The following is a 57,671-nucleotide window of genomic DNA, read 5'->3' on the forward strand; positions in this document are numbered from 1 at the left end:
GCCCTGGATTATTTGCTTAAACCTGTATCCTTTGACCGCTTCCTGAGAGCTATGGAGAAAGTTTATGAGCACTTTGGATTTACTGCCCGGCAGAATATTCAAACCGGGATTATGCCTGCAAGAAATCAGGATATCTTTCTATATCTCAAGGTTGAAAGAAAAATGGTCAAAGTAGATGTGAAGGATATTTTGTGGATAGAGAGTCAGAAAGATTACATCAAAGTTGTACTAACAGACAAGGAATTAATCTCCAAACAAAAGATCAGCATCCTGGAGGAATTACTCCCGGAGGACGAGTTTCTGAGAATACACCGTTCTTTTATTATTTCAATGAATAAAATTGAAAGTTTTAATTCCAGTAAAATTGAGATAGGCGCTAAAGAACTCCCAATTGGAAGGAATTATAAAAATGACTGCCAGAGACGTTTGAATCATTATTGATATAAAGTTTTGCTTTCAGCTTTGGGCTTTGAGCTTTAAGCTTCCCTATCTCTTTCCTCCCATCGCATAACGTATTCCTTCCAGTATATGCTTCAGAAATAAAGGATTCGTATATTTTTCATCAGCATGACCGAGTGCAGTGTAAAATGACCTTCCTCCTTCAAATTTTCGATACCATGCCATAGGATGAAAAGAACCATTGGTTCCTCCTTTATAGGTACTTTCATCAACAGTAATCAATACTTTTATATCATTGCTGATATTCTTAAAATTATAAAGTTCCTCCTTGATATTCCAGCTTTCAGGAAGGTGTCTTGTGGCTCTGTTCTTTCTGTCAATTACATTGAAAGTAGCAAATTGTTGTACGGGGTGACCATTAAAAATTGCTCCTACGAGTTTACCGTACCAGGGCCAGTTATATCCACCAGCCGAGGCACCATGAATACCCATATAGCCTCCACCATTTCGAATATAAGATTCGAAGGCTCTTTGCTGCAAACTATCCAGCATATCCCCTGAAGTGCTTAAAAACACCACAGCATCATAATTTTTAAGATTATTAATCGTAAATAAGTTTGAATCATTACTGGTGTCGGTCTGAAATTTAAATTCCTGTCCGAGTTTTACTATAGCAGCAATACCTGCGGGAATGGAAGCATGTTTGTAAGCGGCTGTTTTGTAAAATAGCAGGATCTTTTTGGGATGTTTTTGTGCTTTGAGATCAGAAGCAAAGATGCAAGTGAATACCAGTAAAAATATAAGGGTAATTTTATTCATAAATTGATTTTGGAATCACTGTTGTCCGGTAAAAATAAAAAGTTTAAAAATATGCTTTTAAAAAGTATCGTGAACGATTTTATTTCCTGATTTCAAAAAACAAGCCCCGCTGTTAGCACACTCGCTCAATAGGCCCCGCTTTTAAGCGGGGTAAACAAGGAGGATATTCCAGGCTTCAGCCCCAAATAATCCGTTTATACTGGAACACCCGCATCGGGCTTCAGCCCGATTAAATGTTGTCGGCGCTGAAGCACCGGTTTACGTTATTTTCTAACCTGCTATATGTTGGGCTGAAGCCCCGAATTGAATCACGCCGATTACAACCCGCCTAAAGGCGGGCCCTATTGAGCGATACGCCTATACCCCAGATTAAAATAACTCAATCATTAATAAAATACCCTCTTTCCTAAATATGGCAAGAGTTTCAATTCTGCTGCTGGACTAAACCTTAATAAAAACTTTCCCCGGACACTAGTGATTAAGGAATCAGGATTCTTATTGTTTAAGCCTTATGTAGATCAGGTTAAAAGGATAAAAAAAATTGATTATAGTAATCCGCAGGTATTCTTATATTAGATAAAATAAATAAACCGATCATTGGGTAATTGTAAATTTATGAATAAAAGGGTTTCGCTTTTAGTTCTTATTATCACAATAATTCTCTACAGCATTCAGGCATGTAATACGGCAACAGAAAAGGCAGAAGTGCGTATTCCTGATAAAGTCAGCTACAATTTTGACATCAGGCCAATTTTATCGGATAAGTGTTTTTCCTGTCATGGTCCCGATGGAAATAAGCGGGAAGCTGGTCTCAGACTTGATAATGAAGAAAGTGCTTATAAAGCTTTGAAAGAAAATCCGGGTGCTCATGCCCTTGTTCCAGGTAAACCCGAACTTTCTGAGGTTTTTCTGCGAGTATCGACAAAAGATACTGCGATTATGATGCCCCCGCCATCATCCAATCTGAAATTATCATCCAATGAAATTAAACTGATTAAAAAATGGATAGATCAGGGAGCCAAATATGAAACTCATTGGTCATTCGTAAAACCAAAGAAAGCACCTCTGCCAGAATCCGAAGATCCGGATTGGGTTAAAAATGAAATTGATTATTTCATTTTAAATAAACTGGAGCAAAAAGGTTTGACCCCAAATCCGGAGGCTCAAAAGGAATATTTATTAAAGCGTTTAAGTCTGGACCTGACAGGCTTGCCGCCGGAATTGGATTTAATGGATGCTTTTCTTGCGGATAATAGTCCTGAGGCTTACGAAAAGCTCGTAGATCAGTTATTAAAAAGTCCGGCATACGGAGAGAAAATGGCTCTCCATTGGCTCGATGTTGCACGCTATGCTGATTCACATGGTTTTCAGGATGATAGTTATCGTTCCCAATGGCCATGGAGGGACTGGGTAATTTATTCGTTTAACAGAAATCTCCCATATGATAAATTCATTACCTATCAGCTTGCCGGCGATTTGATTCCAAATGCCACAAAGGAGCAGATTCTGGCTACCGGTTTTAACCGGAATCACAAAATTACTGAGGAGGGTGGCGTTGTAGATGAAGAATATCGTGTCTCTTACGTGATTGACCGAACCAATACCTTTTCAAAGTCTTTGATAGGGGTCACCTTGGAATGTGCTCAATGCCACGACCATAAATACGATCCATTCTCTCAGAAAAACTATTATCAACTCTATTCCTTCTTTAATAATGTGAAGGAAGTCGGAATAGAATCAACAGTTGGTGGACCGGAGACCTATGCCAAAAAACCAATGATTGAGATCAGTAATGATGAGGTCAATAAAATCCTGAAGTTTATCAATAAACAGGACACCAACAAACTGATTGTATCCGTTATGGGTGACCGGGATACACTAAGAAAAACCTTTATACTTGATCGCGGTGCTTATGATGCTCCCGGTGCAGAAGTAAATGCTGGCACACCTGAATCCATTTTGGCATTCGATCCTAAATTTCCAAAAAACAGACTTGGACTTGCACAATGGTTATTTGATAAACGCAATCCGCTTACGTCCAGAGTCTTTGTAAATCAGCTCTGGCAGGAAATTTTTGGACGTGGAATCGTTAAAACTTCTGGTGATTTTGGTATGCAGGGTGAATTACCTACACATCCTGAGCTACTGGATTGGCTGGCGGTTGATTTCATGAACAATGGGTGGAATATGAAGCGCCTTGTTAAACAAATGGTTATGTCGGCAACCTACCGGCAATCGGCAGTGATTAGCCCCGAAAAATTAAAAGCAGATCCTGAAAATGTATTTCTTTCAAGGGCACCGCGTTACAGAATCAAAGCAGAACTTGTGCGGGATCTGGTTCTTTCAAGCAGCGGTTTATTGGTTAAAACTATTGGAGGTCCAAGTGTAAAGCCTTACCAGCCACCTGGACTCTGGGAAAATGCCAGCTCAGGACGCGGAATATTGAGAAACTATAAACAGGATCATAGTGCCGATCTATACCGCCGGGGGATGTATACCTTTATTAAACGAACTGTTCCACCACCGGTTATGGGAATTTTTGATGCAAGTAACCGGGATCAATGTGAAGTAAATCGATTAAAAACTAATACTCCGCTTCAGGCTTTGATCATGATGAACGATCCGACGGTACTTGAAGCATCGAGGGTATTGGCTGCCAAACTTGATGGGGAACCAATAGAAGCGAAAGAAAAGGTGATCAGGGCTTTTCGTTTAATTGTTTGCAGAAAACCCAGTGAAAAGGAAATTGATGTACTAACTTCTTATTATTCCGATCAGCTCAATATATTTAAGAAGCAAAAAAATCGCGCTGAAAGCCTTCTTTCCATAGGAGAGTACCCATTACCTCAAAACTTGAATAAAAGCTCTGTAGCTGCCTGGATGCAGGTCATATCGGCATTGTACAATCTTGAAGAAACCATTACAAAAACTTAATCATGCAAAAAGATTTTCTGGAACATGGATTAAACTTTAACCGGCGTCGCTTCCTGTCCCGACTAAGTCTTGGACTTGGTAGTGCTGCTTTAGGCTCACTATTAGTACCGGATCTTTTTTCCGGTGATTCTGCAGATTCCGGATTTGTACCCGGACTTCCGCATTTTGCGCCTAAAGCCAAACGGGTGATCTATCTCTTTCAGAATGGGGCACCCTCACAGCTTGAACTATTTGATTATAAGCCCAAATTAAGAGATTTAGCGGGGCAGGATCTTCCATCTTCTGTGAGAGGTATGCAAAGGCTAACCGGAATGACTGCTAACCAGAAATCTTTTCCTATGGTTGGCTCATTTGCTAATTTTAAGCAATATGGCGAATCGCGAAATTGGATAAGTGACATGCTTCCATATACAGCAAAAGTTGTAGATGATATTTGTATCATTAGATCAATGCATACGGAGGCCATCAATCATGATCCGGCATTAACCTTTTTTCAGACGGGAGCACAGCAAGGTAACCGCCCGAGTATGGGTTCCTGGTTGAGTTACGGACTTGGAAGTGAGAATAAAAATCTCCCTTCCTTTACGGTATTACTTTCAAGAGGTAAAGGTAATAGTCAGGGTGTTTATTCTAAGTTATGGGCTAGTGGTTTTCTCGACTCAATACATCAGGGAGTTCAATTTAGTAGTGGAGATGATCCAGTACTCTATTTAAATGATCCTGATGGGATGAATAAGTTTGAGCGGAGGAAGTTTCTGGATCAGATCTCTAAAATTAATCAGCTTTCGTACGAAGAATTTGGTGATCCGGAGATAAGTACCAAAATTCAGCAATATGAAATGGCTTACCGGATGCAAACAGCTGTTCCCGAAATTATGGATCTATCAAAGGAGCCGGATGATATCATCAAACTATACGGTACTGATTCAATGACTCCCGGAACCTTTGCTGCCAATTGTTTACTTGCACGTAAATTATCGGAAAATGGTGTTCGTTTTGTTCAACTCTATCATCAGGGATGGGATCATCATGGTAATCTACCTACAGAAATAGCCTCACAAGCCAAAGATGTAGATCAGGCATCGGCTGCATTGATTACCGATCTGAAGCAAAGGGGATTACTGGATGAAACCCTTGTAATTTGGGGTGGAGAGTTTGGACGTACAAATTATAGTCAGGGGAACTGGACGGCAGAAAATTATGGCCGTGATCATCACCCAAGATGTTTCAGTATCTGGATGGCCGGTGGAGGAATAAAGCCGGGTATTTCTTATGGTGAAACTGATGATCTGGGTTATAATATTGTGAAAGACCCGGTTCATGTGCATGATTTCCAGGCTACTATCCTGAATCAGTTGGGTCTGGATCATGAAAAACTGATATTTAAACACCTCGGAAGAAGATATCGCCTTACTGACGTCTCGGGTAAGGTGATCAATGACATTTTAGCTTAACAAATTCAGTTTAATTCAATTTATGAATAGAAGAAAATTCGTTCAGAATACGGCAGGACTTACCGCAGGTCTTTTAATTACTAAAGACTTATTCGCAAAGGATAAAGGACCTGTTTATGGCCACAACGGTATGCGTTATACCCTTGATACGAGTTGGGGTCAATTGGATTCAGCAAAATATCCGGTTAAAGACTGTCATGAAATGGTTCAGGATAAAAAGGGTAGGATCATCCTGCTTACGAATGAAACCAAAAATAATGTATTGATTTATAATAAATCAGGTAAGCTTCTCGAGTCCTGGGGTAATGAATTTCCAGGTGGGCATGGTCTCACTTTGGCTGATGAAAACGGCACTCAATTTCTTTATATAACGGATACTGAAAAACATCAGGTCTATAAAACCACGATGACTGGTAAGATATTGATGACCATTGATGTACCTATGGAAACAGGGATTTATAAGAATGCAAAAGAATTCGTTCCCACTGAAGTAGCTGTTGATACAAATGGTGATTTCTTTGTTGCCGATGGGTATGGAGCTCAATATATCTTACATTATGATGCTTCGGGTAAACTAAAGGGCTATTTTGGTGGAAAAGGAGCAGGTGATGAGTACCTGGACAATGCTCATGGTATAGTAATTGACCGCCGTTATGCTCAGCCAAGTCTATTGGTGACTGATAGAACCCGTAATTGCTTCAAAAGATTCTCAATGGATGGCAAACTTCGGGAAATCATCAAATTACCCGGAGCTTGTGTTTGCCGTCCGGTAATAAAAAACAACCATTTATATGCTGCTGTGTTGCGTTCCCCAAGTTTGGCAAATGCCGGATCAGGTTTCGTTACTATTTTAAATAAGGAGAACAAAGTTGTCTCAAATATCGGTGGTACCGAACCAATCTATAATAAGGATGCCCAATTGCAGACCATGACCCAGGCAGAGAAGATTTTTGTTCACCCGCATGATGTTTGTGTTGATGACGATGAAAATCTTTATGTCGCACAATGGGCATCAGGGAAAGTATATCCTTATAAATTTAAACGAGTCTAACATTTAATCCTGGTATTTATATGAAGATCAATCTGAAAGCTTATTCGGGCAATATTTTACTGTTTCTTAATACCCTGATCGTTTTTTTATTGATTTTCGAAAATGAACTGATCATCCCCGGATGGCTGCAGCCTCTGGGTAGAATGCACCCTATGCTCTTGCATTTTCCAATAGTTTTGCTGCTCGTTTCTTTAATAATGGAATTCTTCCAGTTTAAAATTAATGAGGATAGCAGAGTTTTCTATAAAAGTATTACAAGCAGGATTATGTTCGCAGGAATTTTGCTTGCAGCAATAACGGTTATCATGGGTATTTTTCTGTCCCTTGAAGACTCGTATGAGGGCGGAGAAGTATTGAATTGGCATAAATGGTCGGGAGTAAGCATTGTATTTTTAGCCTCTTTAATTTTTATTTTCAGAGCTTCAATTTGGTATAATGATGCTATGACTAAAGCTGGTGCCATTATTTTAAGTTTCACTATTGTATTGGCAGGACATTTTGGAGCTGTGCTCACACATGGTGAAAATTTCGTTCTTGAGCCGATAACAAAAAGTCAGCTTGTGCCAATTGAGCAGGCATTGGTCTATGACCATGTCATTCAACCGATTTTTCAGGAGAAATGTGTAAGCTGCCATAGTGACGAGAAGTTAAAAGGTAAGTTAAAGCTGACGGATTCAGCTTCAATTATGAAAGGTGGAAAGACTGGCAAACTGTATGTTCCCGGTGATCCCAAGGTCAGCCTTTTATTGGAACGAATACATATGCCTCTAAGCAATAAAAAGCATATGCCGCCTTCAGGAAAACCGCAATTAAGCCCTGAAGAAGTTAGAATTCTCTTTCAATGGATCAAAGATCGTCCGGATTTCAAGAAAAGGGTAATGGATCTGCCTGCAAATGATTCCCTGCGAATTCTGGCAGCAGCACGCCTGAAACCATTTGTTAAAGTCGGGGAGGATTATGATTTTGCTGCTGCAGACGAAGAAACAATTGAAGATTTAAATAATTTTTATCGGATGGTTAGTCCCGTTTCAAGGGAATCACCAGCTTTAGCGGTTAGTTTTTTTAGTAAGAACGCCTATAATTCTAAATCTCTTGAAGAATTGTCGGAGATTAAGGAGCAGATTGTTTCGCTCAGATTAAGCAGGATGCCAGTGAAAGATGAGGACCTGGATTTTATTTCTAAACTGAAAGAATTACGAAAACTGGATTTGAATTTTACCGACATCAATGGTAGTGGACTGCAGGATCTGAGTGCTTTGAAAAAGCTGCAGGTTTTATCATTATCAGGCACAAAGGTTAAAGTTCAGCAGTTATTACCACTCATTTCCAATAAAAACCTCCGTGAATTATCTGTATGGAATACTTCACTCACTGAAAAAGATATACTTCAATTAAAGAAAGTCAATAGCTCTCTGAACATCATTACGGGATTTAAAGATGATGGGACAACTTTGATCCAGTTATCTAAGCCCTTCCTCAAAAACAATTCAAGGGTATTCCTGAGCCGGACAAATGTTCAGCTAAATCACCCGAGAAAGGATGTAATCATAAGATATACACTTGATGGAAAAGACCCTGACAGCCTGACTTCTCCAGTTTTTAAAAAGGATATCATGATTACTGAGAATGCTGTTATAAGAGCTAAAGCCTATAAAGCCGGATGGAAAAGCAGCGAGGTCAGCAATTTTACATTTTACAGATCAGCATTTAAACCCGACAGTATCAGTTTATTGAGTATTCCTGATATCAATTATAAAGGGAACGGAACCAAGACCTTAATCGATGGACAACTTGCTGAAACTGACATCAACAATACAAACTGGCAGGGTTTTAAAGAAAAGGATATGATTGTGATTCTGAATTTTAAAAAGCCAGCCATGATTAGTTCAACGGTATTGAATTCAATCGTAAATGTTAATTCATCAGTGTTTCCTCCAGGCCGTATTGAAGTTTATGGTGGATCAGATCTGAATAATTTAAAATTGCTGAATTCCTATGATCCAAAAATGCCGGCTCAAGAAGATCCACAGCAATCCAATAAATATGAGGTCAAATTTAAACCTGCTTTGGTTTCCTATTTAAAAATTATTGCAAAGCCAGTTAAAAAACTGCCTTCATGGCATCCTGCTAAGGGGAAACCAGCTTTTATTCTTTTTGATGAGATACTGATAAATTAGTTTAATTAAATAAGTTCGATATATAAATAAAAACAATCAATATTTAACCACATAGTTTGATTAATATTATAATTTAAATAACACATAGTTTGTTGCTACACTTAGATTGAAGCAAAGCTTCAAAAACTATGTGTCTTTAACGAAAAATAGCAGCTATAAATCCTATGTTTCTATATGTTTTTTTAATATACCGTCGAGTTCAGGTTAATTATTGTTAATAATCTTTTTGGAAGAGCTCTTAAAGCTATACATTAATCAATTAGAGTGAAATAATCAATTATTTTCTATTTTAAAACTGGTGATCTTATATTATGCAAGGCCTTTTGATTAATTTTCTTCAGCGCCTGTTTGTCTGCCTTACAATTTGCCTGAGTTATGAAATCAGCTATGCCGTAAATGTTAAAGATTTCGGCGCAAAAGGAGATGGTAAAACAGATGATACAAGAGCAATCGCTACTGCCATATCTGGTGCTACCGATGGTCTAGTTGAGTTTCCCCGGGGCACTTACAGAATAACTAAAACTATTGAAATAGACCTGTCCCTTCAGGGTACACTTGGTCTTTCAGGTCGTGGAGCAAGTGCAAACATTATCATGGCAGGAGAGGGACCCGCTTTTCGTTTTATCGGTTCCCATGATAAGGGATCAGCCTTGCCGGCATCAGTTAAGCAGCTAACCTGGGATAAAGAGCGGATGCCATTGATCGATGCCCTTGAAATTGTAGGGGATCATATTAATGCCGATGGCATAGAGCTCAAAAATACCTTTATGCCCACACTGCGCGCCCTGCTGATCAGAAACGTGCGGAATGGGATACATTTGACTTCCCGAAATAGGAATGTTCTGATTGATGCATGTCATGTGTATAATAATAGTGGTATCGGTATATTCTTAGATCAGGTAAATATCCACCAGTTTATTATCAGCGACAGTCATATCAGTTATTGTAAAAAAGGAGGCATCAGTGTTATTAACAGCGAAATTCGCAATTTTCAGATAACAGGAAATGATATAGAATATAATTGCGATCCTGAAGGATCTCCCTCCGCTGATATTCTGGTGGATTGCACACGAGGTGGAAGTGTTAGGGAAGGAACAATATCGGGTAACACTATTCAGGCAATACCCAGCCCAGGAGGTGCAAATATTCGATTTTTGGGTTTAAACAGTAATCCGGATAAGATAGGTTTATGGAGCATTACCGGCAACCATATCAGCAATCAGGAACTAAATATTCATCTTGAAAATACCCGTGGAATTAGCATCACAGGAAATACCTTCATTCGTGGATATAATCATCATTTGCTGATTAATAATGGTCGTAATCTGATTATAAATGGAAATGTGTTTGATCATAATGAAGATTATTTCCCTTCTCAGCCGTCTGCTTACGGGGGCATTTTGCTAAGTCGCGGCGAAAATGTCATATTGAGTGATAACATCATGGATGGTTCAGGAAATGGGACTGAGGATGAAGGCGGTGCTATTGTAGTAAAAGATAGCCGGGAAATAAGTATCAGTGCCTGCCAAATCAAAAATCCTAATTTCAACGGAATTCAGATTGAACGGAGCACAAATTCGCAGATAATTAATTGTATTATCAGCGAGAGTGCTAAAAATAATGGAATGCAAAGAGGCATATTATTGAAGGGAATATGTACCGGTACTCTGGTAAAGGATAATAGTGTAGCCAGTGGGAAACTAGCTGAAATAAGTAATTATTCAAGTGGAGCTGTTGTGAAAGGGAATATTTCAATTGGGAGCGTTCAATAAATATGAATAAGATATGAAAGTTGATTTAAACAGATTTCTATTGTTTCTGGTTTTGATGGGTATTGGTTTAATGGGTATTGCCCAAACCAATGATTTTCAGAATCCTGACAAAAGCATCAAAGGAAGTACCCTCTTGCTTGAAAATGGAGATTTATCATCCATGATGATTAAGGGCATGGACCGCTTTCTTGAGCGTGAATTGGCTGCATCTGTAAAAGGACGTGCGGGATTTCGCAAGGCTGATTTTTCGAGTCCAGACTCTTATAACAGATCAATCCTCCCAAACCGTAAACGTCTGGCTGAAATAATCGGAATCGCTGATTCTTTGGATGCTGATGTGAAGATGGAATACATTTCATCAGTTTTTTCACCTGCTAAAATTGCTGAAAATGAATACTTTACAGCTTATTCTGTTCGCTGGCATGTATTTGGGGATATTTATGGGGAAGGGATATTGCTGCAACCAAAACTGAAAGTGAAAGCAAGAGTGCTTGCTATTCCGGATGCAGATCAGGAACCTGAGATGCTGGCCGGAATAATGCCCGGATTGCCTGCGGAACTTCAATATGCCCGCCGTCTGGCTGAAAATGGGTGTCAGGTGATTATTCCTGCTTTAATTGACCGTTCTGCCACAGCTTCGGGGAGTACAAGGCTCAACCTTTTCACGAATCAGCCACATCGTGAATGGATTTATCGTCAGGCATTTACCTTTGGCCGTCATATAATTGGATATGAAGTACAAAAAATTAGGGCTACGATAAATTGGTTCGATCAGCAGAACAAAAAAACTGATGCCCCAATAGGAATCCTCGGATGGGCTGAGGGTGGCTTGCTTGGATTTTATACATCTGCTATCGACACCCGCATAGATGCTACACTGGTGAGCGGTTATTTTGGAAAACGTGAAAGAATATGGGAGGAACCTATATACAGGAATTTATTTAGTCTACTTCGTGAATTTGGGGATGCTGAGATTGCGGGTCTGATTGCCCCCAGAAGCCTGCTTATAGAATATTCTGCACCTCCGGATATCAAAGGCCCTCCAGAAGCATTACCAGGGCCTGTTCGTCTGCGCGCAACAGCTGCTCCGGGGAAATTACTTACTCCAATGTTTGCTGATGTAAATTTTGAAGTGGCGAGGGCGAAACAAATCAGCGGATCCTATGGATCATTCATTCAATTGTTGCACGATCAGGAAAAGCTTTTGGAGCCGCTAAATGAAAAAAGTTTGCTCATTTTTCTGAAGCAATTAAGTCCCGAATTAAAATCATTAGTGCGAGCAGGAAAGCCGCCTGTAGAAGCACCAATTCAATCAGATTCGGAAGGCAGGCAGTTACGTCAGCTTGCGGAGTTAGAGGCGTATACTCAGGGATTGATTCAGTCTTCAGCTCATGTCAGAGAAGATTTTTTCTGGAATAAAACAAGCATTTCAAGTCCGGAAGCATGGCGTAAAAGCATGAAACCTTTTCAGGACTATTTCTGGGATAAGGTAATCGGGCGTATTCCTCCTGGTCAAATTGATTTGAACCCGCGCTCTCGGCAAATTATAAATGAAACTAATTGGACAGGTTATGAGGTGACCCTGGACGTTTTACCTGATGTTTTTACTTGGGGCTATCTGTTGCTTCCAAAGGACATTAAGCCGGGAGAAAAACGTCCGGTAATAGTTGTTCAGCATGGCGCGAAAGGTTTACCAAAGGATGTATTGGATAAAAGCAGTATATATAAAGGATTGGCAATGCAATTGGTAGAGCGAGGATATATCGTATTTGCGCCACATTTTCCATGGCTCATGAACGATGATTACCGTGAACTTCAGCGGAAAGCCAATCCTTTGGGTTTGTCAATTTTTTCTGTCATTTTGAACCAACATGAACGTATTTTGGATTGGTTAACAGAACAGCCCTGGGTGGACTCTAAACGAATTGGGCTATACGGACTTTCATGGGGTGGGAAAGTGGCTTTACGGGTGCCTTCGCTTTTAGAGCGTTATAGTCTCAGCATTTCCTCCGGAGATTTTAATGAATGGATCTGGAAAAACGCAACTACCGACTGGCAAGGTAGTTATATGTTTGCGCCTGAATATGAAATGTTTGATTTCAATCTTGGCAGAACTTTCAATTACGCAGAAATGGCTGCGCTTGTTGCACCAAGGGCTTTTATGGTTGAACGGGGACATAGAGATGGGGTGGGGACTGATGAATGGGTTGCTTTTGAATATGCAAAAGTAAATCGGCTTTACGGTAAATTAAAGATCCCGCAAATGACCAAAATTGAGTATTTTGATGGAGTGCATGAAATTAATGCAAAAGGTACTTTTGATTTTATTAAACAACAGTTCAACTGGCCTTTAGATAAATAATCTTCGAAATTATAAGAAATTAGAACAGAGTTTGTCCTAATTATGGATAGATATCTCAAATTACAATATGGAATAATATGAATCTTAAAAATAGTCTGATTTACTTAATATTTTTACTCTTTGCCGGGCTTCAGGCATGTAATACTAATCAGGAAAGCAAAGCACCTGCAATAGAAGATATTGCTGCCAATGAAGATGTAGCGCGTTATATGGAAGCATTCAAAGGACTTGGCGCCCTTACTGATTCAACCCAACCTACCCAGCCTCAGAAAGCGCTTAGTAATTTCCGTATTCCTGATGACCTGAGTATGGACCTGGTCTTATCAGAACCTGATATTGTTCAGCCTGTTGAGCTCAGCTTCGATCACCGTGGCAGGCTTTGGGTGGTTCAATATCATCAGTATCCATATCCTCTTGGGCTAAAAGTGACCAGTGTCGATAATTTTTTACGGGTGCATTTTGACAAGGTACCTGTGGCTCCTCCCGGCGGACTGAAGGGGGCCGATAAGATCAGTATTTTTGAGGATACAGATGGGAATGGAACTTATGATAAATCTACTGACGCGATTAAGGGACTAAATATTGCTACAAGTGTACTGACCGGAAGGGGGAAAATCTGGGTATTGAATCCACCATACCTGCTTTCATATGATGATCCTAATGCAGATGGTATACCTGATGAAGAACCAGAAGTTCATTTAAGTGGATTTGGCTTGGAGGATACCCATGCAGTTGCGAATAGTTTACGATGGGGCCCAGACGGATGGCTTTATGGTGCACAGGGAAGTACCACAACCGCAAATATCAGTTCGGCAGTATCAAAAAATGTTGCCTTTTCGGGACAGGTTATATGGAGATATAATATTGATACTAAAGTATTTGAAGTTTTTGCCGAAGGGGGGGGAAATACTTTTAATGTAGAATTCGACAGTAAGGGAAGACTGTATTCAGGAAATAATGGATCTGATCGTGGCCCTTATTATAAACAGGGGGGATATTATCCGAGGAGTCTGGGTAAACATGGTCCATACACAAACCCCTATACCTTTGGGAACCTTGAAAATATGGAACTTCTGGGTGAAAAAATACGCTTTACACATTCCCTGATCAGATATGAAGGAGGCAGATTACCCGAAAATTATGAAGGTAAAATGATTGCTGTCAATCCATTATTAAATTATGTTCAATTGGGGCGCTTTGAACCTAAGGGTTCAACATTTAGAAATGTAGATGAAAAAATGATTGTTGAAACAAATGATCATTGGTTCAGGCCCGTAAATATCAAGGCAGGCCCTGATGGTGCAATCTATATTGCCGATTGGTATGATAGCAGGCTGTCGCATGTCGATCCCCGTGATACCTGGCATAAAAGTTCGGGCAGGATTTACAGGCTTCGAGCTAAAAATTCTAAGCCTGCATATCAAAATTTTGATCTTAGTAAATTAACAAATGCTCAGTTGATCAAACAGCTTGAAAATAAAAATAAATGGTTCCGCCAGCAGGCTTTGCTGCAGTTTGCTAATCGAAGAGATAAGTCCATTGTACCCAGATTGGTTGATATTTTAAAAACGGGCAATCCGGATCTGGCATTGGAAGCGCTATGGGCCATTAATGTGAGTAGAGGCTTTAGTGATGAAATTGCAGGTATCGCCATGAATCATCAGGATCAATACGTACGGGAATGGGCTGTACGTTTAATAGGAGACAGAAGAAAAGTTTCTCCTGCAATAGCTGGAAGACTGGCTACACTGGCAGCAAGTGAAACCAGTGTGATAGTTAGAAGTCAGCTGGCCGCTACTGCAAAAAGGTTAGCCGGATCATTTGCTATCCCAATATTGAAGAATCTGATTAAATATCATGATGACTCAAATGATCCGGATATTCCCTTACTGATCTGGTGGGCTATGGAATCCAAATCTGAGTCGGACAGGAATGCAATTGTATCCATTTTTGAGGATAAGGGAATATGGCAGAAAAAGCTTGTTCAGAATGTCTTATTGAAACGCTTAATGCAGCGTTACATTATGCCGGCTGGGGATGCAAATTATAGCGCCGCCTCAAAATTGATCAGCCTAGCACCTTCAAAAGTTTATGCTAAAATATTAATCAGCGGACTAAGGGAAGGGCTTCGGGGCAGGGATGCGATAGGTTTATCAGCAGAGCTGACTAAAGTGATTCAGCCTTATCAAGCCGAGCTTTTTGGTGCTCCTTTAGCTCTCGCTGTCCGCCAGGGAAATGTAACAGCTGTGAAAATGGCACTCAGTGTTATTGCCGATGATAATGCTGACTTTGACCACCGCCTGTCTTATATCCTAATTTTTGGTCAAACAAATCAGCCAGAATCTGTTCCTGTTTTATTAGGAATAGTTGAAAGCAGCAAGTCTACAGGGGCAATGAAGGAGGCAGCATTACAAGCCCTGCAACGCTATGATAATCATGAAATTGGTTTGAGAGTGGTCAAAGCGTATCCTCAGTTCAGGGGAGATGCCGGAGTTCGCAATGTGGCGCTGGAATTGTTTGCTACCAGAGCAAGTTGGGCAAATCAGTTATTTATTGCGATCGGAGAAACCAAAAGAATAAGTAAGGAAGATGTATCTGATCAACTCGCCCGCAGATTAAAGTTATTGAATGATACCAAAATCACTGCCCTGGCCGATCGTTACTGGCCAAATGTCAAGCTGTCGAGTTCTTCAGAAAAGAATGAAGCGCTGGCTAAATATTCAAAATTGATTAAAACAGGTTCCGGCGATATTGAAAACGGCAGAGTACTTTACCTGGCCAATTGCGGCTATTGTCACCGCTTGTTTAATGAAGGAGGGAGTATTGGTCCGGATCTTACAGGCTATGAACGCAGTAATGTGAACTACTTTTTGCTGAATATTATCGATCCAAATGCTGATATCAGGGAAGGTTATGGACTTCACCGGATTATCACAACAGATGGACGTACCATAGAAGGTAAGATTGCAGCCAGTAATGGCGATACCCATACCATCCAAACCCAGGCAGGTAATGAAATTATACTTTCTCTGAAACAAATTAAAGAAATGAAAGCCTTACCGGTATCCATTATGCCAGAACGCATACTGGATCGCTTAAAAGATCAGGAAGTCAAGGATATATTTGCTTATATCATGAAGAAGAATTGATTTTTCATTATTATGATATAACTCAAAACTCCGCTTGCAATCTTTTTTATATGGAAAAAGAAGTACAGATGCATTTTAATGATCTGATTCCTTTATTGTCAGCTACAAATTCAATATGCTGAAAATATAAAAAACCATCTCAAATTGTTTATGAGGCGGGTTTAATCAATTGAACTTTTCAGCTGTTAGCTATTTACTACCGGGTAAATATAGGAGGATTAGCTGCGCTGATCCTGAATGGGGGTGTTACAAACTCAAGCCTGACGCTTCTCGTACCTCGAAGCTGGCTTTGTTTTTTTCGCTCTGCCTTCCATCCGCCCGGGGCGGATAAGGCTGTGCAAAAACAACAAAGCCCTTTCTGCTTACAGCAGAAAAGGCTTTTCGTTTGTCGGGGTGGCAGGATTCGAACCTACGACCTCCTGGTCCCAAACCAGGCGCGATACCGGGCTACGCTACACCCCGAACATTTAACAAGTTTTGCCGAAGCATTTCAATTGTTAAGGGATTGCAAAGATAGACTTTTCGGCATTTGTGACAAATATTTTTCAAAATAATTTGAACATATTTTAATGCATTTCTGTAATTGACTGAGAGATAGGCTAAAGGATTTGAATGATTAAGAATATGCTGATTCGATTTAATTAAAAAACCCCGGATCTTTCCGGGGTTTTCTGGTTAATAGGTTAATCTGATCTTATTTATTTGAATATTATCTTTTATCTTATTCAATTCACGTGTCCCAGATTAATGCCGTTATAAACAATATTAAATTCTGTTCTTCTGTTTAATTGTTGCGCGGCCAGGGAGCAGGAAGGATCATTATTACATGGATTTCCCATATCAGGTCTGCCATGTTTTTCAATTTGTAAACGATCAGCAGATATTCCCTGAGAAATCAGATAATTGATTGCTGATTGTGCTCTGTTTGAAGCAAGTTTTTCATTGTATTTAGACATTCTGCTATCAGAGTAGGCAGTAGTGGCTACTCTAATCCCGGGGTTTTCTTTCATCAGGATCACCAGATTATTTAAAACCGGAATAGCATCAGGACGAATAGTAGCATTGTCCAGATCAAAATATATATCGGCGATAGCAAAAGCTTTTTTTAATAAGCTTAGATTGTCAAACACAAATTGCTCAGATACCATATATATTGCTTTTCTGTTCAGGATACCAACTGATTCATTTGCCTTAACATTTGAGCTGGTATTCCCGGGATCAAGCATGCCGGCATTAAAAACTGTAGCAGAATTATGAGCTGCCATATAATTTGCAGATCCGGAGATTTGTGCAAAAACGTCATTTGTTAAAATACTGGTTGATAGAGTTAATACTGCGATAAATAATTTAGCTTTCATATCACTTGTATTTGTATATGATAGTATTACGGACAGTATGCTCATTGGGTTACACGATTATGTGTTTTTTTATTTAAAAAAGATAAAAAAACAGTGGTTTCAATTGTGTAAAAAGAACACATATAAAAATACAAAATATAATTTGCTGAAAATGAGAGAATTATATTTTAAGATTAACCTTTAATAACACCTGGTGCCTGATATGAAAGAAGGAGAATATAAGAGCAAGGAATAAGAACTAACATAATTCAGGGTGCAATTTATATCCCATACATCACTTCACATAAACCCCAATCGGCCCTTTATGCAATTTATCTGCATTTACTTTACTGTTGCCTATAAATAGCTTTTTGGGAGAATATCCTACTATTCCAAGGGATGCATTAAAGTCACTTTTATCAAGAATTTGAAATTTAGCATCAGTTTTAATCAGTTTAGGATTACCGTAGCAACCAAACCACCACTGCCCGGCATAAAATTCTGAGGTTTGTATTCCAAGACGGGTATAGCCGCTTTCGATCACATGTCGCTTAATGAATTTAAAATTCTTGTCGTATTCGTATACTTAATTTTCGTTAAAGCCTACTGGTAATCCTCCAACTACATAAAACTTCCCCTTGTGAAATGACATACCCCCGGCGCCATGAACCAATTCCGGTACCTTATGCCTTGCAAGTTCCTTCAGGTTTCCAGAGTCATAAACAAAAACCCAGGAATCCTCCTGGCCTGCAGGCTGGTTGAATTTACCAAGGTTAACCGCTACATATACTTTTCCACCCTCGTAACACAAATCACCATGATGATTTAACACTCCAATTTTATCCAGTACTTTGCCTTTCAGATCTGTTCTAACCAACTGATTGGTAAAGCTCCAATAAATATTGTTTTTTTTATCGGTGCTGATACCCTGTAAATGCATAGGGTAGAGGCCTTCACATTGAATAGTATCAGTTAGTTTGTAATCATAAATTATACTGTCTTTAGCGGCTACTGGCTTAGGTAATGAGCCAGTAACATTGACTGAAAACATGCTGAATGTTGTGTTCAGTGATAAAAATAGAAGTACCAGGTTTTTCATTTTGAAAATTTATGAGTTTATATATTTCTGTATTGTTGTTCTGTTTATTTCGCCAGCAATGTAGGAAATGAACCTTAAACTAACCATTAACAAATCGTTAACAGGCCGCAGATTAAGTTTTTAAAGCGTATATTTAAATTTATCAGGTTTCTCTGAATTAATCGTTTAATTCCTGTTAACACTCAATAATTTAACCCTATACCTATGAAAAGGACATCTATTTTATTTGCTTGTATTGTTTCTCTGTTTATTTATAGTTGTAATCAGGGTGCAAAAAAGAATCAGGCATTATCTGCAGATACTGCAGCATTGGTTAATAACTGTTATATCGCTGTATTTGAAAAAGATACGGCCTACCTGGAGACCCAAACCGATACTAGTGGTAAGATCACGGGCGACCTGACCATGAACTATGGTGAAGTGCAGCCTAATTCACTAGAGAAAGTAATTAATGTGGGCACAATAGCAGGTGAATTCAGAGGAGACACTCTCTTTGTCGATTATACCCATACCAGTGGTTCAATCAATAAAAAGGGATTTAAAAATCCATTGGCATTTTTGAAGGTAGGTGAAAATCTGGTACTTGGTGTAGGCCAAATTGAAACACATTTAGGGCGGTCATATTTTGTAAAGAATAAACCGATTGACTTTGAAATTGGCAGGTTTAGGTTTGTGCCGGTCGATTGTGAGAAATAAAGATAAAATTGACATTCATCAGATTAAAGCAAGCCTGATAGCACTTACTTTTGTTGGGTAATCAATTATTAAACACAATAAATTATATGAAAAAGTTAAGTCTGTTTGCCATTGTGGCATTATTTGCATTCTCAGCATGCAACAGTAACACAGAAAAATCGGAGAGTACCGGTACGGATACTTTAGCTCAGGAAACTGCAGCTGCACCGGTTGAAAAAGAAGTTTCAATCACAATCAATGCCGGTGATGATATGAAATATGATCTTTCTGAAATTAAGGTTAAGGAAGGTCAAACTGTAAAATTAACGCTGAATCATACCGGTAAATTGGCAAAGGAAGCGATGGGTCATAATTGGGCATTGCTTACTCAGGGAACAATTGTTTCTGACTTTTCAGCGAAAGCTATGCAGGCAAAAGATACAGACTACATTCCTGCTGGCGCTTCAGAGGTAATAGTACATACAAAACTGATCGGTGGCGGTCAATCTGATACCATCGAGTTTGTGGCTCCTGCAAAAGGTGTTTATGAGTTTATCTGTTCTTTTCCGGGACACTCAGCATTGATGAAGGGTACGTTCTACGTTGAATAATCCTGCGACAAGGATTATTCCAATAGAGTAGTTGAAGGGTTCAAGGGAACGTGCTGATAATTAACTGGGTTATAGAAAATTAGATTATCTTGTACCTAAACTATCTCTTATGAAGAAAACTCTCACCCTGCTGTTGCTTGTCATCTCAGTTCAGGCTATTGCACAGACCTATCCTATTACGAGCATTACCATTTCTTTACCCTCAAACCCTGACGCCTTACTGGCAAATAACGCTCTACTAAGTGAGGCAGATGCAATGAAAGCTATTAACTTCAGGTGGACACCGGTTGTTCCAAAACCGCACGAACCGGTGACCTACCGGATAAAAGTGTGGCAGCTTATGCAGGGGCAAAACGGAGCTCAAGCGATGAAAGCTAATCAGCCAATATTCACTAAAGACGTTGATAACATTACACAGGTTGTTATCAATAAATTAGTAACAGGTCCGTGTTTGCCCCCTTATTTATGCAGCTTTATCTGGAATGTGCAGGCTTTGAGCAAAGAGGGAAAACCAATAGGAATTAATAACGGTACAAGCGCCAATGCTTCCTTCAGTGTCAAACAGGACCTCACAAAGGAGCCTGCTAAAAATAGATAGGATTTATCCCGAATATAATTGAGGGAAAAGGCTTCAAAGAAGTGAAGCCACCAGCTACGCTCATTCCTTTTTTATTTTCCCACTTATGCAGAAGCCTTTGGCTTCGCAACACTGTAAAATAAAACCCCGCTTCGGCGGGGCTTCATTTCTCTGCGGAGAAAGGGAACAATTTATGTTAACACAACCTCATAATCAGCATTTTATATTTTTTAAGCCTTTAGAGGGCACCTTCAAATCCGACCAAATAACGCTATTTCTTATATTCAAATATAAGATGAATTAATTTAATCCCGGTTAATTTATACGTTTTTAAAAACATATATCCCGAATCTCCGCCATTCCGGGATCTCTAATACTGAAAAAGAAGTGACACAGAAAAATCTTAAATATTTGATATGAAACCGACCCGGTTCAAACCCGGTGACCGATTTATTGCTTTTAACCACCCATGTTTCTAATTCTTTGAGGATAATCTATTGAACATGTCACAGAATTAGGGTAAATTCTCTTGTATTTTGTAATAAAATAAGGGTGTATTTTTTAAATTATGTAATAGAATTGGGGTTAATTCTTAGCAAATGACAAACGGATATCGTTACAAATTAGAGCAAAAACCGAACTTCGGTAAGTTCCCTGCCTATTTGCTGAACGCCCCGCAAAATACGTTTGGTTTGAATAACAGAAGGTTTTTTAATACCTTTGATATATTGAGCCAAAAGACTTTGGTTCATTCCGATACGTTTGGAAAGTGCCTTTGCATTGATAACTTTGTAAAAGTCAAAGAAACTTTCAAGATCATATTCAAATTGTATTTCCTCAATAGTATAAACAAAGCCCTTTTCCTCAAAAGCAAGGTTTACCGCCTCCAAAACCATTGTATTGAGTTCCTCAAAAGTTTCAGCTCCGGTGGCAATAAAGTTGCCATTTACCAAGGTTTTGGCACTATACCCGGTATCCTCTTTTACAACCGTTATCTTAATCTTTGGCTTTTTCATCGTTTATCTGTTTTAATGTTAGCTTGTTTCAGTATTGAGGTCAATAATCCTTTTTTAACTTCTTTTCCGGCATGGTATGGGACGATTAATTGTTCAGGCTTAATATGGTGCTGCATAATTACATGGCTACCCTTTTGCCTTACTTCAAACCAACCGTCTTTTTTAACATCCTGAAAAGTTCGTTATACTTCATAAACACAAAAGTAATAAATATATTACCTATTACAAACGCTTTTAATAAAAATCTTTTGTCTGAGCGGGTCCTCCGAAGACCCGCCTGACCAAGAGCGCCAAAAGGTGAATACCCTGGACCAGCCATTCGGGAAATGCTCCTGAATGCGTTGGTGCATCAACTATATGCCGCACCTATACAAATAAGAGTGTATGACGACAAAATAAGCATATGGAATGAGGGTTCTTTACCCAAAGGTCTAACTTTGGCTGCTTTAAAACGCTCTCACTCATCAAGAGCAAGAAATCCGATCATTGCAGATGTAAGTTTTAAAGGCGGTTATATTGATGCCTGGGGACGAGGAACCATTAAGATTTTAGACACCTGCATGCAGGCAGACCTTCCGGAACCCGAAATGAAGGAGCAAGGCGGAGGTTTTATCATTACGCTTTTCAAAGACAATTTAACCGAAGACCAATTAGCAAAACTTGGACTGAATGACCGACAATTAAAAGCGGTGAATTTTGTGAAAGAGATAGGGAAAATTACGAATAAAGAATATCAGGAATTAAATGACTGTTCGAGAAATACCGCAAGTAGCAACCTTGGGGATTTAGTTCAGAAGAATATTCTTGTTGGTAGTGATATTAAGGGAGCTGGGGCATTTTATCAGCTAAAATCAATTGTACATTAATTGCACAATAATTGCCTCAATTGCACCATAGAGAATTTAGGGAACTTGAAAAAATGGCGGATATAATGAAGATTTGGCGGATATATAGAACCGGAATACTGGCTTAATCAGCAAAAACAAAACATAAAGCCTTAAGAGGTAAGATTTGCCATAGATAACAACATCGCCAAACTATCATAGGATGATGCCAGCTTTTTTTTAATCAATATCAGCCCCAGCGAAAAGGAGATCAAATATTTAAAAAAACAATATAGCGAAGAAGGGGCTAAACAGCAATTAAAGGAATTTGCTAATAAAGTCATGGATGAGTATGCCAAAAATTTTAAACGGAATAACATTAACAGCAAAGCGACAATACAACTTATTATAAAACAGATGATTATAAATTTTGCACATATAAAAAAGTGCGTATATTTATGAGTAAGCTGCTATTAGGACGAAGAGAGTGCTCTTAAAATATTGAACTATGCAAAAAATACTTTTTCTATTTGTGTTCTTCTTGACTTTTCAATTAACCTATGGACAAAATAAAAATGACAAAAACGTAGAGTTGATAAAATCTGCAAGAGAAGCCTCTAATCAAGCAATCGCAAAGCATGACATTGATGGAATATCCAAATTTTGGTATAATGATTTTGTTCAAATCAGAGGTAATTCAACATACTTAACAGGAAAAGACACAATAGTTGCCTCTTGGAGAAAATTATTCAATGACAATCCAAACGTTGTTTATATTCGGACACCTTCGCAAATTATAATAAGCACCAATGACACATTAGCTTGGGAAAACGGAACATGGAAAGCATTTAATTCTTATAGCAACGGGGGTAATTACTCTGCAATGTGGCGAAAATCTAACGACACCTGGAAAATACTAGCCGAGTTATTTGTTTCATTGTTCTAAAAAAAATGAAAACAGCAGCTTACAATAGGTTTGCCAATAGGCTGGCAGACGAAATAATAATCAGCTACAACTCACTATCAGCAACAGTTCCGGCAGAAGAATATAATTCAGCATTAATTGATATCTTCATCTTTAGTAACAATATTCAGCTTTCGTTACGGGCTGATAATTATAAAATACCAGCCCATCGTCAAGCCTTAATCGTTGTGCGTAATGCAAAACCAGCTCAATAATTTAACCAGCTTAAGACAATGAATATTTTAAAATCAGTATTCGGACTATTAATCTTTTTGACATTGTATAGTTGCGAGACTAAGGTATCCAAAACAAGTAGTATGTTTCATGGTATGTGGCGATTAGACAGATTTGAAGCGTATGACAGTTCATCAAATACTTGGTCTAATGCCATCACCAGAATCGGCTGGAATGGTTACATACTTTATGACGGACAAGGACACATGGGAGTTCACTTAACACCCAAAGGGTATAAAGATTTTGACACAAATAAGAACATTGACAGCTTAACTCATGACGAATTAGTAGCGTTGACAAAGTTTTATAAATCAAACTTTGTTTATTTTTCAGACTACACTCTTACCGATAGTACAGTTGAACACAAACGACTTTCAGCGACTGAGCCTACCAACTGGGGAAAATCATTAACACGGAATTTTGAATTCAAAGCGGACACTTTAATCTTGACAGCACATGAAATTATTGAGGGACAGAAGGTAAGACTTCGTTGGATTAAATTAAAATGAGTACAGTCTGACACATGCACTGCGCAACATGGGTATTGCTGCAAGTGTGGCTGGCACTGGACGTTGTAACCTTCGGCTGTAGTTCGCTATCAGCAGCGGTTTCAGCGGACGTAATTCTGATGGGCTTTTAGTTGTTATCTTGTACTTTTAAATCATTATTGGGCAGCAGTTCCGGGCAGGACGAGCAATGAATTCCACACCTGCAGCAATACCTGTTCGTTGGCAGCAATGGGGGGCCGGTGGACAATAACGGTGTAATTATTAAGTATTGGTTTGACGATAATCAAAATAAACTCATATAAAATGTAAATGTAAAAATGATACTGCTATGAAGAAAATATTTATCGTTGTAATGTTCATAATGAGCCTGAATGAAACGATTGCTCAACAAAATCAAACGAGTAATCACATAAAAGTCATGGATGGTTTTCCGCCCAGTCGGGAAAGTCAAGTAACATTTGATAACTACAGAGAACATCCTTTCAGTCAATGGAGTTTCAGAAATACGGGAGCCCCTATGCATGTGCTGATGATCCCACGGTCGGGTGCGGTTCACGCTTTCAAGGAATCACACGACAACTCCAATGGAAGAAATTTGTCGATGGACACGGAAGGGAATTCCAAAACATTTGAAGACATCTTCAAAGACAACTATGCCGATGGTGTGATTGTGTTGAAGAACAATACCGTTTTGTATGAAAATTATTGGAACGGACTTTCGAAAGATTACCAACACATTTGGTTTTCGGTTTCAAAATCGTTAGCGAGTTCTGCCTTCGGAATATTGGTGGATCAAAATAAAGTAGATTTATCCGCATCGCCAGCCCAATACATTCCTGAATTGAAAGGCAGTGCCTATGAACGCGCCACTATTCAAGACATATTGAATATGTCAACAGCACTTGGGTTTCAGGATAACTATACAGACACTTCTAGTTTTTACTATAAATATTATGGAGCTGCCGCCAATACCCGGTATGTTCCTGGTTCAGACTCCGATACAAAAACATCAGAAGTGTTGGGTACGTATGATTTTTTATTCAAGAAATCTTTCTTGAATAAAGAGTTGGAGCCAGGAATAAAATTTGAATACAATTCTACTAATGTAGACGTCATCAGTTGGATGATTTCAAGATTAACAGGTAAACCTTACCATGATTTTATCAGAGAAAACATCTGGGCAAAAATAGGCGCAGAGCATGATTCTTATATCGTAGCCGATCGTTCCTACACTGCCGTTGCTACAGGAGGCATGAATACTACGTTGCGGGATGCTGCTTTGTTTGGCAATCTGATCCTAAATCATGGTAGCATAGATGGCAAACAGATCATCCCTGCGAAATGGGTAGATGAAACTATCAACCTCACCGACCAAGATAAAGAGCGTTATTCAAGAAATGATGTTTATGTGAAAGCAAAGTTGCCTTGGGTGGCTTATAAAAATTTTTGGTGGATTTTAGATGAGACCAAAGGAGAGTATGCAGCAGTGGGCATTCATGGACAGGTGATCTACATCAATCGTTCTGTCAATGTGGTGATTGCCTATTTCTCTAGCCAGCCTCAAGCATCGTCTGTTGCAGGATATAAACCTTTTGTGTCAAAGTTGAATGCTTGTAGAGAGTTGACGAAGAAGATGAACAAGTAAATTCAAATTACAAGCCTAATGAACGAAATCCCACAGCTGCCAACAAAAGTATTTGCAAAAGCAGGGCGGGACAATAAAATTTTCAGCTTCAGCTCTTCTTCAGCTTTGGTTATCGGCAGGACATTATGAATTTGACTTAAGTTGTTATCTTGTACATTAGTTTTTCAATCATCATTTGTTCGGGCACGAACTTTCAACTATTCCCTGCCTTCGCAAATACAGAACGTTGCCAGCAATGCTTCTTTGCTAACAGTAAGACAAACAATGAATTAATCAAACCAACTAGACCATGCAACGCCATACTATAAATATAATAGTCAGGTACACGATTTTTCTTTCTCTGATTCTTTTAGTTGACCCGATACTGGCTCAACGCCCAAATATTATTTATATCATGACCGATGATATGGGTTATGGTGATTTGAGTTGTTATGGGAACAAAAAATTTATGACACCCAACCTGGACAAACTGGCTTCACAGGGCGTAAAGTTTGTGAATGCTTATGCCGCCGCACCTGTTTGCACCCCAACCCGTACTGCCCTGATGACCGGCCGCTATCCTGCCAAACTGCCCCTTGGGTTACTTGAGCCGCTCCGCAGTCCGAAAAAAGACAGTGCCTATGGGTTGACTAAGGACATTCCTTCTTTAGGCACCCTAATGAAAGCAAGTGGGTACGAAACCGTTCTGATTGGAAAATGGCATTTAGGTTTCATGCCTCAGCATAGCCCAACAAAAAATGGATTTGATTATTTTTTTGGCATCCATAGCGGCGGGGCTGATTACATCTCACATAAAGGCGAAAATGGAACACGGGCATATGACCTGTATGAAAATGATTCATTAGTTTATAAAGAAGGTTATCTGACTGATTTATTTTCTCAAAAATCTGTTTCATTTATAAATCAAAAACACAATAAACCATTCATTTTAATGATAACGTTCAATGCCCCTCACTGGCCTTGGCAGGGTCCCACTGATTTGGCTTATCCTGATTCAACAGACTTTACTGCAGGTGGCTCCCCATCTGTTTACGCTGCCATGATGAAAAGTCTTGATGATGGGGTTGGAAAAATAATGGAGGCCTTGAATGAATCACAATTAAACAACAATACAATAGTAATTTTTACAAACGATAATGGTGGTGAAAGGTATTCTGATAATGGAGGTTTATCTAAGTCAAAAATGACACTTTGGGAAGGCGGGATAAGAGTGCCGGCTTTTGTAAAATGGCCTGACAAAATAAATGCCGGCATTACAACACAACAAGTAGCTACAACAATGGACTGGACTGCTACAATTCTTAAAGCAGGAGGGGCAAAAGCTGATAAAAATTTCCCATTAGATGGCATTGACTTGATGCCGGTTTTGACAGGAAAATATAAAAATATACACAGAACACTTTACTGGAGAACATTTCAAAGGAGTAAACACAAGGCGGTCAGGGATGGAAAATGGAAATACCTGAAAGATGAAAAAGGTGAATACCTTTTTGACTTAAATGTTGACCAGGAGGAAAAAAATGACCTCAAGACAAAAGAAAAAAAGAGGTTCGAAAAGATGAAAGTAAAATTAGCCGAATGGGAAAAAACTGTATTGCAGCCAATACCGCTTTAATAAGTGCATAGCACTGCTGGCAACATTGCATTGGCAATATGACGGGGCGACAAATATATTCTCAACCTTTTGTTTGCTACTCAGCTTGAGTTCCAGCCGACGAATAACGCCGAACTATAGAATAAACAATGAGCTTTTGTATCTTATTCAGCAGCTGCTCCCGGCGGACGGAACACAGAATACCGCCACATCGCCAATGCTTTAACGTTAGCCGCAATGTGGATATTCCGAGCTATACATCCAAAAGCATAACGAAGCCGAAACCTCATTTCACCACCCACGCAAATTTAGCCACGCCGGATAATGAGTAAAGGCTATACAGAGCGGGCAGAGGTGTTTTATTTTCATTGGCTTGCCCGGCCTTGACACATTATCCGGCTATCCGCTTTTGGCTGCTTAAGCGGTAAAAATGACTGATTGTGTTCAATTCATTTATTAACTCGAGGCCAGCCTCATTTTCAATAATTGCATATCCTCACTAACTTTACTATCCAAAATTTTAGCATAATGTTGTGTGGTGCGTATATTGGTATGTCCGAGCATTTTGCTTACACTTTCGATGGATACTTGAGATCACAGTTTGTGATCTCATTTTGTAAATCTTTTATTTTACCGCATATTTTTTAAGCAATGCCATCATCAATGAATTTAAGAAGCTTGATAAAGATGTTTTGCTGCAAAGGCTCTTCCTGATCCGGATTTAAGATAACGTTCGAATTCATAGGCTTTATATCTGTCAGGAAATGAACAGCACCAAACTAGTTTAAGCGGAAGGTGGGCTTTGGTTGCAGGGACGAGACCTTTTGAATGACGCGAATATCGTTCTTTAAGATTTGCAGTACAGCCTACATAATGTTTGCCGTTATTAAGCTCAAGGATGTAGACGTAGAACCACATGTACCTAAAAATAGGATACTTAAGTACATGGGAAAATAATGGAGAACTATTTTTAATGAACGGAGGCTGTAAATAAATAACTGGCCTTTTTCAGACGCCTAAGCATTTGCGAAGGCGGCCGTAGAACGCTTCTATGGTATATTTAAATTAAGCTATGATGAAGCAATAAACATCACTGTTATTCAATAATGAAATCCACGATTTTAAATAATCTTATTCAATAAATACGCCCACCATAGTGATACTATGATGGGCGTATTTGTTTTTGCCACGTATTAGGGGCGAAGCCCTCTTTCAGAGGCCGAAGCATTTGCGAAGCCCTCCTTCGCAGGGGCTCCAGCGGACTTCGTCCGCCGTAGCCCGCTTCGGCGGGCGAAGGCGGAGAGAGAGGGATTCGAACCCTCGGTACCGTTGCCAGTACGACAGTTTAGCAAACTGTTCCTTTCGGCCACTCAGGCATCTCTCCGTTAAAATAAAAAACCCTCTTTCGAGGACTGCAAATATAGTAATTCACACAGGCTGTCAAAAAATATTTTCAATGAATCTGCTATTTATTTATTGATTCGACAGATGTAATCGTATTCTACTATATAAAGCTTTGAAATGCAGGTAAATGCAGAATTAATTATCTAAAACATATTCGATCCTCACATGGTAAATACCCATGAGCATGGTCTTAAAGATCATTTTTATGGTGTCAATATCCTTTAAGGTGATGTCGCTGTTGTTTAGCTGATCCTGGGTCAGTTTATAATCGATGATACGCTCCACAAGATCACTGATGCTAAGTGCATCAGGCTCTTTCAGACTTCTGGATGCTGCTTCAACCGAATCGGCCAGCATCAAAACAGCAGTTTCCTTTGAAAAGGGGATAGGTCCGGGATATCTGAAAATGTTTTCATCTACAAACTTCTCAGGGAAATTCTTCAGAAATGACTGATAGAAATAATCCACCCTGGTATTCCCATGGTGGGTACGGATGAAATCGATCAGCATTTCAGGGATTTGATGCTTTCTGGCAATCTCAACTCCCTGATTAACATGCTGGATGATGATTTGAGCACTTTGTTCATAAGAAATGGAATCATGAGGGTTGATACCTCTTACCTGGTTTTCGATGAAGAACTGAGGATTTACGATTTTACCAACATCATGATACAAGGCACCAGCCCTTACTAGCAATGCATTCCCGCCAATTTTAAAAATTGCTGCTTCAGCCAGATTGGCTACCTGAAGGGAATGCTGAAAAGTACCCGGAGCTTTAAATGCGAGATCCCTCAATAATTTTGAGTTGGTATTGGTCAGTTCCATCAAAGTTACATCTGAAGTTATTCCAAACATACGCTCGAAAGCATAAATTAAAGGATAGGCAAGCAGTGATAATAAAACACTGAATATAAACGGTACAAAATTCAGCCATTCAATATCAGTAAATGAACCATCCCTGATCAATGAAATACCAAGGAAAGCAATGAAATAGTTCAGCAGGATTAATAAAGCTGATATCAGGAACTGTTCCCTTTTGATCAGGTTCTTAATGCTGTAAATAGCAACCATACCGGCAGAAATCTGCAAGAATGCAAACTCAAAACTATTTGGGACAAAGAATCCGGCAATCAATACAACCAGTAAATGTATGTTTAATGCCAGACGGGTATCAAACAGTATCCTGATGATGATTGGTACGATACAGAATGGAATATAATAAACACTGGGGGCTTTGATCCTGATAGCCCAGGACAGGGTTATGAGCATTCCGGTAATGACCAGTAAGATCAGGGAGATTTGCCGATTATCAGCGTAAATGTCTTTCCTGAACAGATAAAGAAATATCATCAGCAATGAAATGATCAGCCCCGCTAATAATAATTGTCCCAATAATACAAGTCTTCTGTCACCTGCAACTTTGGCATCCTCTTCATAAGCTGCTCTCAAAGATTCCAGCTTCTGGTAGATCCCGGCATTAACCATGGTTCCTTTTGCAACAACCAGTTCACCTTTTTGAACCATTCCTCTGGTTGTTGAAATGCTATTCAACGCATTTTCTTCGAGTTTCTCAGTGAGTATATCATTATAAACGTAATTTGACTTAAGATGATTGGTAACCAACCTTAAAAGCCAGTCGGAACTTTTAATTTGTGGATCATTCTGAATTTGTTCCTTTATATATTTTAATGCACTCGTTGTATTGTACGCATCAGTAGTGTTTAATTGAACGGAAACATTATTATTAAGCAGACTGAAATTATAGTTAGTCCCATTACGCTGGTATTTTAATACCGGGTTAACCATTCCTCTGGTATAAATGGTCTGGAGTAGTTTATTTCCCAGCGACTTGTATCGTTCCTTCAGATTATCGTCTATACCTGAACCATTCCATTTTGATTCAAATTCGGAGTTGAATGCTTCTATCGAACTAAGCGCAAGTTCAGTGTCATTCTGGTAGACTGGCAGCACTGAATTGAGAACCTCATTTTTATCTTCCTCAATCTCTTCATTGGTCTTTTGGATAGCATAATTATACGGCGAATAAAGATCTTTTTGCATCCAGGTTTTACCCTTCTCGTATTCAAATCTAAATCTGGCCTGTTTTGGAAGGAAAAGCGTGACAAAAAACACACACAAAGCCATCATCACAAACTTCAGACTTGAACTGTATTTGCGATATAAAATAAGATGTAGCTTTTTCTTAAATCTTGCCAATGTTCTGATTTTAAGCTCAAATTTAGTAAATTAAGTGAGATGGCTCAAATGAAGCCAAATGATTAATAGATTCTGGCACAGGAACTAAACTCAAATCTTCAATAAAAAATCACAAAATATTCTCTTTAGTTTGAGTTTTTGGTATGTTTTCATACTTTTGTCGCAGAATGCGCCCATAGCTCAGCTGGATAGAGCAACGGTTTTCTAAACCGTAGGTCTTAGGTTCGAATCCTAATGGGCGTACACAATTAAAAGAGGCTTTCCGAATAATCGGGAAGCCTTTCGTTTTTAAGACATCTTAATTCTTCATCAGCAAGAGTTTCCGGAACTTCAGACTCAGTATCCTGTTCTTTTAAATTTAATATTGTTTCATTTAAATTTCATTGATTTTTAATGCCTTGATATTGTTAATTCAATATTTTACATAGTTTTATGTATCATTTCAACTAAACAGGTAAAAACATGATTGACAACTTTTTAAAGAAACTTCTCCTACTATTTGCAGTATCAGCATTCACATCAGCCTCCGGGTTTTCTCAGAATAAACCAATTATTGGAGTTGCCGGTATTTCACACGAATCCAACAGCTTCAACATAAAAAAAACTGACCTTGAAGACTTTAGTGTAACCATTGGCGAAAGCCAGCAGGAGAGAGCCAAACGATTCTTTGCTGGATCAACGGCAAAGACTACCAGTGCCGGTTATATCGCGGGTGCCAAACAATTTGGTCTCGAACTTTATCCAACACTGGTTACTGGGGCTTCACCCAGGGGACCTGTAACCGATCGGGCATTCAATGCGATGATGAATGAAATCATTACCGGACTAAAAGCAGGGCCCAAACTACAAGGAATACTTTTAAATCTGCATGGTGCAATGGTAGTTGAAAGTTACCCGAGCGGGGATGAAGAGATTGTAAGAAGAGTAAGAAATGCATTCGGACCGGCTATGCCAATTATCGTTACACATGATTTCCATGCGAATATCACTCCCAAAATGGTTGAATTGTGTAATGTGCTGATCACATTTAAGGAGAACCCACACCTCGACACTTATGACCGTGGACTACAGGCTGCTGACATTATGGCTAAAATTGTAAGTGGGAAAGTAAAGCCTGTTCAAAGTATCGTAAAAGCGCCAATGGTTTATAATATTGCTTTTCAAAATACCTACTCCGAACCATTATTGCCGATTACCTCTGAAAGTAAAAATCTTGAAAAGCAGCCTGGAATATTGGCAGTAAGTGTTTCGGGCGGCTATCAATATGCTGATGTCCCGTCCATGGGTCCATCTGTTGTCGTAGTGACTGACAATAATAAGGCCCTGGCTGATAAGGAAGCTAACAGGCTTTCGCAAATGCTTTGGGATACTCGCGAAAAAACCAGAATTAATAACCCTAAACCAGTTGAAGGTGTGAAGCAGGCCATGGAACATCCTGGACGTCCTGTTGTATTGATTGATATGGGCGATAATATTGGTGGTGGTTCAACCGGCGACAGTTCATTCATGCTGGAAGAATTAGTTAAGCAGGGGGCTCAGGGATGGGCTATGGTTATTTATGATCCTGAAGGGTATAAAACTGCAGAACGTGCCGGTGTAGGAAAAGCTTTTGATTTCGCCGTTGGTGGCAAGATGGACAATATGCATGGTAAACCAGTGCGTATTAAAGGAGAGGTTCGCTCATTGAATGTTGGACGCTATCTGGAGACTGAGATTCGTCACGGTGGTGGAAGATACTGGAATATGGGAAATACAGCCGTAATTCAGGTGGAAGGTTCTACATTAGATGAGCCAAATCTGCTTTTAATAACCACTAAACCTGCAAGCCCTAACAGTGCCCATATCTTCATTTCGAATGGAGTTTATGTTGAGCGTCAGAAAATCCTGGTAGTGAAAGGTGCAATCGCTCCTCGTGCTGCTTACGAGCCATTTGCTTCCAAACTGATCTCTGTCGACAGTCCGGGTGCAACTGCTATAAACCCTGAATGGTTCAAGTACTATAATATTCGTGAAGGTTTATTTGGGATAGAAAAATCTAAGAGGTAGTACCGGTGTTTGCCAGCATTACAACTGCTTTAACATCTTGCTGATAATCTTATCAGTATCTTCAACTAAACAATTAAAAATCCCTAAATGATTTAACATCATCAGGGATTTTTCTGTTATAACATGCTAGCTATTTCCTATTCCCAAATTTCAACTAGCAGCAAATTTGTTAAGTTCCCTCCTGCGTCGGGATGACATCCTACTCTGATGCACTCTCCACTTTCCACTCTCCACTCTCAACTAATTTCTCGTCATCCACAGGTTCTTTTCTCCACCAATTGGCAAGGAAAGATCCTGAAATATCCATCCATGTGCCGAATATAGCAGGGTAGAGACCCATGGTGGCGGCTCTGCCTAGCTCAAAGGCTATTCCCGCTGCCATTCCTCCATTTGCAAGACCTACTTCAATTGCAATAGTCCTGCTGTCTCTTTTATTCATTTTTAGCAGGCGGCTGGCCCAGTATCCTGATGCGAAGCCCAATGCATTGTGAATGATTGCTGCCAAAAACAAAAGTAGTCCGATGGTTAATAAGCTATCTCTACCGGCTGCAACGATAACTGCGATAATAAAGACATTGGCGGCCATAGCAACCAGCGGCATTGTTGTATTTAACCAGGCAATACGGTTTCCAAATAGCTTATTGAAAATAATCCCTGCAATTAGTGGCGCAAAGATCATTTTGCTGATACTTAAAATCATACCTGGTAAATCTATAGGGATAAACTGCCCAGCTAATTGTTGCATAAGGAATGGTGTCACAAATGGTGATACCAGTGTTGCGATTGATGTAATAGTAATAGATAGTGCCAGATTTCCTTTTGATAGAAAGTTTAAAATATTGGATGATACACCACATGGAACAGAACCAATCAGTACTATGCCTGCAGCAATTTCAGGAGTGAAGTTTATTGTACTTGTCAAAAGTAAGGCAATAAGTGCCATAAAGGTAAAATGAAGAACTACACCAATAATCACTCCCTTAGGCATTTTAAGTACCCCTGCAAAATCTTTTATTCCCATTGTAGTACCCATACCAAACATGATCAGTTGGATTAAAGGAACAATCAGGTTTTCTGTATTAAATCCGCCAATGTTAGTGATGAAGGCTGGAAACATCATACTTAATGTTGCAGCGGCAATCACCCAAATGGTGTATGAAAAACCTTTCAAAAATCCTGAAGCATTAATTCCCGCCAGAAGAAAAACAAAGAAAATGCAGGTCAATACTTTCGCTTCCGTTTCAAAGTTCAACTGAAAAAGTACTATAACACCTAAAAGGGTTAACAAGGAAAGCCATAGTAAAGACTGTAATAGTTTTTGCATGTTCATGTTTTTATTTTTTGATTGTTTCTGAAATTTATTGTTCACGATTATTAATATTCAGAAAATTAAAAATATAAAAATTTTGATAGTTTGACTTGTTTTTAAAATGAATGAAATTGACATAGCGGGAAAAGAATATTTTGATTTAAATTTAATTCTTATAGTCCTGATGAATTTACCCCTGAGGAGCAGCAGGATTTTAATACCTTATTAATCAGATCTTGAAATGAATCGATTGAATAGACTATCCATTTTTATTGCCATTCAGCTTGTCATTTTCTTCATGGTATCATGCTCCCCAGACCTACCTGAGGATGTGAAACTGGCCTATTCAAGCCTTCCGGATGAACTGGACTACAATATTCATGTAAAACCGATACTATCTGATAAATGTTTCTCTTGTCATGGGCCTGATAAGGCCAAGCAGGAAGCGGGACTCAGATTGGATATCGCCTCATTTGCATTTGATGATCTTCCTGAAAGCCCCGGGAAGGTTGCCATTGATCCCGGTGACCTGAATGGGAGTGAGCTTTTTCACAGAATCTTATCAGATGATCCTGAGTACAGTATGCCTAACAAAAAGTCAAATCTGAGTCTTTCTCCGAAAGAAAAGGCAATCTTAATAAAATGGATTAAGGAAGGGGCGGAGTATAAACCTCACTGGGCTTTCGTAAATCCTGAAAAGCCCGATGTTCCTGATATTAAAGAGGATAAATGGCTAATTAATCCAATAGATAATTTCATTGGCAGAAAGCTTGAACTTGAAAAATTAAAGCCTTCTGTCCAGGCAAAAAAGGAAATCTTGCTGAGAAGACTTTCTCTCGATCTAACCGGACTCCCGCCAACGCTTGCTGAAATTAATGCTTTTTTAAAGGATAATACTCCAAATGCCTATGAAAAGCAGGTGGATCGATTGCTAAAATCCCCGCATTATGGTGAAAAAATGGCCTTAAACTGGCTTGATCTGGCACGTTTCTCAGATTCCCATGGCTATACTGTCGACAGACTCATTGATATGTCACCATACCGTGATTGGGTTATTAAGGCCTATAATCAGAATTTACCCTATGATAAATTTATTCAATGGCAATTAGCGGGTGATTTAATGCCAAATGCCAGCAAGGATATGCAGATTGCAACTGCCTTTAATAGAATACATCAGCAAAATATGGAGGGTGGAATTATTGAAGAGGAATTTCAGACAGAGTACGTTATTGACAGGGTAAATACCACCGGTGTGGCGGTTATGGGTCTTCCATTGGGCTGTGCCAGATGTCATGACCATAAGTATGATCCAATCTCACAAAAAAACTATTATGAATTGTATGGCTTCTTTAACAGGGTAAAGGAAGCGGGACAAATTTCATGGGACGATGCAATGCCATCTCCAACGATGTTACTGCCAACAGATCAACAGGAAAAGATCCTGAATTATATAAAAAGCAAAATTTCTATCCAGGAGAATAAATTAATTAAAACAAAAATCGCTTCTCAAATTGCTTTCCAGGATTGGATTAAAGGCAAAAAGTATAAAGAATTAGCCAAAGAAGCTATTCCAATGGAAGGATTGCAGGCTCATTATAATTTTTCTGAAGCTTCTTTGAAGAGTGCTTATTCGGGAACCGCTGATAACACTTTAACGAGCTCATCAATTGATAAACCTGTATTTGCAGAGAGAGCGAATGGGAAGGCTTTAGTTTTAAATGGAGACCAGTGGTATGAGCTGAAGAAGGTTGGGGCATTTAGAAAATCAGATCCTTTTAGCATCAATATCAGTGTATTTATGCCCAAGAATTTTAAAGAAGGTGTTCTGTTTCATAAATGTGTTTCAGAACGCCTGTATAATTTCAGGGGCTATCACCTATATCTTAAGGATGACCGCTTGACGGTGAATATGTCGCATGCAGCACCCTCGAATGCTATTTCCAGAATAACACAGAAACCTGTTATCCGGAATCAGTGGGTACAGCTTACCATGACTTATGATGGATCTTCAAAGGCCAGTGGACTGAAGTTATTTGAAAATGGCACAGAACAGAAGCTCATCACAATCATGGATCAGCTTACAAAAGACATCCTGATGTATTCTAAGGAACAACCTGGATTGCAAATAGGTGCCTGGGATCGCGGACTTGGATTTAAAGGTGGGCAGGTTGATGATATCATGGTTTATAACCGGGAATTAACGGATTATGAAGTAAAAATAATAGGTAGAAAAGCTTCCTGGACATCTATAGCGCAAAAAGAACCAACACATTTAACTAAAACCGATTTAATCTTACTGAACAAATACTATACATCTGTTTTAGATCCCGCAGTGAGGGCAGAGTCTATAAAATTGCAAAACATTCGAACTGAACTGGCCGATTCTGTGAATAAAGTCAGAGAATTGATGGTTATGCAGGATTCACCGGAACCCAAAAAGACATTCATTTTGAACAGAGGCAATTATGATAGTCCGGGGGAAGAGGTTTTTCCAAATACGCCACAATCAATTCTTCCTTTTCCAGCTGATTTACCCAAAAATCGTTACGGTTTGGCCCAATGGTTAACCGATGATAAACACCCGCTTACGGCAAGGGTTGCAGTGAATAGGTATTGGCAGAATTTCTTTGGAACCGGCCTTGTTAAAACATCAGAAGATTTTGGTAATCAGGGGGAATTACCAAGTCATCCGGAATTATTGGACTGGCTGGCAGTTACATTTACAGAGAGTAGATGGGATACCAAGAAATTATGCAAACTGATTGTTATGTCGGCCACTTACAGGCAGGATTCAAAAGCGAATTCCGATACAAAATTAAAAGACCCTGAGAACAGATTCCTATCCCACGGGCCTTCCAGGCGTATGGAGGCCGAAATGATACGCGATAACGCTTTAATGGCCAGTGGTTTACTCAATAATAAAATTGGGGGTAAAAGTGTTAAACCTTATCAGCCCGAAGGATTATGGGAGATTAATAATACCAGTTATACTGCAGATACAGGCAATGCAGTTTACAGACGCAGTTTGTATGTGCTGGTTAAACGTTCTGTACCAAATCCGACTTTAAATACATTTGATGCAACTGAAAGGAGTTATTGTGTAGTACGCCGGCAAAGTACAAATACACCGCTTCAGGCCCTTGTTTTGCTGAACGATCCCACATTTGTTGAAGCATCAAAAGTATTAGGGCAGCAAATAACTTCCTCAGTTAACCAGGCTAAAGCCATCACTGAAATTTACAGAAAACTTACAGGTATCACACCTGGCAAAGCCGAATTGAACTTATTGCAATCACTGCAAAGCGAAGAATTGAAAAAATTCAGGGCAGATATAAAAAGAACTAAAGGCTGGCTGGCAGCGGGACAATTTAAAGTAGATAAAGATCTTGAACCCGCTATGGTAGCCGCCAATGCGGTATTGGCAAGTGTTATCTTAAATTCAGATGCAACCTTAACTAAGAGATAAATATGAGCGATCATCATAAAGAACCTTTCAAATTAAAAACGCCTGAATTTAATCGCTTAAATAAAGGTTGGGACAGGCGTAATTTCTTAACAAAAACCTCCCTGGGAATAGGTGCATTAGCGCTGAGCTCATTGATTGGAAAATCTGTATTAGGTGAATTTGCCAATACCCTTTCAAATGAAAGTTCATCAGCATCTCTTGAGCAGGAAATTCTTAAAGCTTTGCCTCATTTCGCTCCAAAAGCAAAAAGAGTGGTCTACTTATTTATGAGCGGAGGCCCTTCTCAATTTGAAACTTTTGATTATAAGCCCAAGCTTGTCGATCTATTCGGGCAGGAACTCCCTGATTCAATACGACAGGGACAGCGGTTAACCGGGATGAGTGGCAGTCAGAGTACCTTACCTGTTGTTCCTTCCATATTTAAATTTAATCAGCATGGTAATTCCAGAACCTGGGTAAGCGAATTATTACCCCATACCGCTCAGGTTGTGGATGATTTATGCATCATAAAATCAATTCATTCAGAAGCCATAAACCATGATCCGGCATTAACTTTTTTTCAAACCGGGAATCAATTGCCGGGAAGAGCTTCAATAGGATCTTGGCTTAGCTATGGATTAGGATCAGATAATAACAACCTTCCGACCTTTATAGTGCTTGTTTCAAAAAACGCTGCAAAAGATCAGCCTCTTTATGCCCGATTATGGGGCAATGGCTTTCTGCCTTCTGAACATCAGGGAGTTCAGTTCAGAGCCGGTAAGGATCCGGTTCTGTTTCTGGATAATCCGGAAGGATATGAAGGAAAAGACAGACAGGAAATGCTGGGCTATCTTAATAAATTAAATCAGCTTCAGAATGATGCTTATGGTGATCCTGAAGTTGATGCCCGTATTGCACAATATGAGATGGCCTACCGGATGCAGACATCCATACCTGATGTGATGTCTACTGCAGATGAAACAGATGAGGTTTTTGAGCTGTATGCCCCTGATAGCCGTGATCCGGGAACCTATGCTGCAAACTGCATCCTGGCGAGAAAACTATTGGAAAAGGATGTAAAATTTGTACAACTCTATCATCAGGGATGGGATCATCATGGTAATCTTCCCGAAAATATGGTTAAACAATGTAAGGATACTGATCAGGCAACGGCAGCTTTTATCAAAGACCTGAAAAGAAGAGGATTACTTGAAGATACCCTTGTCATTTGGGGTGGTGAGTTTGGTCGTACAGTTTACTCACAGGGAAAGTTATTACCAGGTAATTATGGCAGGGATCATCATCCACGTTGCTTTACGATGTGGATGGCAGGTGCAGGTGTTAAAGCTGGGATCAGCTATGGTGAAACCGATGATTTTAGTTATAATATCGTAAAGGATCCGGTTCATGTGCATGATTTTCATGCCACCTTGATGCATATTATGGGAATAGATCATGAAAGATTAACCTATAAATTTCAAGGCAGACGTTTCCGCTTAACTGATGTTGAAGGCAAAGTGGTTAAAGATATTTTAAGTTAAAAGGAATTATTTTTCATTTCATTTATAAAAATTAAACTTTAAGGATATAAATAGCTATGATTTCAAGAAGAAATTTTCTTAAGAATACAGGAATGGCAAGTGCATTGAGCATGGCTGGTTCGGGTGATGCATTTTCGCATCCATTTGCTAATACTTATGCTGCTGATGAGGTAATAGGTCATGGCAATTTCAAGTATAAGGTTGATAAAGCCTGGGCAAAAATAAGTGTAAACAGCAATCCGCTTTTTAATTGCCATGAAATGGTTCAGGATAGTAAGGGTAGACTTATCATGCTGGGAGATCACACACAAAACAACATTTTAATTTTCGACAAATCAGGAAAACTACTGGATAATTGGGGAACAGCCTGGCCAGGTGGACATGGTTTATCCATCAGCAAGGAAGGTGGAGAAGATTTTCTACTGATTGTAGATTGCGGATGGTATCAAAATAAATCCGGTGTATGGAATGCTCAGGCTGGCCAGGTTATTAAAACGGATTTAAATGGAAGGATAATTTTTTCAATAGGCCACCCGAAAACAATTGGTGTTTACAAAGACGATGAAAAATTTATGCCTACTGAAACAGCCGTAGGGCCTAATGGGGATATTTATGTAGCTGATGGTTATGGATCCGACTATATTATCCAATACAACAACAAGGGGCAATATATCAGGCATTTTGGTGGTAGAAAAAATGCAAATCCTGATTGGAATCTACGTTGCGCTCATGGCGTGGCAATAGATTATAGAAACAAAAATAATCCGACCTTAATTTGCACATCCAGAGAGGAAAATTGCTTTAAAGTATTTACACTGGATGGCAAATTTTTGCATCGCATTGATATGCCGGGAATGCATGTTTGCCGGCCTGTACTGGATGGAGAAAATCTGTATGCCGGAGTTTGCTGGTCGAATGATGAAGCCGGTAAAATGATTGGAGGTAACAGTGGCTTTGTAACCATTTTAGATGCATCAAATAAGGTAATTTCCAACCCGGGAGGAAATTCACCGGTTTACAAAAACAATGTCCTGCAAGCTACTTTGCAGGCACCTGGTCAGATGTTTCAGCATTGCCATGATGTATGTATTGATGAGGATAAGAACATTTATGTATGCCAGTGGAACGCAAATAATACGGCACCTGTAAAGTTAACCAGGGTTTAATCCATGCTATTAGATCTGGCCATATTTTCAGGTAGACTGCATCCACTTGTCGTTCATTTACCAATTGGTTTTCTCTTACTGGCAACAGTATTTGAATTAATCTCCTATTCAAAGAAATATGAACACCTGAAAGCTTCGGTATCATTCACATTGCTGCTAGGCTTCATTTCTGCAGTATTAGCCTGTATTTTTGGCTATATATTATCGTTAAGTGGAGATTACGAAAGCGTGGCACTTAATGATCATAAAATTTCAGGTATTGCCCTCGCTTTGATTTCAGGATTATTATTTCTGATCAGCAATGGAACGTTTAAAAAATTACCAGCAATTAAACGCTCTGTTTTTACCATGCTTTGTGTTTTAACCATAGCCCTGATGAGCTATACTGGGCATCAGGGAGGTTTATTGACCCATGGTGCAGAATATCTGTCGATGGAGGTACTTACCCAGCAGGAAAGAGTTAAACCTGCAAGTGTAGAACAGGCAATGATTTTTGAAGATGTTGTTCATCCAATATTAATCCAGCGCTGTTCTCAATGCCATAGAGCCGATAAAATGAAAGGGGAGCTCTCCATGAAAACATTGACTGATTTGCAAAAAGGAGGCAAAAATGGTGCAGCAATTGTCGCAGGTTCATTAAATGAGAGTGAATTGTATAAGCGGATCACCCTTGATCCTGAACATGAGGACTATATGCCTTCTGATGGAAAAACACCATTAACGAAATCAGAAGTAGAAATCATTAAATGGTGGATAGAAATGGGCAAGGCCATTAATGGTAAAAAGATGTCTGAATTGAAAAATACCCAGTCAATTAATCCACTGATTGCCCGCTATTTGAAAATTGGTGACGATGAAAAGCAGACTGATCCTGAATATCCGGTTTCCAATCCAGATATTCCTGCTTTTACTAATCTAAAATTATTGGATAGTCTTCGAAATCTGGGATTGAATATCAGAGTAATGCAACATCAACCGCTCATGCTGGATATAAGCTTGCCTGAAGATAAAAGCAGGCAAATTGCTTCAATCAAGCCCGGACTTAAATCAATTGCAAAGAATATTATCTGGCTTAATTTATCAGGAAATAATCTGACCGATAATGACCTGGATTTTTTGCCATTTATGATCAATCTGGAAAAGCTTCGGCTTGAGAAAAATCCAGTTACTGATAAATGTATTCTACTTATTTCTGCTTTAAAACATCTCGAAGCAGTTAATTTGAATGAAACGGGTATGAGTAAAGCAGGAGTGGAGCAATTGAAGAAGATGCCTTCTATTAAAAGAGTTTATGAGTGGAATATTGGTGTGGTGGGAGATGATTAAATTGATTCATGAGTGGGAGGCTTCAGCCAAGATGCTGTCACATATAACCTGTACTCAGCACTAAAAAAAAGCCCATCATAGTTTTATTTATGATGGGCGAATGTTAATAGCCTTTGGTTTTGAGGCGATGCCCTCCTTCGCAAAGACTCCAGCGGACTTCGTCCGTGCTCCGACGCTGAAGCTTTGGCGTAGGCACCCGTAGCCCGCTTCGGCGGGCGATGGCGGAGAGCTAGGGATTCGAACCCCAGGAACCTGTAACAGTTCAACAGTTTTCAAGACTGCCGCAATCGACCACTCTGCCAGCTCTCCGAGGGCAAAAGTACAAAACCGTGCTTAATCTGCAAACAAAAATTAGCTTTTTTGAATTATTAAAGATAACTCACAGTAAGTGAGTAAGAAAGAGTGTTAAAACCAAGCTTATTCTACCTTTTTTTCAAGCTTTTCTTCAACCGGCTGGTTCTTAAACCGGTTATAAACCGGCTTAACTATTTTAATACTGCGTTTAGAAAGGTCTATACTGGCATTTAGTTCAAAGCCAATCAGAATGATCAGGGAATTAAGATATAGCCAGATCATTAATACGATAAGCGTTCCTATAGAGCCATATAATTTATTGTAATTACCAAAATTGTTAATGTAGAAAGAGAAACCCCAGAAGGTTAGAATTGCCAGTATAGTAGACATCCAGGAACCAGCACTGAAGAACTTCCATTTCTTAGCATGGGCTGGTCCGTAGCGATACAGAAGTGCAATAGTGACAAAATAGAGTACAATTATAATTGACCATCTTGCCAAATTAAGTATGTATAACCAGAATGAATCCCTGAAACCAAGTTCTGTCTTTAACAGGTTTAATATATATTCACTGATGGTCATTACAACCAATGCAAAAATCAATGCAAATAAGATGAGCAAAGTAAGGTAAAGTGCTACTAATCTTTGTTTTAACCACGACCTGGTTTCGATGATCAGGGAGGATTTATTAAAAGCTTCCATCAGGTTATGGACGCCATTTGTTGAGAATACAAGGGCAAATACAAAACCGAATGAGAGGAGTTTTGAATTTTGATTTTTCACAATATCAAACAAGGTTAATTTTACTGCAGCATAAGCCTCCGCGGGAAGGATCAGAGCTATCAGACTCATTAACTGCTCTTGAAAATTATCCATCGGGACGTATGGGATCAGGGTAAAAAGAAAGATGATAGCAGGAAATATAGCAAGCATAAAGCTGTAAGCCAGCGAAGATGCCTTATTGATGAGTTCATCTTTTCCAATTTCCTGAAAGAAAAATGAGGCTACAGTATATAATGGCAGCGGACTAAATCCGGGCAGAATAATTGTTTTTGTCCGCTCAACCAGTATAAAATATGGTTTGAATCTCAGTAGAATTTGGTGCAGCCAGATCATTTAATAAACTTAATCAAAATATACACTGAGTTTCTCAAGAAATTCTTTTGAGGGCAAACAGGCTTTTTTCTTTTCCTGATCTATAAAAACAAGTGTGGTTTCACCCATATTGACCAGCTCATCACTTTCATTATATAATTCATACCTGAAATGTATTCTAAGAGAAGGCATTTTATCAATAAAAACCTTCACAGTTATCTCTTCATCGTATAAAGCAGGTAGTATATACTTACATTTTAGGTCAATAACAGGCATGATTATGCCCGATTCTTCCATTGATTTATAAGTCAAACCCAGACTTCTGAGCATTTCTACACGGCCAACTTCATAAAACGTAGCATAATTGCCATAATACATGAAGCCCATCTGGTCTGTATCAGCATATCGTACACGAATTTTGGTGCTGTGGCTAAACATTATTTCTTAATATTTCGCTGATTCAGCGCCTCCTGAAATTTCCTTGCGTTCTGAAGATGCTGAGTTAGGTTTGATGCATAATTATGATATCCTGAAAAATCTTCCTTAGCACACATATAGATATAATCATGCTTTTCATAATTTAAAACGGCATCAATTGCATTAATACTCGGCATAGTGATCGGTCCGGGAGGCAAGCCTGTGTTTAAATAGGTATTATATGGAGAGCTTATTCTCAAATGTTTATTCAATACCCGCCTGATTGTAAAATCATTTGCCGCAAAAATAACTGTAGGATCTGCTTCCAGACGCATGCCTTTATGTAACCTGTTCATATACAAACCTGCAATTCGGGGCATCTCTGAATCATTCAAAGCCTCAGAATCAACAATAGAGGCAAGTATACTCACCTCAGATTGACTGAGGTTAATTGCAGCTGCTTTAGCTTTACGATCGGCATTCCAGAATTTAAGATATTCAGCATGCATTCGAAAGAAAAACTTCTCAGGATCCGAATTCCAGTAAATTTCATAGGAATTAGGGATGAACATGGTGTACACATTGTCTGTATTGAAACCATACTTTTCAATAAAGGTAGCCGAATCGAGTAATTGTGAAATGGAAGCAGAGTCACTTTCAATTTTTTTAGAAATCATTCCTGCCAGAGTATGCTTTAGCCTGACATTCTGAAAGGAGATCTTCACCGGTTCCTGATTACCTGCTTTTAACATATTGATAAGGGTGCGGTTGCTCATATCCTTTGTCAGGCGGTACCTTCCAGCCTTAACTTTAACCGGGTAATCCATGTTCTGGGCAGCATTAAGAAAGGAAAGTGTGTCTTTTACTATATTTTCTGAACTGATAATGGAGTAGACATCCTTAAAATCAGAACCTGTAGGTATAAAAAGGTAATCTTTATTACCTGTAACGTTAGGCTTAAAATATTTGAGATAATAATTAATTCCTGTACCCGCGAGTACAATTACCACAAGAGCGAGCATTGCGAAGAAAACCTTCGCTTTAAAACTTATCTTTTTTGACTTTTCTGCTACCATTCTAAAATGTATTCTATTTTCAATAATTTAATTTTCTCAAGGCCAGAATCCCACCATGCAGATTCCTGACATTCTTAAACCCATTCATAAGCAAAAATCTTCTGGCAGTTTCACTGCGAAGGCCATGCTGGCAAATTACAATCAGTTCCTCATTCTTCAAATCTTCCAGATCTTCCGGGTTTTTCAATAAAATACCAATTGGTATATTTTGACCACCAATGTTAAATGTCTGAAATTCAATTTGTTCCCTAACATCAATAATCATAAAGGGAATGGGCTCACGATTGCGCTCCATGAACTCTGCTGGACTAATATCTGTTGTTTTAATTTCCGCCACCCAAAACAACATCAATAGGTGTACCAATACTAACTTTACTCAAAGTATCACTAATGGCAGGGAATTGTTTTATAACCCTTGCATTTGCAGTATCCCGCACACCCTCAAAGCTAACCGTCCCTAAGGTTAATGATGATCCTAAGAGCGCCATTCGGGCTTCACTGAGATCTAAACCAAGCAAATTAGGTATATCGACTTCACTGGCACCCAGGCCATCTCCTAAAACGAGCTTAATGCTGGATCCTTTAGGAATTGACTGTCCTTTTGTAATTATATTACCTCCAAACAGGGCTTCCAGAATTACATCTTTCGCTACATCTGATTTGTAGGTGGTATCTCCAACCTTTAACTGATAGTTATTAAGGATAGAGCGAACTTCAAGAAATGTTCTACCCTGAATATCGGGGAATTTAATATTGGGAGCGTCTCTGGTGATGATCAGATAAATGGTTCTGTTTGATTTTACATTTGTATTCGGGTCAGGATCTTGTTCCACAACAATGCCTGGATCTTGGTCAATCAGGTAAATGGAATCATTTATCTGATATCTTAATCCTTTATCTTCCAGTAATTCAACAGCTTTTTCAATGCTTAAACCCTTGAGTTTTGGTACAGGCATCCCTTCGCCATGGTGTGTGTAAAATCCCAGACTGTAAAATATGACGATCAGGAAAAGCAAAATGGATCCAATGGCTATAATGAGGTTTTTCCGAAATGTTTTCGTACGTAAATAGTCTATAAATTTGCTCATTATGATCTTTTTTATTTTAATTACAGGATAAACGCCAGAAACTGAGAAAATATTTATTTATTGTAAGATTTCTCAGATTGGTTAATTGCAATTATCCTCAAAAATAATTATTAGTTCGGCATTAACGAAGATAAATATTAGCATAGCTATCATTCAATTGTTTTAAAATTTATCTTTGAAGCGATAAAATTACCCGGTTCTGGTTTGAACAGATTGAAATGTTTGATTGAGCGATACGGGTTATTATGGGAATATTGATTCTCTGTGAATCATGTTTCTTACTTACATACCAATTAAGATGAAAAAAACAATAGCACTGGTAACAGGTGGATTTACAGGTGAATCTGTAGTCTCCTTCAAGAGCGCAGACTTCGTTGAAAGCAAGATTGACAGAAACAAATACGATGTTTTTAAGATAGTTGTACTAAAGGAAGAATGGTATTATTCCGATTCAGGTTCAGTAAAACACCTGGTAGATAAGAATGATTTTTCTATTACCTTAAGTGGAACAAAAATAGTTTTTGATGCTGCTTTCATTATGCTCCATGGCGCTCCGGGCGAAGACGGCAAACTTCAGGGTTACTTTGATTTGCTGAACATTCCTTACACAAGCTGTGATGCACTGACATCTGCGTTAACGATGAATAAAGGTTATTCGAAAGCCATTGTTGATGGTATCAAAGACCTGCACATTGCAAAATCGGTTCAGTTATTTGATAATAGCTCGGCTGCAAGCCAGCATCTTCTGGATACACTGGTACTTCCACTGTTCATTAAACCAAACAATGGTGGCAGCAGTATCGGAATGAGTAAAGTTAAAACTGCAGATGGATTACCCGATGCACTCATAAAAGCCTTTAATGAAGACAATCAGGTGCTGGTAGAAGAATTTATCCAGGGTCGTGAATTTTCGATAGGAGTATATAATGGCCTTGAGGGGATTCGGGTATTACCAAGTACTGAAGTGATACCTTCCAATGATTTTTTTGATTTTGAAGCTAAATATACGCCAGGTGCCACTGAAGAAATTACTCCTGGCAGAATGTCTGAAGAAGAAAAGGAAAGGGTAGAACGCCTCGTTTCTGATATTTATCACAAACTGAACTGTAAGGGCATGGTTCGTATTGATTACTTCCTTCAGGATCTGAGTTCCGATTTCTATTTTGTAGAAATTAATACAATTCCTGGTCAAACGGCGCAGAGCTTTATTCCACAGCAGCTAAGGGCAGCCGGACTTGATATTACTGAATTTTATGGCGAGCTGATAGAAATGGCGCTGGCAAGCAAAGATTAGATAGAATAGCTCAGAATCATTTTATCGGATACTTTGACACTTTTGCCGTCGGCAATATTGATCATAACATAGTCAAACCAGCCGTCGCAGGCTACTTTACCGGTTTTACTGATTCTGATCTCAAATTTTACACGGCAACCTTTTGAGTTGATGGTTTCAATTCCGGTTTGTACAGTAAATGTATCACCAAGTCCGAGTGGCCTTTTGTAATCCACAAAAGCCGATCTGACAACCCATCCCAAACCCATTTTAAGGAAATCTTCCATGGGCATCTTATAACAGGTTTCCATCTGTTCATATCTGGCTGCCAGCACATAATCAAAATAAGTGCTGTTATGAACATGATTAAACATGTCAATATCATCTGGCCTGACTTTGAACTCTGATGTAAAACTGCTGTACCCGGGCTTTGATTCCATTCTGCGAAATTCGGGCAATTATATGAGAATAGGAAATGGATAGTTGTCAGTTATCTGTTGTCAGTAATTTAGTACTAAATGAAAATTAAGTGGTTATAGACTATATTTTTTACATTTAGAGCTGCCACCCGGGTTTATTTCAAATGGCAAATGGTCCTTTTGCCGGGCTGCCCGTCCCGATGAAAAACAGCTCCGGGTAAAATAAACCTTGCCGAAGGAGGTATCTTCCGGCTATTCGTAATTTGAAATAGAACGTGATTTCTTGCCGGAAATACTCCGGAGGAAAGGGCTGAACTAACCTATAACACACAGGTATTGCTTTCCAAAATCTAATAATTGTGGTTCCAGAGCCTTATCTGACCAATTATAAAGTATTTTTTCCCTGCCTTATATTCGAACTCAGGTTATTAGTCATTAATAAATTTAGAACCAGATCATGAAAATCCAATCTTTGATACCTAATTTTCAATGAACCAATATATCACACAACTGACAACAGATAACAGACAACTGATAACTGAATCACATACTTATTTGCAATTGAACTTTCATTACCATATCTTTGCATCCAATTAAAATAATTATAAACCGCTTTAATATTATTCAGGTAATGTATTTAAGTACAGAGTACAAGGCAGACATTTTTGCCAAACACGGAAAAGGTGCAACAGACACCGGTTCTGCAGAAGGACAGGTAGCATTATTTACCGCTCGTATTGCTCATTTAACCGGGCATTTGAAACAAAACAAGAAGGATTTTTCTACACAACTATCTCTTCAGAAATTAGTAGGTAAACGCCGTGCCTTACTTGCATATCTTTACAAAAAAGATATCAATCGGTATCGTGCAATTATCAAAGCATTAGAGTTAAGAGATATTATAAAATAATCTTAGCAAAAATTTGCGAAGCCATCCTCTTATTTGAAGGATGGCTTTTTTACTTTGTAAAAAATAAAATCAATATAAAAGAAGATGTGCTCAAAAGAGGAAAAGTACATCGCCATTAAAACAAATGAGTTATAACGCAATTAAAAAAACATTCGATCTTGGCGATGGCCGTATGATCGAAATCGAAACTGGGAAACTGGCTAAACAAGCTGATGGATCTGTTGTTGTAAGAATGGGTGATACCATGCTTCTGGCTACTGTGGTATCAACAGTAGGTGCAAAACCGGGGACTGATTTTTTACCATTATCTGTTGATTATCAGGAGAAATATGCTTCTACAGGACGTATCCCGGGTGGATTTTTACGTCGTGAGGCCAGATTATCCGATTATGAAGTACTTATTTCGCGTCTGGTAGATCGTGCATTACGTCCGATGTTCCCTGAAGATTATCATGCAGACGTGCAGGTGATGATTTCTTTGATCTCTGCCGACAAAAATATTATGCCTGATTGCCTTGCAGGTCTTGCAGCATCAGCAGCAATCGCTGTTTCTGATATCCCGTTTAACGGTCCTATCTCTGAAGTTCGTGTTGCTAAAATTGATGGTAAACTAATTATCAATCCTTATCTGAGCGACCTTGAACGTGCCACTATGGATCTTTTGGTTGCCGGTACAGAGCATGATATCGTAATGGTTGAAGGTGAAGGAGATGAAATTTCTGAAGAGGAAATGGTAGAAGCAATCGAATTTGCTCATAAAGCAATTATTATTCAGGTTCAGGCACAAAAAGAACTCGCTATTTTGGTTGGTAAAACTGAAAAACGTGTTTATAGCCATGAAACTCATGATCTTGATCTTAAGAAAAAGGTTTATGCAGCAACCTATGATAAAGTATATGCCATTGCCAAATCAAAATCTTCTAAGCACGAGCGCAGCGATAAATTTTCTGAAGTAATCAATGATTTTATACTTGAATTAGGTGAAGGACTTGAAGATATCACGATATCCCTTTCAAAAAAATACTTCCATGATGTACAATATGATGCAATCCGTAACCTGATTTTAGATGAAGGAATTCGTTTAGATGGCCGTGATTCACGCACTGTACGTCCAATTTGGTCTGAAGTTGGTTATTTACCAACTGCTCACGGTTCTTCTATTTTCACTCGTGGCGAAACACAATCACTTACAACAGTAACCCTGGGTGCTAAATCTGATGAGCAACTGATTGATGGTGCTTTCTTTAACGGTTACCAGAAATTCTTATTACACTATAACTTCCCGGCTTTCTCTACAGGTGAGGCTCGTCCGAATCGTGGTACCGGTCGTCGTGAAATAGGACACGGTAATCTTGCAATGCGTTCTCTAAAAAAGGTATTACCTGGTGATGATAATCCTTACACTATCCGTATTGTTTCAGATATTCTGGAATCAAATGGTTCATCTTCTATGGCTACAGTTTGTGCAGGTACACTTGCACTGATGGACGCCGGTATTAAGATCAAATCACCCGTTTCAGGTATTGCAATGGGATTGATCTCTGATGAAAAAACAGGCAAATACGCTATTTTGACAGATATTCTGGGTGATGAGGATCATTTGGGAGATATGGACTTTAAAGTAACCGGTACCGAAAAAGGTATTGTTGCTTGTCAGATGGACTTAAAAATCAATGGATTAAAGTGGGAAGTATTGACTGCTGCTTTAAAACAGGCGAATGAAGCCCGTCTTCATATCTTAAATGAGATGAAGAAGACAATTGCCGCTCCACGTGAGGATTATAAGCCACATGCTCCACGTATTGTTACACTGAAGATTGATAAGGAATTCATTGGTGCGGTAATCGGCCCTGGTGGTAAGATCATTCAGGAAATGCAACGTGAAACCGGTGCAACCATCGCTATTGAAGAGAAAGACAACTTGGGTATCGTTCAAATCTTTGCTGATAATAAAGAAGCCATCGATAAAGCTGTTAGCCGTATCAAAGCCATCGCTTCAAAACCTGAAGTAGGCGAAATTTACGAAGGTAAAGTGAAAACAATTATGCCTTTTGGCGCATTTGTTGAGATTATGCCGGGTAAAGACGGATTGTTACATATTTCAGAGATTGACTGGAAGCGTTATGAAACAATGGACGGTGTATTGAATGTAGGAGATATCGTTCAGGTTAAACTTCTTGAAGTGGATAAGCAGGGTAAATTAAAACTTTCACGTAAAGCTTTATTGCCAAGGCCTCCGCGTCCTGAGGATACAAAACCTGCAGCTGAATAATTCTTAGAATTTTATACTTTCAAAACCTGTCATGCTTCAGCATTGACAGGTTTTGTTATTTACTACCTTTTTTTTCTTAAATTGCTCATGCAGAATATGAAAAAGCAAGAAAAACATATTATTCAGGAACCTTCATCAGATTATGAAAAAGCTGAACTTGATTTACTTAAAACAGCCTTGAAAAGATCATATACGGAGCGGTTTCATACCATGACCAAGCTTATGAAGATGAATATCATGTTCAGACAGGCTCAGATAAAGCATAAACCTTCCCATTAATTTATTATGGATGTGTTCGACGAAGAGCTGCTTCGTTTTTGGAAAATTGCAGGTCAGTTTCAACTAAAATATATTATGATAGGTGGTGTTGCGACGAACCTCCATGGCTATCAGCGAACTACAGAAGATATTGACCTGTGGATTGAAGATACTAAAGCAAATAAAGAAGTTTTAAGAAAAGTATTCCATGAATATGGAATGGGGGACTTTAAAACATTACCTGATATGCAGTTTATTCCCGGCTGGACATACTTTCACCTTGATAATGGGCTTAGACTTGATATAATGACTTCAGTTAAAGGCCTGGAAAATTCAAACTTTGATTCATTACTAAAATCAGCATCAATTGCAACTATCTATGGAGTTGAAATACCATTTCTGCATCTAAATGCATTAATTTTAACAAAAAAGGCAGCTAATAGACCTAAAGACCAGTTGGATCTGATAGAGCTTGAACGAATTAAGAAAATCATTGAGGATGAAGGCTCTATACAATAATCATATAGCTGCCATTAAAACTGAATATTGCAATACAATTTGTAATTTTGTAATATGAAACATCTGATAGCCCCTTCCGTTTTATCTGCTGATTTTGCAAACCTGCAGAATGATATTAAAATGATTAATCGTAGTCAGGCTGATTGGTTTCATATCGATATAATGGATGGTGTATTTGTTCCAAATATTTCTTTTGGATTCCCTGTCTTAAAGGCTATTCAGAAGCATGCAAGCAAACCATTGGATGTACATTTAATGATTGTTGACCCTGATCGTTATCTTCAGGAATTTAAACAGGCAGGAGCAGAAAATATTACAGTCCATATTGAAGCCTGTACCCATTTACACAGAACCCTTCATGCAATTAAAGATTTGGGCTGCCGGGCAGGAGTAGCAGTCAATCCGCATACCCCTGTAGCATTACTTGAAGATATCATTGAAGATATTGATCTGGTTTGTCTGATGTCGGTTAATCCTGGTTTTGGCGGACAAAAATTTATCGAGAATACCTACAAAAAGATACGTACACTCCGTGCAATGGCATCGGGAAGAAACGATGGCTTATTAATTGAAATTGATGGCGGGGTTTCTAATCAGAATGCCCTGAAGTTAATTCAGGCAGGGGCTGATGTGCTGGTGGCTGGTAATGCTGTATTTTCTGCCGCTGATCCGATTTCAGAGATCTCCAGACTTAAAAATCTTAATCCTGAATTAATAGGTTCATGACTATCATGTTAATGTGAAGCAAGAAAATCTATCATCAGCCAAGTTCTTCACTATCACATCGAATAGGGGATGGAATCATTCTCTTTCACTTTTTATATTTTCCATTTTTATCTTGTTTTTTATTCCTCAATCGCTTTATGCCCAGGATTTTGGCAGTATTAAGGGTATAATCACATCTGAAAAAGGAGAATTACTCAGTGGTGTAACTGTGCAGGTAAAAAGTACCCGCTTAATTACCCAAACTAACAGGGAAGGGGAGTATTACCTGAGCAAAGTCCCGGTTTCAGCAACACTCTTATTCAGCCGTCTTGGCTATAAAGATCTGCAATTGGATCTTGGTCTGATCGCAGACAGAGAAAATATTCAAAATATTGTATTAATATCTGATATACAAGCACTTGATGAGGTTCATATAACTGAAAGATATAATGCCAGTAATTTAAAAACTATCGATGCAGCAGCATTTAATGTCTATCCTCAGACTTCGGGTAGTTTTGAAAGTTTTCTAAAAAGTATGCCCGGGGTTTCCGGAAATAATGAATTGAGTTCCCAGTATTCGGTACGGGGAGGAAATTTCGATGAAAACCTGATCTATTTAAATGATATAGAAATTTACAGGCCCATGCAAATCTATTCTGGTCAGCAGGAAGGCTTGGGTTTTATCAATCCGGATCTGGCAAGTAGTACCAGATTTTCTGCTGGTGGTTTTGAAGCCAGATATGGAGATAAAATGTCCTCAATTCTGGATGTCAGGTATAGTAAACCTGATTCATTATCTCTGGAGGCTCAAATTGGTTTCCTTTCGAGTTCAGCCACCCTAAAGGTTCCATTTAAGAATAGTTATATTCTTGCAGGGGTCAGAAATAAGAAAAATCAAAGCTTATTGGGAACACAAAATCTTGAAGGGGATTATATCTCAGGCTTCTCTGATTATCAGTTTTTATTCAGGCATGATCTGGGCTCGAAATTGAATTTATCTGTTTTTGGAAATTACAATAAGGGGGATTTGAACATCAGTCCTAACAGGCGACTGACTGAATTTGGAACATCCGACGAGGTATTGAGGCTCAATGTTAATTATGATGGAGAGGAAAGCAGTAACTATGAATCTCTTATGGCTGCGCTAACTCTGGCTTATAATGCCTCGAACTCTTTAAATTTCAAATGGATCAGTTCATTTTCAAGTATCAACGAACAAGAGAATAAAGATCTACTGGGTTGGTACGCTTTCAATGAAAAAAATGGAGGCCTAGATCCAAAAAATGTTGGCTCCCTTCTTGGAAGAGGATCCAATCTAGCCTACAGAGATAATTTTTTGAATACAATGATCCTGAATACCGAATTAAGAATGTATAAACAGGTACGGAACTCATTTATTGAAATGGGTATTCGTTTTCAGGCAGACAGAATAAAGGACAGAATTAATGAATTTAATGGAATAGACACCACAGGATATTCGCTCCGTACTTCCTTAAGATGGAATTATTCGGAGATCATAAAGCAGCAGCACATGCAGGAAATTGGACGAATAAGCGGATTTATTCAAAATACGTTCAATTTAAGGCATAACCTGACAATGGCAGCTGGCATCAGGGCTAACTATAATTCTTATTCCAAAGAAAACCTGATCAGCCCTCGTGTTTCATTGATGTATTCACCAGGTTATGATGACAATTTTCTTTTCCGTTTTTCAGTTGGCGCCTATTCTCAGTCACCATTTTACAGAGAGATTAAAAGATATAACGGCAGTATTAATCCTGACGCACGCGCCCAGCGATCTTATCATATCATAGCAGGTACTGAATACGATTTTAACGGTTTGGGTACAAGACTGAAGTTCAGCTCTGAACTCTATTACAAAATATTAAGCAGGATTACGCCTTATAAGATAGAAGATCTTAAGATCAGATATCTTTCTGAAAGTACTGCTAAAGGTTATTCTACTGGTGCGGACTTCAGCCTGAGCGGAAATTTTGCCGGAGACCTTTTAACAACTTTCAGGTTTTCCGTTATGCAAACAAAGGAGGATATTAAAAATGACTCTTATCAGACCATTGACAATACCGGAAAGCAGTTCACAATTTATCCGGGCTATTTAAAACGACCATCCGATCAGTTATTTAATATTGGAATGATGTTTCAGGATAGGCTTATGCAAAATCCTACATACAAGGTCCACCTTAATCTGATCTATTCTTCTTCACTTCCTGTTGGTCCTCCTGGTCCGAATAGATACACCGACTTATTTAAAATACCGGCTTATAAGCGTGTTGACATTGGATTTTCAAAAGATTTGGCTGATCCGGAGAGTAAGAGGGCACCAGTCTTTGTGAAAAAATATTTTCAATCCTTAAGTCTCCATGCTGAACTTTTTAATCTTTTAAATTTCAAAAACACGGCATCATATCTTTGGTTAAACGACAAAAATGCAAATCAATATGCTGTGCCTAACTACCTGACCTTCAGAAAACTTAATTTTAGAGTTATTGCCAAACTGAAAAGTAAGTAAAGTATTGAAATCAATTATCAATAAGGGTTTAAAATCCTCCCGTGTCTCAAATTATTGTCTTATTTTTGGGCAATAAATTTATAGATTATGATACACAATTTTGGTGCAGGTCCCTGCATCCTGCCTCAGGAAGTTTTTAAGCAAGCCTCACAGGCAGTCCTTGAATTTAACGGTACCGGTTTATCAATCTTAGAGATATCTCACCGCACACCGGAGTTTGAGGCTGTTGTTGATGAAACCGTCCGTTTAATTAAAGAACTATTAAATGTACCTGAGGGTTATTCGGTTGTTTTGTTACAGGGAGGGGCCAGTTTACAATTTTCAATGGTTCCAATGAACCTGCTTGGTGAAAGTCAAACAGCTGCATACCTCGATACAGGAGTATGGGCTTCAAAAGCGCTTAAAGAAGCAAAGATTTTCGGAAATGTGAATGTTGTGGCATCATCCAAAGACCAGAATTATTCTTATATACCGAAGGATATCGAGATTCCAGAGGATTCAGCATATTTCCATTTTACCTCAAACAACACCATTTATGGTACTGAATTACTTGAAGTTCCAAAAACAAATGTTCCTGTAGTTTGTGATATGTCTTCTGATATTTTAAGCAGGGTTATAAACGTATCAGACTTCGATTTGATCTATGCCGGTGCGCAGAAAAATATGGGACCTGCAGGTGTTACAGTAGCAATTGTTAAGGATAGCATTTTAGGTAAGGTTGACCGCAAAATTCCATCTATGCTTGATTACAAAGTTCAAATCGAAGGTGGATCAATGTATAATACTCCACCTGTATTCGCGATATATGTTTCTATGTTAAATCTTCGCTGGCTAAAATCCAAGGGAGGAGTTGCTGAAATTGAGAAAGAAAACATTTCTAAATCAGTGGCACTTTACAAGGAAATTGACCGTAATCCTTTATTTAAGGGAACATGCAGACCAGAAGACCGTTCAAGAATGAATGTCTGCTTCGTCATGGAAAACCCTGAACTTGAAAAACCTTTCCTGAAGTTTGCTGAAGATCGCGACATCATCGGAATTAAGGGGCATAGAAGTGTGGGTGGTTTCCGTGCTTCAATGTATAATGGTTTACCGATAACAAGTGTTCATGTACTGATTGATGCCATGCAGGATTTCGCCGAAAAGCATCGCTAAAACTTTGATATGTATTCTGATGGGCAGTTTACGTTCAATTTCAATATTAAAAGAATAAGCATCTTATAAATTATAGATTTTATGTTTCGTATACTCGCCAACGATGGCATTGACCCAATAGGTAAAGAATTATTAGAAAAAGCAGGATTTCAGGTAGATACTACGCATATCCCACAGGATCAGCTTTCTGAAGGCTTAAAAAATTATGATGGCATAACGGTTCGTAGTGCAACAAAGGTTAGAAAGGAATTGATTGATGCTTGCCCAAACATTAAACTCATTGGCCGTGGTGGAGTTGGAATGGACAATATTGATGTTGATTATGCCAGAAGTAAAGGACTTGCTGTTGTAAATACTCCTGCAGCATCTTCTCTTTCCGTTGCTGAACTTGTTTTTGCCCATTTATTTACAGGAATTCGTTTTCTTCAGGATTCAAACCGTAAAATGCCGGTTGAAGGAAATACTAAATTCAACGATCTTAAAAAGGCCTATGCCAAAGGAATTGAACTTCGCGGAAAGAAGATTGGAATCATAGGATTTGGCCGGATCGGTCGTGAAACTGCCAAAGTAGCCCTGGGCCTCGGAATGGAAGTTCTTGCCTATGATCTTTTTGATGTACCAAATGAGCTGGAAGTTGTAATTGGAACTAATATTAGGGTAAACTGCCCGATTAAAGTTGTAACAGTTGAGCAACTAATTAAGGAGTCTGATTTTATCAGTCTTCATGTTCCATTTTCTGAAAAACCTGTTTTAGGCAAAGAGCAGTTTGAATCCATGAAAAATGGGGTAGGTGTAGTTAACTGTTCACGTGGTGGTACAATTGATGAAGATGCACTTATTGAGGCTTTAAATTCGGGGAAGGTGGCATTTGCAGGTTTAGATGTATTTGACAATGAACCAACGCCTCGTCAGGATCTTTTAACTCATCCTAAAGTTTCTTTGACCCCGCATATTGGTGCTTCTACAAATGAAGCTCAGGAGCGGATTGGCACGGAACTGGCAAACCTTATCATTGATTTTTTTAAAACAGTCTGAAAAGAGCCAAAATCGGGTTTGAAGTATCTGATAATATAAATTGAATGCCAAAAATCAAGCCTTTCAGAGGAATACATCCGGGTAAAAACTTTGCTGGACAGGTTGTGCTTAAACTGGAGAATTTAAGTCTTAGTGAAGCAAAGCTTATCCGGCAGGAAAATCCATATTCCTATGTGAATATGCTTGTTCCAAAGCTGGACAACTTTTTCTTATTAGGCTCCAGAAATGAACTTGCTTTTAAAAAGATCAACGAAAATTTCGAGGAATTCTTAGATGAAGGGATTCTGGTAAAAGATCCTGAACCCTCAATTTATGTCTATCAAATCAATCGTGAAGGCTATTCTCAAACCGGTATCTGGACAACTACTTCAATAGATGATTACTTGAATAATGTGGTTCGAAAGCATGAACTCACCAGAGCCGACAGGGAACAATCATTGATTGATTATTTACAGCAAACAGGTATTGATGCCAATCCGGTATTAATTACCTATAAGTCTGTACCTGAAATTGAAAGGATTTTAAGTCAGACAATCCTTAATGAACCGGATATTATCTATACTAAAGAAAATTCTGAACATAAATTATGGATTATTGATCAGAAAGCAATCATTACGTCTGTAATTAAGGCATTCACAAGCCTTCCTTCATCCTATATTGCTGATGGACATCACAGAGCTGCAGCCGCCTCATTATATGGAATACAGCGAAGAAAATTGAATCTGAAGCATAGGGGAGATGAAGAGTATAATTTCTTTACTTCGGTTTATATGAGTACAGATCAACTAAAGATCTATGGATTTAACCGCATGGTTAAAGATTTGAAGGGTCTTTCGGTATCCGGATTTCTGGAAAAACTGAAACTAGATTTTAATATCATTATTTCTGACAATGTTGTGGTACCAACAGTGATGCATTCATTTGGCTTGTATCTGGATGAAAAATGGTTTCTGTTGGAATTTAAACATG

Annotated in this window: 46 protein-coding genes, 4 tRNA genes and 3 pseudogenes (1 of these 53 running past the window's edge); 34 read left to right on the forward strand and 19 right to left on the reverse strand. The window is 38.8% G+C overall.

The window, feature by feature from the left end; translation table 11 throughout:
- Window positions 1–441: LytTR family DNA-binding domain-containing protein (locus tag Q8M41_RS06530; protein WP_305364446.1), on the forward strand; the 441-nt coding region annotated here is incomplete at its 5' end.
- A 45-nt stretch (window positions 442–486) separates the two neighbouring features.
- Here the strand turns inward: Q8M41_RS06530 and Q8M41_RS06535 are convergent.
- Entirely contained in the window at window positions 487–1,218 is a 732-nt protein-coding gene (locus tag Q8M41_RS06535) for a ThuA domain-containing protein (protein ID WP_305364447.1), read from the reverse strand.
- Window positions 1,219–1,833: 615 nt separating this feature from the next.
- Between Q8M41_RS06535 and Q8M41_RS06540 the strand changes: the two genes are divergently transcribed.
- The 7 genes from Q8M41_RS06540 to Q8M41_RS06570 all read left to right on the forward strand — a co-directional run bounded on the left by Q8M41_RS06540 (window position 1,834) and on the right by Q8M41_RS06570 (window position 16,117).
- The gene (locus Q8M41_RS06540; protein ID WP_305364448.1) at window positions 1,834–4,152 is read left to right on the forward strand and encodes a PSD1 and planctomycete cytochrome C domain-containing protein; all 2,319 of its coding nucleotides are present in this window, start codon (window positions 1,834–1,836) and stop codon (window positions 4,150–4,152) included.
- 2 nt (window positions 4,153–4,154) lie between these two features.
- On the forward strand, window positions 4,155–5,606 hold the full coding sequence (locus tag Q8M41_RS06545; RefSeq protein ID WP_305364449.1) for a DUF1501 domain-containing protein: 1,452 nt from the start codon (window positions 4,155–4,157) through the stop codon (window positions 5,604–5,606).
- 22 nt (window positions 5,607–5,628) lie between these two features.
- A complete protein-coding gene (locus Q8M41_RS06550) occupies window positions 5,629–6,657 on the forward strand; it encodes a hypothetical protein (RefSeq protein ID WP_305364450.1) in 1,029 nt (342 codons plus the stop codon).
- 20 nt (window positions 6,658–6,677) lie between these two features.
- Window positions 6,678–8,834: a c-type cytochrome domain-containing protein gene (locus Q8M41_RS06555; RefSeq protein WP_305364451.1), complete on the forward strand. Its 2,157-nt coding sequence runs from the start codon at window positions 6,678–6,680 to the stop codon at window positions 8,832–8,834.
- Between the two features lie 311 nt (window positions 8,835–9,145).
- Window positions 9,146–10,606, forward strand: a complete 1,461-nt coding sequence (locus Q8M41_RS06560; protein ID WP_305364452.1) for a right-handed parallel beta-helix repeat-containing protein — start codon at window positions 9,146–9,148, stop codon at window positions 10,604–10,606.
- Between the two features lie 13 nt (window positions 10,607–10,619).
- Window positions 10,620–12,968, forward strand: a complete 2,349-nt coding sequence (locus Q8M41_RS06565; RefSeq protein WP_305364453.1) for a dienelactone hydrolase family protein — start codon at window positions 10,620–10,622, stop codon at window positions 12,966–12,968.
- Between the two features lie 77 nt (window positions 12,969–13,045).
- Window positions 13,046–16,117: a c-type cytochrome gene (locus Q8M41_RS06570; RefSeq protein ID WP_305364454.1), complete on the forward strand. Its 3,072-nt coding sequence runs from the start codon at window positions 13,046–13,048 to the stop codon at window positions 16,115–16,117.
- A 388-nt stretch (window positions 16,118–16,505) separates the two neighbouring features.
- On the opposite strand, the gene Q8M41_RS06575 is transcribed toward Q8M41_RS06570, so the two are convergent.
- From Q8M41_RS06575 to Q8M41_RS06590, 4 genes are all read right to left on the reverse strand, one after another.
- Window positions 16,506–16,579: transfer RNA gene (locus tag Q8M41_RS06575), tRNA-Pro, on the reverse strand.
- Between the two features lie 263 nt (window positions 16,580–16,842).
- Window positions 16,843–17,475, reverse strand: coding sequence for an OmpA family protein (locus Q8M41_RS06580; RefSeq protein WP_305364455.1), 633 nt, complete (start codon window positions 17,473–17,475; stop codon window positions 16,843–16,845).
- Window positions 17,476–17,749: 274 nt separating this feature from the next.
- Entirely contained in the window at window positions 17,750–17,998 is a 249-nt protein-coding gene (locus tag Q8M41_RS06585; protein WP_305364456.1) for a hypothetical protein, read from the reverse strand.
- Window positions 17,999–18,040: 42 nt separating this feature from the next.
- Window positions 18,041–18,553: a hypothetical protein gene (locus Q8M41_RS06590; RefSeq protein WP_305364457.1), complete on the reverse strand. Its 513-nt coding sequence runs from the start codon at window positions 18,551–18,553 to the stop codon at window positions 18,041–18,043.
- A 204-nt stretch (window positions 18,554–18,757) separates the two neighbouring features.
- Between Q8M41_RS06590 and Q8M41_RS06595 the strand changes: the two genes are divergently transcribed.
- The 3 genes from Q8M41_RS06595 to Q8M41_RS06605 all read left to right on the forward strand — a co-directional run bounded on the left by Q8M41_RS06595 (window position 18,758) and on the right by Q8M41_RS06605 (window position 20,437).
- A complete protein-coding gene (locus Q8M41_RS06595; RefSeq protein WP_305364458.1) occupies window positions 18,758–19,249 on the forward strand; it encodes a hypothetical protein in 492 nt (163 codons plus the stop codon).
- A gap of 86 nt (window positions 19,250–19,335) precedes the next feature.
- Window positions 19,336–19,839 (forward strand): azurin, encoded by a 504-nt coding sequence (azu, locus tag Q8M41_RS06600; RefSeq protein ID WP_305364459.1) that lies wholly within the window; start codon window positions 19,336–19,338, stop codon window positions 19,837–19,839.
- A 109-nt stretch (window positions 19,840–19,948) separates the two neighbouring features.
- On the forward strand, window positions 19,949–20,437 hold the full coding sequence (locus Q8M41_RS06605) for a hypothetical protein (protein WP_305364460.1): 489 nt from the start codon (window positions 19,949–19,951) through the stop codon (window positions 20,435–20,437).
- Between the two features lie 602 nt (window positions 20,438–21,039).
- On the opposite strand, the gene Q8M41_RS06610 is transcribed toward Q8M41_RS06605, so the two are convergent.
- Window positions 21,040–21,432 carry a hypothetical protein gene (locus tag Q8M41_RS06610; protein WP_305364461.1) on the reverse strand — a complete coding sequence of 131 codons (393 nt, stop codon included), beginning with the start codon at window positions 21,430–21,432 and terminating at the stop codon, window positions 21,040–21,042.
- Window positions 21,429–21,584 (reverse strand): annotated as a pseudogene (locus tag Q8M41_RS18195) (type II toxin-antitoxin system HicA family toxin); the annotation flags it as partial. The gene Q8M41_RS06610 and the pseudogene Q8M41_RS18195, both read right to left, overlap by 4 nt.
- Window positions 21,585–21,758: 174 nt before the next feature.
- Here Q8M41_RS18195 and Q8M41_RS06615 point away from each other — a divergent pair.
- The 7 genes and pseudogenes from Q8M41_RS06615 to Q8M41_RS06645 all read left to right on the forward strand — a co-directional run bounded on the left by Q8M41_RS06615 (window position 21,759) and on the right by Q8M41_RS06645 (window position 27,223).
- Complete coding sequence (locus tag Q8M41_RS06615) at window positions 21,759–22,298, forward strand: ATP-binding protein (RefSeq protein ID WP_305364462.1); 540 nt, start codon at window positions 21,759–21,761, stop codon at window positions 22,296–22,298.
- Between the two features lie 192 nt (window positions 22,299–22,490).
- A pseudogene (locus tag Q8M41_RS06620) lies at window positions 22,491–22,718 on the forward strand (DUF5712 family protein); the annotation flags it as partial.
- Window positions 22,719–22,764: 46 nt separating this feature from the next.
- On the forward strand, window positions 22,765–23,202 hold the full coding sequence (locus Q8M41_RS06625; protein ID WP_305364463.1) for a nuclear transport factor 2 family protein: 438 nt from the start codon (window positions 22,765–22,767) through the stop codon (window positions 23,200–23,202).
- A 5-nt stretch (window positions 23,203–23,207) separates the two neighbouring features.
- Entirely contained in the window at window positions 23,208–23,435 is a 228-nt protein-coding gene (locus Q8M41_RS06630; protein ID WP_305364464.1) for a hypothetical protein, read from the forward strand.
- A 102-nt stretch (window positions 23,436–23,537) separates the two neighbouring features.
- Window positions 23,538–23,963, forward strand: a complete 426-nt coding sequence (locus Q8M41_RS06635; RefSeq protein WP_305364465.1) for a lipocalin-like domain-containing protein — start codon at window positions 23,538–23,540, stop codon at window positions 23,961–23,963.
- Between the two features lie 328 nt (window positions 23,964–24,291).
- A complete protein-coding gene (locus tag Q8M41_RS06640; RefSeq protein ID WP_305364466.1) occupies window positions 24,292–25,608 on the forward strand; it encodes a serine hydrolase in 1,317 nt (438 codons plus the stop codon).
- 289 nt (window positions 25,609–25,897) lie between these two features.
- Window positions 25,898–27,223 carry a sulfatase-like hydrolase/transferase gene (locus tag Q8M41_RS06645; RefSeq protein WP_305364467.1) on the forward strand — a complete coding sequence of 442 codons (1,326 nt, stop codon included), beginning with the start codon at window positions 25,898–25,900 and terminating at the stop codon, window positions 27,221–27,223.
- Between the two features lie 435 nt (window positions 27,224–27,658).
- Here the strand turns inward: Q8M41_RS06645 and Q8M41_RS06650 are convergent.
- The 4 genes and pseudogenes from Q8M41_RS06650 to Q8M41_RS06665 form a co-directional block, all read right to left on the reverse strand.
- A pseudogene (locus Q8M41_RS06650) lies at window positions 27,659–27,790 on the reverse strand (site-specific integrase); the annotation flags it as partial.
- An 81-nt stretch (window positions 27,791–27,871) separates the two neighbouring features.
- Complete coding sequence (locus tag Q8M41_RS06655; RefSeq protein ID WP_305364468.1) at window positions 27,872–28,120, reverse strand: GIY-YIG nuclease family protein; 249 nt, start codon at window positions 28,118–28,120, stop codon at window positions 27,872–27,874.
- 379 nt (window positions 28,121–28,499) lie between these two features.
- Window positions 28,500–28,586: transfer RNA gene (locus Q8M41_RS06660), tRNA-Ser, on the reverse strand.
- Between the two features lie 155 nt (window positions 28,587–28,741).
- Entirely contained in the window at window positions 28,742–30,823 is a 2,082-nt protein-coding gene (locus tag Q8M41_RS06665) for an HD family phosphohydrolase (RefSeq protein ID WP_370870451.1), read from the reverse strand.
- Between the two features lie 169 nt (window positions 30,824–30,992).
- Between Q8M41_RS06665 and Q8M41_RS06670 the strand changes: the two genes are divergently transcribed.
- Both Q8M41_RS06670 and Q8M41_RS06675 read left to right on the forward strand, forming a co-directional pair.
- Window positions 30,993–31,066, forward strand: a tRNA-Arg gene (locus Q8M41_RS06670).
- 219 nt (window positions 31,067–31,285) lie between these two features.
- On the forward strand, window positions 31,286–32,869 hold the full coding sequence (locus Q8M41_RS06675) for a M81 family metallopeptidase (RefSeq protein ID WP_305364469.1): 1,584 nt from the start codon (window positions 31,286–31,288) through the stop codon (window positions 32,867–32,869).
- A 199-nt stretch (window positions 32,870–33,068) separates the two neighbouring features.
- On the opposite strand, the gene Q8M41_RS06680 is transcribed toward Q8M41_RS06675, so the two are convergent.
- Window positions 33,069–34,193, reverse strand: coding sequence for a bile acid:sodium symporter family protein (locus Q8M41_RS06680; protein WP_305364470.1), 1,125 nt, complete (start codon window positions 34,191–34,193; stop codon window positions 33,069–33,071).
- A 226-nt stretch (window positions 34,194–34,419) separates the two neighbouring features.
- On the opposite strand from Q8M41_RS06680, the gene Q8M41_RS06685 reads away from it, so the two are divergent.
- The 4 genes from Q8M41_RS06685 to Q8M41_RS06700 are packed head-to-tail and all read left to right on the forward strand — an operon-like array spanning window position 34,420 to window position 41,656.
- Window positions 34,420–37,644, forward strand: a complete 3,225-nt coding sequence (locus Q8M41_RS06685; protein ID WP_305364471.1) for a DUF1553 domain-containing protein — start codon at window positions 34,420–34,422, stop codon at window positions 37,642–37,644.
- 2 nt (window positions 37,645–37,646) lie between these two features.
- Window positions 37,647–39,164 carry a DUF1501 domain-containing protein gene (locus tag Q8M41_RS06690; protein WP_305364472.1) on the forward strand — a complete coding sequence of 506 codons (1,518 nt, stop codon included), beginning with the start codon at window positions 37,647–37,649 and terminating at the stop codon, window positions 39,162–39,164.
- A gap of 56 nt (window positions 39,165–39,220) precedes the next feature.
- The gene (locus Q8M41_RS06695) at window positions 39,221–40,330 is read left to right on the forward strand and encodes a hypothetical protein (RefSeq protein ID WP_305364473.1); all 1,110 of its coding nucleotides are present in this window, start codon (window positions 39,221–39,223) and stop codon (window positions 40,328–40,330) included.
- A gap of 3 nt (window positions 40,331–40,333) precedes the next feature.
- Window positions 40,334–41,656, forward strand: coding sequence for a DUF2231 domain-containing protein (locus Q8M41_RS06700; protein WP_305364474.1), 1,323 nt, complete (start codon window positions 40,334–40,336; stop codon window positions 41,654–41,656).
- A gap of 219 nt (window positions 41,657–41,875) precedes the next feature.
- Here Q8M41_RS06700 and Q8M41_RS06705 read toward each other — a convergent pair.
- The 6 genes from Q8M41_RS06705 to Q8M41_RS06730 all read right to left on the reverse strand — a co-directional run bounded on the left by Q8M41_RS06705 (window position 41,876) and on the right by Q8M41_RS06730 (window position 45,626).
- Window positions 41,876–41,965 (reverse strand) — tRNA-Ser (locus Q8M41_RS06705).
- Between the two features lie 108 nt (window positions 41,966–42,073).
- Window positions 42,074–43,066 carry a YihY/virulence factor BrkB family protein gene (locus tag Q8M41_RS06710; protein WP_305364475.1) on the reverse strand — a complete coding sequence of 331 codons (993 nt, stop codon included), beginning with the start codon at window positions 43,064–43,066 and terminating at the stop codon, window positions 42,074–42,076.
- Between the two features lie 9 nt (window positions 43,067–43,075).
- Complete coding sequence (locus Q8M41_RS06715) at window positions 43,076–43,483, reverse strand: thioesterase family protein (RefSeq protein WP_305364476.1); 408 nt, start codon at window positions 43,481–43,483, stop codon at window positions 43,076–43,078.
- Window positions 43,483–44,538, reverse strand: coding sequence for an endolytic transglycosylase MltG (gene mltG / locus Q8M41_RS06720; RefSeq protein ID WP_305364477.1), 1,056 nt, complete (start codon window positions 44,536–44,538; stop codon window positions 43,483–43,485). Before mltG ends, Q8M41_RS06715 begins: the two co-directional genes overlap by 1 nt.
- A gap of 19 nt (window positions 44,539–44,557) precedes the next feature.
- Window positions 44,558–44,833, reverse strand: coding sequence for a rhodanese-like domain-containing protein (locus Q8M41_RS06725; RefSeq protein WP_305364478.1), 276 nt, complete (start codon window positions 44,831–44,833; stop codon window positions 44,558–44,560).
- A 28-nt stretch (window positions 44,834–44,861) separates the two neighbouring features.
- The gene (locus tag Q8M41_RS06730) at window positions 44,862–45,626 is read right to left on the reverse strand and encodes a PASTA domain-containing protein (protein ID WP_305364479.1); all 765 of its coding nucleotides are present in this window, start codon (window positions 45,624–45,626) and stop codon (window positions 44,862–44,864) included.
- A 298-nt stretch (window positions 45,627–45,924) separates the two neighbouring features.
- Between Q8M41_RS06730 and Q8M41_RS06735 the strand changes: the two genes are divergently transcribed.
- Entirely contained in the window at window positions 45,925–46,920 is a 996-nt protein-coding gene (locus Q8M41_RS06735; RefSeq protein ID WP_305364480.1) for a D-alanine--D-alanine ligase, read from the forward strand.
- Here the strand turns inward: Q8M41_RS06735 and Q8M41_RS06740 are convergent.
- Window positions 46,917–47,339: a thioesterase family protein gene (locus tag Q8M41_RS06740; protein WP_305364481.1), complete on the reverse strand. Its 423-nt coding sequence runs from the start codon at window positions 47,337–47,339 to the stop codon at window positions 46,917–46,919. The genes Q8M41_RS06735 and Q8M41_RS06740 overlap by 4 nt on opposite strands.
- A 610-nt stretch (window positions 47,340–47,949) precedes the next feature.
- Here Q8M41_RS06740 and rpsO point away from each other — a divergent pair.
- The 9 genes from rpsO to Q8M41_RS06785 all read left to right on the forward strand — a co-directional run.
- The gene (gene rpsO, locus Q8M41_RS06745; RefSeq protein WP_305364482.1) at window positions 47,950–48,228 is read left to right on the forward strand and encodes a 30S ribosomal protein S15; all 279 of its coding nucleotides are present in this window, start codon (window positions 47,950–47,952) and stop codon (window positions 48,226–48,228) included.
- A gap of 124 nt (window positions 48,229–48,352) precedes the next feature.
- Window positions 48,353–50,500: a polyribonucleotide nucleotidyltransferase gene (pnp, locus tag Q8M41_RS06750; protein ID WP_305364483.1), complete on the forward strand. Its 2,148-nt coding sequence runs from the start codon at window positions 48,353–48,355 to the stop codon at window positions 50,498–50,500.
- A gap of 96 nt (window positions 50,501–50,596) precedes the next feature.
- Entirely contained in the window at window positions 50,597–50,779 is a 183-nt protein-coding gene (locus Q8M41_RS06755; RefSeq protein ID WP_305364484.1) for a hypothetical protein, read from the forward strand.
- Window positions 50,780–50,785: 6 nt separating this feature from the next.
- Entirely contained in the window at window positions 50,786–51,277 is a 492-nt protein-coding gene (locus Q8M41_RS06760; protein ID WP_305364485.1) for a nucleotidyltransferase, read from the forward strand.
- A 54-nt stretch (window positions 51,278–51,331) separates the two neighbouring features.
- A complete protein-coding gene (gene rpe / locus Q8M41_RS06765) occupies window positions 51,332–52,003 on the forward strand; it encodes a ribulose-phosphate 3-epimerase (RefSeq protein ID WP_305364486.1) in 672 nt (223 codons plus the stop codon).
- Window positions 52,004–52,115: 112 nt separating this feature from the next.
- Complete coding sequence (locus Q8M41_RS06770) at window positions 52,116–54,512, forward strand: TonB-dependent receptor (protein ID WP_305364487.1); 2,397 nt, start codon at window positions 52,116–52,118, stop codon at window positions 54,510–54,512.
- Window positions 54,513–54,599: 87 nt separating this feature from the next.
- A complete protein-coding gene (gene serC / locus Q8M41_RS06775; protein WP_305364488.1) occupies window positions 54,600–55,667 on the forward strand; it encodes a 3-phosphoserine/phosphohydroxythreonine transaminase in 1,068 nt (355 codons plus the stop codon).
- 81 nt (window positions 55,668–55,748) lie between these two features.
- A complete protein-coding gene (locus tag Q8M41_RS06780) occupies window positions 55,749–56,702 on the forward strand; it encodes a D-2-hydroxyacid dehydrogenase (RefSeq protein WP_305364489.1) in 954 nt (317 codons plus the stop codon).
- Window positions 56,703–56,746: 44 nt separating this feature from the next.
- A protein-coding gene (locus Q8M41_RS06785; RefSeq protein WP_305364490.1) for a DUF1015 domain-containing protein crosses the window boundary here: on the forward strand, window positions 56,747–57,671 show its 5' portion. It continues 308 nt past the right edge of the window; only the first 925 of its 1,233 coding nucleotides appear in the window; it begins with the start codon at window positions 56,747–56,749; its stop codon lies beyond the right edge, outside the window.

Origin of the sequence: Daejeonella sp. (assembly GCF_030684675.1) — a bacterium.
GTDB lineage: Bacteria > Bacteroidota > Bacteroidia > Sphingobacteriales > Sphingobacteriaceae > Daejeonella.

Bases quoted from the DNA above. Each gene is read 5' to 3' on its own strand.
- Q8M41_RS06730 (WP_305364479.1), bottom strand. From the start codon at position 45,626: ATGAGCAAATTTATAGACTATTTACGTACGAAAACATTTCGGAAAAAC.
- Q8M41_RS06680 (WP_305364470.1), bottom strand. From the start codon at position 34,193: ATGCAAAAACTATTACAGTCTTTACTATGGCTTTCCTTGTTAACCCTT.
- rpsO (WP_305364482.1), top strand. From the start codon at position 47,950: ATGTATTTAAGTACAGAGTACAAGGCAGACATTTTTGCCAAACACGGA.
- Q8M41_RS06545 (WP_305364449.1), top strand. From the start codon at position 4,155: ATGCAAAAAGATTTTCTGGAACATGGATTAAACTTTAACCGGCGTCGC.
- Q8M41_RS06755 (WP_305364484.1), top strand. From the start codon at position 50,597: ATGAAAAAGCAAGAAAAACATATTATTCAGGAACCTTCATCAGATTAT.
- Q8M41_RS06715 (WP_305364476.1), bottom strand. From the start codon at position 43,483: ATGTTTAGCCACAGCACCAAAATTCGTGTACGATATGCTGATACAGAC.
- Q8M41_RS06615 (WP_305364462.1), top strand. From the start codon at position 21,759: ATGCTCCTGAATGCGTTGGTGCATCAACTATATGCCGCACCTATACAA.
- Q8M41_RS06780 (WP_305364489.1), top strand. From the start codon at position 55,749: ATGTTTCGTATACTCGCCAACGATGGCATTGACCCAATAGGTAAAGAA.
- Q8M41_RS06675 (WP_305364469.1), top strand. From the start codon at position 31,286: ATGATTGACAACTTTTTAAAGAAACTTCTCCTACTATTTGCAGTATCA.
- Q8M41_RS06690 (WP_305364472.1), top strand. From the start codon at position 37,647: ATGAGCGATCATCATAAAGAACCTTTCAAATTAAAAACGCCTGAATTT.
- Q8M41_RS06735 (WP_305364480.1), top strand. From the start codon at position 45,925: ATGAAAAAAACAATAGCACTGGTAACAGGTGGATTTACAGGTGAATCT.
- Q8M41_RS06700 (WP_305364474.1), top strand. From the start codon at position 40,334: ATGCTATTAGATCTGGCCATATTTTCAGGTAGACTGCATCCACTTGTC.
- Q8M41_RS06580 (WP_305364455.1), bottom strand. From the start codon at position 17,475: ATGAAAGCTAAATTATTTATCGCAGTATTAACTCTATCAACCAGTATT.
- Q8M41_RS06640 (WP_305364466.1), top strand. From the start codon at position 24,292: ATGAAGAAAATATTTATCGTTGTAATGTTCATAATGAGCCTGAATGAA.
- Q8M41_RS06625 (WP_305364463.1), top strand. From the start codon at position 22,765: ATGCAAAAAATACTTTTTCTATTTGTGTTCTTCTTGACTTTTCAATTA.
- Q8M41_RS06570 (WP_305364454.1), top strand. From the start codon at position 13,046: ATGAATCTTAAAAATAGTCTGATTTACTTAATATTTTTACTCTTTGCC.
- Q8M41_RS06695 (WP_305364473.1), top strand. From the start codon at position 39,221: ATGATTTCAAGAAGAAATTTTCTTAAGAATACAGGAATGGCAAGTGCA.
- Q8M41_RS06740 (WP_305364481.1), bottom strand. From the start codon at position 47,339: ATGGAATCAAAGCCCGGGTACAGCAGTTTTACATCAGAGTTCAAAGTC.
- Q8M41_RS06605 (WP_305364460.1), top strand. From the start codon at position 19,949: ATGAAGAAAACTCTCACCCTGCTGTTGCTTGTCATCTCAGTTCAGGCT.
- Q8M41_RS06540 (WP_305364448.1), top strand. From the start codon at position 1,834: ATGAATAAAAGGGTTTCGCTTTTAGTTCTTATTATCACAATAATTCTC.
- Q8M41_RS06645 (WP_305364467.1), top strand. From the start codon at position 25,898: ATGCAACGCCATACTATAAATATAATAGTCAGGTACACGATTTTTCTT.
- Q8M41_RS06655 (WP_305364468.1), bottom strand. From the start codon at position 28,120: ATGTGGTTCTACGTCTACATCCTTGAGCTTAATAACGGCAAACATTAT.
- Q8M41_RS06590 (WP_305364457.1), bottom strand. From the start codon at position 18,553: ATGAAAAACCTGGTACTTCTATTTTTATCACTGAACACAACATTCAGC.
- Q8M41_RS06555 (WP_305364451.1), top strand. From the start codon at position 6,678: ATGAAGATCAATCTGAAAGCTTATTCGGGCAATATTTTACTGTTTCTT.
- rpe (WP_305364486.1), top strand. From the start codon at position 51,332: ATGAAACATCTGATAGCCCCTTCCGTTTTATCTGCTGATTTTGCAAAC.
- Q8M41_RS06535 (WP_305364447.1), bottom strand. From the start codon at position 1,218: ATGAATAAAATTACCCTTATATTTTTACTGGTATTCACTTGCATCTTT.
- Q8M41_RS06595 (WP_305364458.1), top strand. From the start codon at position 18,758: ATGAAAAGGACATCTATTTTATTTGCTTGTATTGTTTCTCTGTTTATT.
- Q8M41_RS06550 (WP_305364450.1), top strand. From the start codon at position 5,629: ATGAATAGAAGAAAATTCGTTCAGAATACGGCAGGACTTACCGCAGGT.
- azu (WP_305364459.1), top strand. From the start codon at position 19,336: ATGAAAAAGTTAAGTCTGTTTGCCATTGTGGCATTATTTGCATTCTCA.
- Q8M41_RS06630 (WP_305364464.1), top strand. From the start codon at position 23,208: ATGAAAACAGCAGCTTACAATAGGTTTGCCAATAGGCTGGCAGACGAA.
- Q8M41_RS06560 (WP_305364452.1), top strand. From the start codon at position 9,146: ATGCAAGGCCTTTTGATTAATTTTCTTCAGCGCCTGTTTGTCTGCCTT.
- Q8M41_RS06685 (WP_305364471.1), top strand. From the start codon at position 34,420: ATGAATCGATTGAATAGACTATCCATTTTTATTGCCATTCAGCTTGTC.
- serC (WP_305364488.1), top strand. From the start codon at position 54,600: ATGATACACAATTTTGGTGCAGGTCCCTGCATCCTGCCTCAGGAAGTT.
- mltG (WP_305364477.1), bottom strand. From the start codon at position 44,538: ATGGTAGCAGAAAAGTCAAAAAAGATAAGTTTTAAAGCGAAGGTTTTC.
- Q8M41_RS06760 (WP_305364485.1), top strand. From the start codon at position 50,786: ATGGATGTGTTCGACGAAGAGCTGCTTCGTTTTTGGAAAATTGCAGGT.
- Q8M41_RS06610 (WP_305364461.1), bottom strand. From the start codon at position 21,432: ATGAAAAAGCCAAAGATTAAGATAACGGTTGTAAAAGAGGATACCGGG.
- Q8M41_RS06565 (WP_305364453.1), top strand. From the start codon at position 10,620: ATGAAAGTTGATTTAAACAGATTTCTATTGTTTCTGGTTTTGATGGGT.
- Q8M41_RS06725 (WP_305364478.1), bottom strand. From the start codon at position 44,833: ATGGAGCGCAATCGTGAGCCCATTCCCTTTATGATTATTGATGTTAGG.
- pnp (WP_305364483.1), top strand. From the start codon at position 48,353: ATGAGTTATAACGCAATTAAAAAAACATTCGATCTTGGCGATGGCCGT.
- Q8M41_RS06710 (WP_305364475.1), bottom strand. From the start codon at position 43,066: ATGATCTGGCTGCACCAAATTCTACTGAGATTCAAACCATATTTTATA.
- Q8M41_RS06635 (WP_305364465.1), top strand. From the start codon at position 23,538: ATGTTTCATGGTATGTGGCGATTAGACAGATTTGAAGCGTATGACAGT.